Raw genomic sequence first — 57,168 nt, forward strand, 5'->3', positions numbered from 1 at the left:
CTCTCCCCCCTTCCGACTTCACTCATCTTAGTATAATATCGGAAAAAATCGGTGTAAAGGCAAACTTTCCGCAGCCTGGAGGTATCTATAAAATGTAGTGAAAATTTAATAAATTCTTCAAAGTTTTTAGCCGAAAAATATGATATGATATCTTTAAGAAATAGTATTTGAAATCACCGAAAAGGAGGGAACACCTTATGATTTATTACTTCAGCGGAACAGGCAATTCCTATGCTGTGGCAAAAAAGCTTGCCGAAGCTCTGGGGGAGGAATTGACGGATATTGCAGAAGCGGTCAAAGCAGGCAATTACAGGCATACTATGCTACAGGGGGAACGATTGGGCTTTGTCTTTCCCGTTTACGCATGGGCTCCTCCGCAGACGGTGACGGATTTTGTGAAAAATCTGGAGCTTTATTACAGCGGTGATCCCTATCTTTTCGCTGTCTGCACCTGTGGTTCTTCCGCGGGAGAGACCATTGACCTTCTGCGGAAGGCTTTGCAGGAAAACGGGCTTACCTTGGACAGCGGCTTTTCCGTTGTGATGCCGGACAGCTTTACGGTGCTTTTTGATGCAGGGACGAAGGCAGAGCAATATGCGCTTCTGGAAAAAGCAGACAGGACACTGGACAACATCCTGCGTGCCATCCGGCTGAACTGGAGCAATTTCTTCCGTGTGAAGAAAGGAAGGGGCGCTGGAGTGCTAAGCAAAATCGTCAATCCTGCGTTTCGTAGAGGGCTGAAAACAAAGCCTTTTTATGTAACGGAGAGCTGCAGCCACTGCGGTCTATGTGAAAGGGTCTGCACCAGCGGCTGCATTCGGCTGACGGCAGGAATTCCTGTCTGGACAGAAAAGCGCTGCAATATGTGCATGGCATGCGTGAACCGCTGTCCCCAAACGGCAATCCAATATGGCAAAGGCACCACCAAGCGGGGACGTTATGTTCACCCGATCTACCAGAACCGAAAGGGGGAATCTGAATGAGAATGAAACGTATGCTGGCTTTTCTTCTGATGGGCATACTGTTGCTCTCTTGTGGATGCAGCGCAAACAGCAGCAGCTTTTCTTTACTGAACCGCAAAAAGACACTGGAGCTGACAGAGAAGGGTGTCTCCTACTGGGCACAGTATCTGGAGCAGCAGGAGGTCGGCAAGCCACAGGATGTGGTGGAGCAGGAAGATCACCTTTCCTATCTGCTGCAATATCCCGAAATCGGGAAGGAAAGGATTGATGCACGCATTTCGGAAATCGTGACGGAAATCCGCAATGCCTTTGATGCGGAATTTACCCCGACAGATGAGGCCGGAAAAGAGAAAAAAAAGACAGATGCAATTCTGTATCTGGGCTATGAAAGCTATCTTGCGAAGGAAAATCAGCTGAGTCTGGTGTTCTTTGAAACACATGAGACAAACGGCGCGCTTTCGCCGCACACACAAATTCAGGTGTTCCATTTTGATCTGGAAAAGGATGCAGAGGTAACGGCGGAAAGCCTGCAAGGGAACAGCTTTGCGAAAAATGCTTCTGCCTACACGGAAAAATACTTCACAACGACAGAGCCTTATAAAAACGGTATCTTTGGCAACTACAAAACCCTGCTTGCACCCGACGCAGGACGGTTTGACCGCTTTGCGCTCACGAAGGACGGCGTATTGTTTTATTTCGACCGCTATGACCTTTTCCCCGGCAGCTACGGCGTGGTGCGCCTGACGATTCCGTATGCGGAAATGCAGAAGAAAATCGAAGAACCGAAAAAGGAAACTCCCGTTCCCAAGGAAATCCGCAACAAAAAAATGGTTGCGCTGACCTACGATGACGGCCCGAACCCCAAGGCAACCAATGCCATTCTGGATGTTCTGGAGAAATATGACGCACGGGCAACCTTCTTTGATCTTGGCAGTCTGGTGGAAAAATATCCCGATGTGGTGAAGCGCGAGGAGGCGCTCGGCTGTGAGGTTGGCAGTCATTCCTACGATCATAAGAATTTTAATAAGCTGACCAATGCAGAAATTGCGGCAGATGTGCAGAAAACCGCCGCCGCCTTCCGCAAGGTGCTTGGCAGAGACCCTGCCATCTTCCGTCCGCCCTACGGCAACTGTAAGGACAGCGTAAAAAAACAGCTGCCGATGTCCATCTACCTCTGGTCGGTTGATACACTCGACTGGAAAAGCAGAGATGCCAAGGCGATTGTGGATGTGGTGAAATCCGCAGGAAATCTGGATGGGAAGGTCATCCTGATGCACGGCATTTACGGCTCTACCGCAGAGGCAACGGCAACCCTTGTGCCTTATCTGCAAAAGCAGGGCTACGAGCTTGTGACTGTTACCGAGCTGGTGGAGGCAAAGCACGGGGAAACACCCCAGAAGGGGAAGATTTACGGATATTCCTATTTTAAATAAATAAAGAAGCGTGTGAAAAATATTCTTTTCATACGCTTCTTTATTTTTATCTTCTAATCCAAACAAAACCTTTACCCAGCAGCGGAAAGGTTTGGGAAACAAACCCGTTTCCCAAACGGAATCCACAGAGGGGGCTTTGCCCTCTCGAGGAAAACAGTAGGTTTCAAGGCTTTTAGCCGATGGAACCTATCTGTTTATTCCTCTGTTTTAACAAGTCGAAAACCTGTTTTCGACTTAATTTTTTATGCAATGCTTTTATGCTGCCATCTTTTTCCACGATAGCGGATGATGAAAAGAACGGCACGCACTGCCCAGTCAATGGTCATGGCAATCCAAACACCCAGAACGCCCATGCCCATTCTGACACCAATAATATAGCTGAAGGCAATACGGAATACCCACATGGAGATAATCGACAAAATCATGCAGAACTTTACATCACTGGCGGCACGCAGCGTATTCGGCAGAGTAAACGCTTCGGGCCAGATGAGCATACAGCAGATACCATGATACCAGATAATCTGTTTTGTAAAGGTCATTGCGTCATCGGAAAGGTTATACAGGTGCATGATGCCGGGCAACGCCACAAGCGTGGTGACGCTGAAAACGATAATCAGAATATGCACCAGCTTCAGAATCTTACGGGTATAATATCTTGCCGCTTCATAATCCCCTGCCCCAACGCAGCGAGAGCAGACGGTAATCACCGCCATGCCGACGGACATCCCCGGAAGCACCTGAAAGGTTGCAATGATATTGGAAACGGCATTCGCCGCAATCGCCGCCGTGCCAAAGCCTGTAATCATGCTCAGCACCATGATTTTCCCCAGCTGAAACATCCCGTTTTCCAGACCATTGGGAATGCCGATATAGGCAATCTTTTTCAGCATACCGAAATCCAGCTTAAAGGAAAACGGACGCTCCAGATGCAGCAGATGCTCCGGAGAGCAAAGCAGAAAAATGATTGCAACAGCGGAAATGACACGGGAAACAAGCGTCGAAGTTGCCGCACCCGCAACCCCCATGCCAAAGCCGAAAATCAGGATGGCATTGCCGCCCACATTGATGGCGTTCATCATCATGGAGAGATACATCGGCACCTTGGAATTGCCCATAGTACGAAATACTGCCGCACCTGCGTTATACAAGGCAATAAAAGGGATGGATGCGGAAACGATGAGAAGATACGTTTTGGATGCCTCCATTACATTCGCCTCAATGGCACCGAACACCCGATGCAGGATGAGGTTTCTTGCCAGATACAGCCCAATCATAATGCAGATCGCAAACAACGCCGTAAACAGGATAAGCTGATTGACTGCCCTATTTGCTTTTTCATGCTTATTCTGCCCCAAATATTGCCCCATAACCACCGCACCGCCTGTTGCGAGAGCTGCAAACAAATAAATCAGCAGAACGAAAATATTATCCACCAAAGAGACACCCGAAACTGCATGCTCCCCGACCGTTGCAACCATAATGGAGTCGGACATACCAACCAGAATAGCCAGAAACTGCTCGATAATCATGGGAGCAATCAAACGCTTCAGGGCGCGATTGGAAAAATAATACGGTTTTTCTTTGATTTCCGCTAAATCCACGGTCATTCCTCCTTTGTACATTTCATTTTAAATTTCTTTTCTTCTTTATAAATAGTTATAAATAAATTTTTACAAACAAAAAGAGAAGCCACACCTTTTTGCAAAGAGTGACTCTCCTTCGTTCTGTTGTCTTTTTCTTATAATTCTTCGTTTTCCTGCACCGGCTTTACAGGCAGACCATCCTTTAATTGATGCTCATGCATATCCTCACCGCTATAGTACATTTCGTTGATTTTGTAGAGCAGGGTCATAAGGCTGTCCGTCAGGTGTACATTTTCCACCAAAACATCATCGGGAACCTGCAAATCCACATGGCTGAAGTTCCACATGCCCTTTACGCCCCATTTTGCCAGATCATTTGCAACCTTCACCGCCTGCGAACGAGGAAGGGTAAGAATGGCAACATCCACGGGGTTATTTTTGACATACTCCTCCATCTGGTCGATATCATAAACCTCGACACCACGAATAGTCATCCCAATCAGACGGGGATTGATATCAAAGACTGCCTTGATGACGAAACCACGCTTCTCAAAATTGGTATAGTTCACCAGAGCCTGTCCGATATTGCCGCCGCCAATGACAATCATATTATACAATCGATCCAGACCTAAAATCTTTTTTATTTCATTGTAAAGGTATTCCACATTATACCCGTAGCCCTGCTGCCCAAAGCCGCCGAAATTGTTCAAATCCTGACGAATCTGGGAGGCAGTGATATTCATTTTTGCGCTGAGTTCTTTTGAGGAAATGCGAGTAATATCACTTTCCAGCAGGTCGCCTAAGTAACGGTAGTATCTGGGCAATCTGTTGATTACTGCCGGTGAGATCTTCTTTTCGCTGTCCATATATTCCAAATCCTCTCGTTTTAGGATGCCTCCGTAAAAGAAAACGAACTGCAAATACAGCTATTTTTTTCTACTTCAGGATAATTTTAGTATAGCACTCCTGTTATTTTATTGTCAACAATAACTCTTTTAATCTGTTGTATTTTCTGCTATCATAAGAGCAGACAATGAAACACAAATGGAGGTTGTATCAATGATACTTGCATGCAGACAATTACACAAGGCATACGGCATCGATGTGATTCTGGAAAAAATCACCTTCCATATCGAAGAACGCGAAAAAGCCGCTATTGTAGGGGTAAATGGTGCCGGGAAGACGACGCTTTTCAAGGTTCTGACCGGCGAAATTTCTGCCGATGGCGGTGAATTTTATCTCAAGAAGGACGCATCCCTGGGCTACCTTGCTCAGAATATTCAGATAGACAGCGACCGCACGATTTATGAAGAAATGCTATCGGTTTTTGAAAAAATCATTCAAACAGAGACAAATCTTCGTGAATTAGAAAACGAAATGGGAAATCTGAGCGGACAGGCGCTGGCGGAAAAAATGGAGGACTATGCCACTCTGCAGCATTATTTTGAACAGAATGACGGCTACAGCTACCAGAGCCGCCTGCGCGGTGTGCTGAAGGGGCTTGGCTTTGCCGACAATGATTTCAACCGCCCGATGAATCAGCTTTCCGGCGGACAGAAAACACGCGTGCATCTGGCAAAGCTGCTGCTTTCCAAGCCGGATATCCTGCTGCTGGACGAGCCGACCAACCATCTGGACATTGCGGCAATCGAATGGCTGGAGGATTTCCTTCGCTCCTATCCCGGTGCAGTGCTGATTATTTCCCACGACCGCTATTTCCTTGACCGCATTGTGACAAAGGTCATTGAAATCGAAAACAAGAAATCAACGGTTTATAACGGGAATTATTCCTTCTTTTGGCAGCAGAAGGAAATCAATCGTGAAATGCAGCAGAAGGCATACGAAATGCAGCAGAAGGAAATCAAGCATCAGGAGGATGTCATCCGCACACTGCGCTCCTTCAACCGCGAAAAATCCATCAAGCGCGCGGAAAGCCGCGAGAAAGCCCTCGGCAAGCTGGAGCGTGTGGACAGGCCGGATGCCCTGCCGAATCAGATGCGGCTGACCCTAACCCCCTTTCTGACAAGCGGCAACGATGTGCTGCATGCGGAGGAGCTTTCCAAATCCTACGGGGGACAGAGAATTTTCCGCAATGTTTCCTTTGATGTAAAACGCAGCGACAAGGTTGCCATTATCGGCCCGAACGGGGTTGGGAAATCCACGCTGTTTCGGATGCTTCTGAAGGAGGTGCCGACGGACAGCGGTCTGATTCGCTTCGGCACAAATGTATTTATTGGATATTATGACCAGGAGCAGGCAAAATTAGACGAGACAAAGACGATTTTTGAGGAAATCGCAGACACCTACCCCACCCTGACGCAGGGGCAAATCCGCAATATGCTTGCCGCCTTCGTATTCACAGGGGATGATGTATTCAAGCCGATTTCCGCACTTTCCGGCGGCGAAAAGGGGCGCGTTTCTCTGGCGAAAATCATGCTTTCCAAGGCGAACCTGCTGATGCTGGATGAACCGACGAACCATCTGGATATGTTCTCGAAGGAGGTTCTGGAAAGTGCGCTGAACCGCTACGAGGGTACGGTGATTTATATTTCCCACGACCGTTATTTTATCAACAAAACAGCGGAGAAAATTCTGGAATTAACGCCGGATGGGGTGATTCTTTATAACGGGAATTATGATTATTACTTAGAGAAAAAGGCAGAGCGTGCCAGAAACGAGGCAGAAAAGGCGGCACAGCATCCGGAAAAAAGCGTTGCCGCGGCACAGCCTGTGAGCGATACGAAGAATGACTGGCTGAAGCAAAAGGAACAGCAGGCGGCAGAGCGCAGGCTGGCGAACAGGATTGCGAAGCTGGAAAAAGCCATCGAGGAGACCGAAGCGGCGATTGCGCAGGCAGATGAGGACATGGCGGCGTGCGGCACAGATTACGGCAAGGCGAATGAAATTTATGCAGAGAAAACAAAGCTTGAGGAAAGGCTTGAGGCTCTTTTCGCAGAATGGGAGGAGCTGAATTCGTAAAGCCGTTTCTCGAAACCTTGGTTCAAATAAGGAAAGCCTTGGTTACTACAGAACTGTAGTGACCAAGGCTTTTTTCCTTGCATTTCTTATCGTATTTCGTTTCAGCTGCTTAGCCCGTATCGGTCTGATACGCAGCAATACTGCCACCGCAGCCTTTGTCCGATTCTGCCGGCTCCGTTTATTTCTCGTTTTCTGCTTCTCAGAATACCCTTTTCATCTGGGGCACATATTTTGTCATGAAGCAGATGCAAAGCACCTCCACAACACCCATGCCTGCTGCCTGTGCAAGACGGGGAATCAGCACAGCAACAAAGGGCGCACCATAAAGAATGGAAATCCAAAGCGTATCCAGGAAAATTGTCCCTACGATTTTGGAGAACAGCACCGCCGCAACAATATTCTTCATGCTCTGGTTTTTATGCAGGAAAAACCCGTACCCAAAAGCGGTGATGAAGGATGTCAGCGAAAAGCCGGGGAAGAATGCGCCGATGGGAAACAGGGTTGCCCCAAGGACATCCGCCACCAGCCCCACCAAGCCTGCGCTCAGAGGCCCCAGCAGGATGCCCGCAAGAACGATGGGGATAAAGGAAAAGCCAATCTTCAGATTCCAGAGATTGATGGAAAGGAAACGGGACAGAATAATCTGCACCGCTACGAACATTGCCATCAGCACCAAGCGATGTGTCATGCTCTTCTGTTTTTCGGTCATAAAAAAATACCTCCTTTTTTCAATGGGAAATAGGAGGGCTTTCTTGCTCTTTTTTGCAAACAAAAACCCCTCTATTATCACAATACCAACGCAAATACACCTGCCGAAACAGGTTTGGCTGTATGGATAACAAAGAGGATTGTTCTTCTTCATTATGAAACAGCGGGATGCGAGTCCTGCACCGCAAGCAGAAATCCTGCTTTTCGTTCCGATGACAACTCCCCGTCCACCGGACACTTAACGCGCAAAGCCCTACTCTGTGTATTTGCACAGGAGAAAATCCTGCCGTTTTATTTTAGTATGTTTTCCTCTGTTTGTAAAGAAGTTTGTCGAAATATATTGTTATTTCTGCGGAATAAAGGTGCGCAGGAATTGATATTTGGAATCAAACGAGCCTGCCAGCATAATCTTATCCGCTCCCACGCCGTATTCCTTTGTCAGCTTGCCGAAAAGGCGGTCGCTTTCCATGAAGCCGCCCTCCAAAAAGCAGAAGCACGCCGCAAAAGCTCCTTCTTCGCCGATTTTGTGGAAATCCTTTTCCTCAAAGGAATGGATTACATATTCGGGGGAAGGGTTCAGCTTTGTAACCAGCTCTGCCAAGTCAAAGTCTAAATGCAGAAAGCCCTGTGCGCAATAATACATGGACAAAATGAAATCCACCAAATCCTCCTCTGCCGCAAAATGCAGAGAATACTCCGCCGGACGTTCTGCATCTCCTACAAAGCAGCTGAACCAAGGTGCCTGTGGTGCCAGAAAAGAGGGCAGATAAAGCTTTTTCGTTAAAGGCTCTGCCGTATTTACGGCAAAAACCAGTGTATTTGTGGTAGAGGTTTTCACAAGCGGCAGCTTATGTTTTTTTAATGCCGCCACCAGTGTATCGGATGCGCCGAACAGACGAATCCCGTCCGCATGAAACCCAAGCATAGCAGTCTCTCCTTTTCAGAAAATAAATTTTATTGTAATAAATGTACCATAATGATGAAATCCTTTCAAGAGAGGGAATTTATTTCACCTCGAAGGGGTGGGCGGAAATTAGGCAGGAAAAGGCAAAAGCGTTGACATCCCCACCCTTTCGTTGTTATAATCTATAAGATTGGCAGGTTTTGTAGAAGCCTGCATTTTTCAAGGCTGTAGCGCAGCTTTGAAGGGAGAGAACAATGACAGACGCACAGTCTGCAATAGAGAAAATATTTCCAGAGAGAAATATTTGATAAACAGGAGGAATCATAAGTATGTTGGAATTGAAGAATATCTGTTTTTCCGCAGACGGAAAGCAGATTCTCAAGGACATCAATCTCAGGATTGATGATGCGAAATTCATCGTAATTACAGGCCCCAACGGCAGTGGTAAATCCACTCTGGCAAGAATCATCAGCGGGATTCTGACCCCCGACAGCGGTCAGATTCTCCTTGACGGCGAGGATATCACAGCCCTCGGCATTACAGAGCGTGCAAGAAAGGGCATCAGCTTTGCCTTTCAGCAGCCCGTTCGTTTCAAGGGTGTTACCGTAAAGGATCTGATTTGTCTGGCGAGCGGACAGGATTTAAGCACAGCAGATGCCTGTCAGTATCTGTCCGAGGTTGGCATGTGCGCCAAGGATTACATCGACCGTGAGGTAAACGCAAGCCTTTCCGGCGGTGAGCTGAAGCGTATCGAAATCGCAACCGTTATGGCAAGAAAAACAAAGCTGACCCTGTTCGATGAGCCCGAAGCAGGCATTGACCTTTGGAGCTTTAAAAATCTGATTGATGTATTTGAAAAAATGCACGAAGAAATTCAGGGCTCTATCATCATCATTTCCCATCAGGAAAGAATTCTGAATATCGCCGATCAGGTGGTTCTGCTGAGCGCCGGCGAGGTAAAGCAGATTGGTACAAAGGAAGATGTTCTGCCCGGTCTGTTCGGCATGGAAACAGGCTGCAGATATTTCAAGGGAGGTGACGAATGATGCTCAATGATATCGTAAAAAACCTTCTGAAGGAGGTTTCCGGCATTGCGGAAATCCCTGCAAATGCTGCATTTAACATCCGCAACAACAGCAAGAGCGAGGGCAGACATTCCACAGAAAATATTGATATTGTCCCCAAGGAGGGCGGCTCCGGTCTGGATATTTATGTAAAGCCCTTTACCAAAAACGAAAACGTACACATCCCTGCGCTGATTACACAGGATGGTGTGTCCGAGGTGGTTTATAATGATTTCCACATCGGTGAGGGTGCGGAAATTGAAATTATCGCCGGCTGCGGCATCCATAACTGCGGCTGTGATGATTCTGTCCATGAAGGGATTCACCGTTTCTTCCTTGGCAAAAATTCCAAGGTTGTTTATATCGAAAAGCACATCGGTGAGGGGGACGGCAGCGGCAAACGCATCATTAACCCCCAGACACATGTAGAAGCAGAGGAAAACGCCTATATCGAAATGGATACCGTTCAGCTGAAGGGTGTCGATTCCACAAAGCGCGTTTCCAGCGCAAAGCTTGGCCCCGGCGCAACCATCGTCATCAAGGAAAAAATCATGACACACGGACATCAGACGGCGGAAACCTCCTTTGATGTCAGTCTGGATGGCGCAGGCTCCAGTGCAAAGCTGATTTCCCGTTCTGTTGCAAGGGATTTCTCCAGACAGCTCTTCCGTTCCAAAATCATCGGCAACACAGACTGCTACGGTCACTCCGAATGTGATGCCATCATCATGGATAACGGCGTAGTTGCGGCTGAGCCCGAAATCATTGCGAACCATGTGGATGCATCTCTGGTGCATGAGGCGGCAATCGGCAAGATTGCAGGCGATCAGCTGGTCAAGCTGATGACCCTTGGGCTGACAGAAAAAGAAGCGGAAGCGCAGATTATCAACGGCTTCCTGAAATAACCCAAAGGAGATGGGCAATTTGAGCACTACTGTGAAAAAAGAGGTCATCAGTTGGGTAAAAACAATTCTTCTGGCGGCGGTGCTGGCAGGGCTGGTCAATTCCTTCCTCATTGTAAATGCGGAGGTGCCGACGGGCTCCATGGAAAATACCATCATGGCAGGCGACCGCATCCTTGCACTCAGAACCTCCTATTGGTTTGATGAGCCGGAGGCGGGGGATATCGTGGTGTTCCGTTATCCGGATGATGAAACGGGCAAAACGCTTTATGTCAAGCGAATCATCGGCACCCCCGGTGATACCGTTGAGATGTCGAACGGCACGGTTTATGTCAATGGCAAGGCCCTGCAGGAGGATTACATCGCAGAGGTGACACAGGGCAGCTACGGCCCCTATGTTGTACCCGATGGCTGCTATTTCATGATGGGGGATAACCGCAATCATTCGCAGGATTCCCGTTTCTGGAGAAATCAATATGTAGAAAAGGATGAAATTCTGGGTAAGGTTGTTTTGCGTTACTATAAAGGCTTTAAGTGGATTTCCTGATAGGAGGGACGGTACGATGGAATTAAAAACAAGAGATAAGATCATTGTGATTGTTCTGGTTATTGTAGCATTGGCAGTATTCTTTGGCGGCAGATATCGCGATAATCATACTCATTTTACAACAGAAAAATGGGTTTCCGCCGTAGGGAATGACCGTCAGAAAATCGTACAGAATCTGCTGGATCGTACTGTTTTCCCCGGCATGACAGAAGCCGAGGTGAAGGAGCTTCTGGGCGAGCCGGAGGAGGAAGCAGATACCTTCCTGACCTATTATTTGGGAATTCCTCAGGGTATCTTCGGCACATCTGTGGATGGGGAGAAGGAATATCTTCTGATTTCTCTGGATGAGGATGGCAAGGCAACTGCGGCAGAGGTTATGACCGGCAAGATTCTGCCAAAGGAAAGCAAATTCCGTATCATCGGTGAGAATACAGACGATGCAGTGGTTCACCCTGCGGAGCAGTAAAAGGAGGAATCTGAAATGAAATGTCCTTTTTGCGGAAATGAAATGAAGGAAGGCACGCTCCATTCCGGCGGCAGATATGTCCAGTGGAAGGGCGTGGATGCCGAAGGCAGGAAAGAGGAATACCTTCTGGCAAAGAGCTATATGGGCGGTGCCAAAATGGAAGGGCACCTCTGTGTAGAATGTAGAAAAGTGATTCTGGATATCGATCAATTCTAAGTATTTTTGTAGGATTTTCCGGAAGGCTGAAAGCCGCTTTGTGAAGAAGTGGAGAATTTCGGAATTTCGGTAGTGAAAAAGCCGCTTTTGTGGTAAGATAGAAATGGAATAGAGTCTATAAAAAGAAGGAGGTCTTTCTGATGAAAGTAACAAAAGATATGACAATTGGCGAGCTGCTGATGGCAGACAGAGGCGCAGGCATGATTCTGATGCAGAATGGTATGCATTGTGTTGGCTGCCCTTCCGCCGCAGGCGAAACACTGGAGGAAGCATCCATGGTACACGGCATGGACTGCGATAAACTGGTTACAGAGCTGAATGCTTATCTGGAAGCAAAATAAGAGACACAAACAGGGATGGTGCAAGGGCTTGCATCATCCTTTTTGTAAAGAGAGAAAAATTTTTAAAGAAGGAAAATTTTTAAAAGAGAGTAAAGAGAACAGGAGGAGAAGATATGAAGGTACTTCTGGTGAACGGCAGCCCCAATGGGCACGGCTGTACCTATACGGCATTGAAGGAAATCGAAAAAACACTGCGCGCCGAGGGCGTGGAAACAGAAATGTTCTACCTTGGCAATAAGCCTATCGGCGGCTGTCTGGGCTGTGGCGCATGCAAAAAGCTTGGCAAATGTGTGCAGGAGGATGTGGTGAATAAGCTGCTGCCGAAGGCACTCGAAGCAGACGGCATCGTGCTTGGCGCACCTGTGCATTACGCCTCCGCCGCAGGGCAGGCCTCCTGCGCGTATGATAGATTATTTGTGATGTCCAACGGTGCCTTTGCCAATAAATTGGGCGCAGCTGTGGTTTCCTGCCGTAGGGGCGGCGCATCCGCAACCTTTGATCAGCTGAATAAATACTTTACCATCAGTAATATGCCCGTCGTTTCCGGTACATACTGGAATCAGGTGCATGGCAATACGCCGGATGAGGTCAAGCAGGATTTGGAAGGAATGCAGAACATGCGCGCCATCGGGCGGAATATGGCTTGGCTGCTGAAGTGTATCGAGGCAGGCAAAAATGCAGGTGTCGCTTTGCCCGAGCAGGAAGAAAAAATCAAGACCAACTACATCAGATAACTTTTTCGGGGCTGTCCTCATGCCCCTTGATGCAGATACGCAAAAGCGATGCTTTTGCAAAAAATAAAAAAGGCTTTCTCTAAAACGGAACCGAACCACCTTATGCGGACAGCACAAAATGGTTCGGTTCCGTTTCTTTCAATATGAAATTTTTTATGCCGTCAGCTCCGCAAACGCCTTCTGATACGCCGCCTTCGTTCCTTCGTCAAAGCAGACCAGAATAATCTGCTCCATCGTATCATCCGTTTCCAGAAAATGCAGGATTTCGCCTACGGCAATCTTCGCCGCTAAGTCAATCGGGAATCGATATACTCCCGTGCTGATGGAAGGGAATGCGATGCTCTTGACACCATACTCCTTCGCCAATGCCAGACAATTCCGATAGCAATTTGCCAGAAGATCCTCCTCGCCCCATTTCCCGCCGCGCCAAATGGGACCGGGCGTATGAATGACATATTTTGCCTTCAATTTGTAGCCCTTCGTGATTTTTGCTTCACCTGTACGGCAGCCATGCAGCGTTTCACATTCTGCCAGAAGCTCCGGCCCCGCCGCCCGATGAATGGCACCATCTACACCGCCGCCCCCAAGCAGGGATGTATTGGCGGCATTGACAATCGCATCTGTTTTCGCCTTTACAATATCACCTTTTACAATAGACAAACGTTTCATTTCGCAATCCCCCTTTGTCAGATTCCCTTGTCCCATCATTTTATCCTCTTTCTGAAAATTCGTAAAGCGATTTTTCAAAAAAAACTTTCAAATTCCTATATTTTTGCTCATTTTTCACAAAAAAACAAGCCGAACCCCAAATTCAGCTTGTTCTGTTTTCATTCTGCGGTTTTCATTTTCTCCATCGGGTTCTGCGGTTCTCCGTTCTGCTCCATGGCAAAAATCAGATGCTCTCCCAGTGCCACACCGTATTTCGTCGGCGCGGCAACCGTTCCGATCCGCTGCCCCTGTTTCACGCTTTCTCCTTCCTTGACTGCTACGGCATCTGCAAGCTGACCGTATGTAGTCAGCCAATCCTCGCCATGTGCAATCCTCACCAGATTCCCTGCCTGCGCGTCCTTCTTTACCTCCTTCACCACGCCGTCTGCCGCAGCCTTCACCTCTGTCCCCTGCTTCGCAGAAAGGCTAACAGATGCGTTCGTGCGATACTGCTCCAGTGTCGGGTCATAAATGGCATGGTCTGTGCTGTACCCCAAAACCACCTTCATTTCCCCCTCCAGCGGCGCCGCAAACACAGGCTGTCCGTTTTTCCTTGCAGGCTGTGCTTTCGTTTCCTTTGCTTCCTTCGTTTCCTTTATTTCCTTTGTTTTCTCGACTTCCCTCTGCTGCTCCGCCTGCGCAATCTCGATTGTTTTGCTCTGTACCGCTGTCACAGGCTGTTCCTTCTGCAGGGTCTCGCTGCCCCCTGCCTTTCCTCTGTCCATGGCGCGATATGTCACCCCTGCGCCCACTGCCAGCAGGCAAAAGCAGCAGCAAACCGCCACAATCTGCAAGCCTCGTGCGGCTCTTCTTTCTTTTTGATTCATATTAACACCTCCGATGCTATTGTTGCCATAGGAGGATTTTTTTATTCGAGAATCGAAAAGGAGATACCTGTATAATAATGCCGCAGAATTTCATGATAATTTTTCCCCTGCTCTGCCAGAAAGGATGCCCCATATTGGCTCATGCCTGCCCCATGCCCATAGCCATGCACCGTAAAAATATAGCTGTCCCCGTTTTTCGCAATCGTGAAATCCGCACTTCTAAGCCCTAGCCTCTCTCGTATCTCCCTGCCGGAAAAGGTCTTGCTCCCTGCCTGCACCTCCGCCACATAGCCTGCCTCCGTCCGTTTCCTCACAGAAACTGCCGCATCGCCCGCAATCCCAAGCCGTTCCGCCAATGCCTTCGCCGCAATCGTTACCGTTGTCTCATTGTTCGGTGCCTGCCTGTCCCCCTTGCTGTCCACGCTTTTCAGATACGGCACCGCCGTATTCCACACATGCGCCGCATCCTCCGTCCTTCCGCCGCTCTGTGCATGAAAGGCGGCAAGAATCGGTTCCCCGTCATAGGTCATAATCTCCCCTGCCGTTGCGCGGACGGCACTATGGATTTTCCCGGCATATAGGGCATAGCCTTCGCCCCATTTTTCCTTCTGCTCCGCTTCGGAAAGGTACGCCTGTCCCACGTCATAAAGCACAGCCCTGCTTCCTGCCGCCTGCATCTGCCGCACCTGATAGGTTCTTGCCGCAACCGCCTGCGCCTTGAGTGCCTCCTCCGGAAAGGCGGCAGGCATTTCCGCCGCCACTACCCCTGCCACATATTCCTCCAGCTCCGTATCCAAGGGCGCAAGGTCTGCCAGACCATAAAGCACCTGCGCCTCCTGCGGCAGCTCTTGCCCTAAGCCACCACAGAGTATCGTCAGCAATAGCGGCAGCAAAAGCACCGCCACAACCACATATAACAGCAGAAAGCCGCACTGTTTTTTCATTTCGTCACATCCCTTCTTTCAAGGATATGTCTTTCTCTCCCACAAAATGATTGCACAAAAAAAGCCTTGGATGTCTCTTTCATCCAAAGCTTTCTTTCTTACCTGCTTCGACTTCAAAGCCCGATTTCGGCTTATTTCAATATCCAGAACAGCCAAACACCAAAAGCCATCACCAGAATATTCAGGAATATCCCTCGTTTGGCATATTTTCTGTCCATCCTTCGTACACGCTTGAAAAAATCGGGGTTTTCCAGGTCCGTCAAATATAATCCGCCCAGTATTCCCGTTCCGATTTGCAGCCGCAGGTTTTTTTCGCGCCGCAGCATAAAATATGTGCGCTTCGTCAGCTCAAAATGGTAGGTTACGCCATTGCTGATTCCCTCCAGAAAATAGCCCTGCTTGGCAACCTTTTCCGCACCGCTTTCGTGTGCCAGAAAGCAGCGGCAGTTCAGCAGCACCAGCTCCCATTTTTTCAGCCGCAGGCGGTCAATCGCCGTATACACCATTTCCGTATAAAAATAATTCAGCACCAGCAGCGGAATCGTCACAAGCACCATCCGCAGCACCTGCATCGTTTCACTGTCCCAGCCCTGGATATTCAGAATATATCCCTGCATCTGCGCCTGCGCCACGCTGTAAAACATCAGCAGAAAAATCACTGTATATAACAGCCAGAACAGCACCGGGCGCTTCTTTCTCTGCTTCACATTCCAGCCGCGCAGCTCCGCCAGCCCACTGCGGCAGACCAGAAACAGCACAAAGCAGATCAGCACCATCAGCCCGTTGACCTGCATCCCCTTCCGAAAGCTGATTGTCAGCGCGAGAATCGGCAGCAGCCATCCCGTCAAAAGACACCAGCCGATTCTGCCCGTTGTTGCCGCCACAAAAAAACACCAATATATCGTTAGCAATGTGACAAAGCCCAGCCACGCCATACTACCATACTCCTTAAAGCCTTAAATCCCTCTGAATACATCGGGACGGAATTTACTTTTCCTTCTGCTTATTTCAATCTGCCCTAAAATCTTATCTCTTTCCCCATTCAGCGTGCCGCCCAGAGGGATATAGTTTGACGCATGATTGGAACGGAACATCGTCCCTTCCGCATCCACACTGCGGATAAACAGCTCTGTTTCATCCAGTACCTCGTGGGGTGTCAGCAGCTCAATTTCCCCTCTGTTGTACTGATCATACATTTCTGTTCCCGGCTCAATCATCAGCGTCAGAAAGCCGACATATTCCGGCTTGATTGCAGAAATCACTCTCGCACTGCCCAGTGCATGCTCTCTCCACAGCTTCTTGCCTCCCAGACCGGAAATCACCGTCATGGAAAGAATCATTCCTGCGGCTCTTACCTTTTTGCCTGCCTCAATCATTTCGTCAGCAGTTACGCCCTTCTTCACCGCCTGCAGCACCTCATCCGCGCCGCTTTCCAGCCCCATGTAAACCATATCCAGCCCTGCCGCCTTCAATGTAGCAAGCTCCTCAGGGGTCTTGTGCAGAATATCCTTCGGCGCACCGTATACGGAAATGCGCTCCACCTCAGGAAAAATCTCCTTGCATTTTGCAATGATATATAATAAATCCTCTGTCTTTACAATCAGGGCATCCCCATCCGCAAGGAAAATGCGGCGCACCTTAATGCGGCTGTAATAGCTTCTCGCCATTTCCAGATCCTCCACAACCTCCTCCAGCGGACGGATGCGGAATTTCTTATCTTTATACATATTACAGAATGTGCAGGTGTTTCTTGCACAGCCAATCGTCAGCTGAATAATCAGACTGCCTGCCTCACTGGGTGGTCTATATACAGTACCTTCATATCTCATACTTCTCTATGCTCCTTTCAGATTCTCTGCGGTGCTCTGCCCAAACTTCCTATAAAAATGCAGAGACCTATCTTTTCTATTATACAGGGAAATCCATAAATTTATCAATACCCAATTCTTTTTAATTGACAATCTCTCGAATTTTGTCTATAATATAGCCTGTATTTTTGTGTTAATACAGCCTTTGTGCGGCAGGCGGCGGAACCTTCGGCAAAACCTGCGGAGGGGCGGCAGCAAATGCTGTCGTTTCTTTGCGGCAACGGTCGGGAGAACCAAGGTCTATCGCCTCGGCGGAGGAACGCGGAGCTGCTTTTCGGCAGACACACACCCATTCTTCAACTTCTTCCAAAGCGACAACAAAGGCTATATTAAAAAAATATGGCAGTAGGGTTATCCTTGCTGCCTTTTTTTATTGCATAAATGTAACCGATTCAGAACCCCTTGAAATAAGAAAAAATAATGCGTCATGCTAGCATGTAAGCAATGCTTTTTCTTATTTTAAGGGAACTCGAATAGAGTTACCGCCCCATATATGAGCAAAATTAGCTGCGCAGCAGCGAGAAAGCATGGTATCATGCGGTTTTGCGAATATATGTGGTGGGGTTCTGAACAGTTCCCAATGAAACAGCCAAAAACAAAACCCCTCCGCTACGGAAGGGGTTTTTTCTTACTTTTTCGCTTTTTCACTCTGCTTTTTCATGGTTTTGTTTGCGCTGGTAACCACCTTTTCAGAGAGTGTCTTTTTCTTCTTGTCCTCCAGATTCATCCCTGTGATGCCGACAATATACATCCCTGCCAGATCAACCTTGACGTTCTTCTTCACGGGAAGCACCTGATATACAGGCTTATCGCACATCAGCGTCACAATCTGAGGGCCAACCTTCGCGCGCACCAGATTGGTCTTGCGAATTTTTGCCGATTTGGGCATCTGTTCATAAACAGCCTTGGGCATATTGGAAGGAGAGGGCTTCTCCTGTCTTTTATCAATTACAAAAATCTGCACTGTGGTACGGTTCTGGTCGATGAAATCCTGCGCCTGAATCATCTTCTTCATACCCTTTTTGTTCAGATAATACATCCCCACACAAAGCAGTGCCAAAATTACAATAATAATAATCAAAACATCAGAAAAATCCAAAATAGTTCCTCCTTTATTGCAGATACGCAAAATGATAAGCACCTTGCCGTATGTCTTACGTCCTACTATTCTACCATCATTTTTCACTTTAGGGAAGATAAAATCATGATTTTTTTCGATTTTTTTCATCATCTCCAATCTTGCAACAAAGCAAACGAATATAGTATACTATTGATTGGGTGTGAAACCCTCTCTGCGGCGAAAGATATTTTCGACCGCAGCCTTCATCTGATAAAAATCTGAAAAAGGAGGTCTGACTATGAGTACAGTATGGAGCTGGATTCTTCTTTTTATCGTCATCCTGTTGGTTGCCAACGTCATCCTTTCCGGGTTCGTCGTGTTCTTCGAGCGCAGAAACCCTGCCAGCACATGGGCATGGCTTTTGGTGCTGCTGTTCATCCCGATTTTCGGCTTTTTTGCCTATATGGTCTTCGGGCGCAACAGTAAGCGCGAAAAAATGTTTCGCGAAAAGGAAAAATATGATCAGGAGGTCTATTATAAATACCTCTTTCAGGATGTCCATTCTGCGGAGGAAATCACCGAGCAGAAGGCATTTATCGAAAATAAGGGCAAGCTATCCCATGCAGAATATGTCACCGATCTGGCACATCTGCATCTGAACAGCGGCAACTGGATTACCTTTAACAATAAAATCGAATATTTCAATAATGGCAAGGATAAATTTGAAGCCCTCGTGCAGGATATCCGCAATGCCAAGGAATATATCCATCTGGAATATTACATCTGGCGTGGGGACAGGCTCGGCTCGCGTCTTTTGGATGAGCTGACGAAAAAGGCGGCAGAGGGGATCGAGGTGCGGATTCTTTATGACGGCATCGGCAACTCCCGTCTGCCGAAGAATTTCTTTGATCAGTTTCACGCCGCAGGGGGCTATACCGCCGCCTTCCTGCCGCGCTTCGTGGTGCGCCTGAATTACCGCAACCACCGCAAGCTTGCCATCATTGACGGCAAAATCGGCTACATCGGCGGCTTTAATGTCGGGGATGAATACCTCGGTATCGTCAACCGCTACGGCCCTTGGCGAGATACCCATCTGCGCTTTCAAGGCGATGCCGTCGATCAGATGCAGATGCGCTTCATCATGGACTGGAACTTCACCGCAAAATTCGGACTGATTCATCTGGGTGAAAAATATTTCCCCAAGAAGGAGCAGCAAATAAAGGGCGTGCGGACGCAAATTGTTTCCAGCGGTCCCGATACCCAATGGAAAAACATCCGCAACGGCTATTTCAAAATGATAAATGAAGCCGAAAGCAATGTTTTTCTGACTACACCCTATTTCGTGCCGGATGACGGCATTTTTGAGGCACTGCGTGTGGCTGCCCTCTCCGGCTTGGATGTGCGCATCATCATCCCCGGCAATCCGGATCATTTCTTCGTCTATTGGGCAAGCATGTCCTATCTGGGCGAGCTGCTCGAGGCAGGGGTGCGGGTGTATCAGTATGAAAAGGGCTTTATCCATGCCAAGGTGCTGACGATAGATGGTACTGTTTCCTCTGTCGGCTCCGCCAATATGGATATCCGCAGCTTTGATTTGAATTTCGAGGTCAATGCCTTCATGTATGATGCAGGCATAACCAAAATATTAGAGGATGATTTCTTAAAGGATTTGCATAGCTCTGTGGAAATTACAAAAGAATGGTACCGCCGCAGAAAGTGGTGGTTTAAGGTGCGTGAGGCGATTGCAAGATTGATTTCGCCCATGCTGTAAGGAGGAAAACATGATGGATCGAATCGGATATGAAACAACCCAGACCGTACATTATTTTCAGATTGACGGCAGCCGCTCTATGACACCTGCGGCACTGCTCTCCGCCCTGCAGGAAATGGCAATCAGCCATTCCGACAGCCTCGGCTTCAGTGTGCAGTATAATCTTACGCATCACTGCTTTTGGTCTGTTGTCAACTGGCATTTAAAGCTCTACCGCATGCCAAAATACAATGAAACCATCACATTGCAGACCTGGAGCGATAAATTTGCCCGCTTTCAGGCAAACCGCAGCTTTTTCCTCTTTGATGAAAACGGCAATAAGCTGTTGGATGGCATTTCCCGCTGGATTTTCATGGATTCCGAAAAACGGAAGCCTGCCAATGTGCCTGCGGATATGGTTGAAAAATATCATTCGGGGCAGGTATCTGCCATTGAGGGCGAAAAATTCTTCATGCCTAAAACACCGGCAGGCAGGCTGATTTGCACCAGAGATTTTGTCGTAACCAGAAGGGATACCGATACCAATGGGCACGCCAATAACGTGAAATATCTGGAATGGGTGATGGATGATATCCCCGATGCCATCTATGAGGATATGACACTCAAGGATATCCGCATTGTCTACCGCAAGGAGTGTCTGCGCGGAGACACCGTCACCATAAAGACCTATTTGCAGGATACCGAAAACGGCAAGGAAATCGAATCCTTCCTCTATGAAGGGGAAACCATCGTTGCACAGGTCATCACCCTTTGGGCATAAGAAAAGCTCCCACTCTTTGCAAGCCGCATGGAATGGGAGCCTTTTATATTCTGTTTTTGGATATAAAAAAATGGAATGTCACAGGAGTGCTTGCACTCTCGGGGGCTCGAACCTGTGACCCTCGATCCCACATTCCTTTTTAATATAAATTTTTAATATAAAAAAATGGAAGTTACAGGGCTCGAACCTGTGACCCTCTGCTTGTAAGGCAGATGCTCTCCCAGCTGAGCTAAACTTCCATATTTTTAACCATATTCAGTTTGTCTTTACCATATAAACCTATATAGTCCACGGATGACCCGTAGGGGAATCGAACCCCTGTTTCAGCCGTGAGAGGGCCGCGTCTTGACCGCTTGACCAACGGGCCTTAATAAAAAGTAGCGGAGAAGGGATTTGAACCCCTGACACTGCGGGTATGAACCGCATGCTCTAGCCAACTGAGCTACTCCGCCACAAGCTGACTTAGACAGTATATCGTTTCATTCCCTTTTTGTCAAGTGCTTTTCTCCAACTTTTTTACAAAAATTTCAGTCTATTCTCCGCGGTTGATGTAGAGAATCTCGTTTGATTTCACCATACCCAGCTGCTCTCTTGCAATCTGCTCGATGTAGGCATCGCTGGTGTAATATTCTCTGCGCGCTTCAAATTCCTGCTGCTTTTCCTTTTCTTCCTTCACCTGCGCCGCAACAGAGGCCGTTTCATCCTTTACCTCCTGATACCGCGCCGCCTGCCTGCCAATGCCGACTGCAACCGCCACAACAAACACCAGTACGAACACCCTGAGAAAAAGTCCGGATATTTTTTTGGATTTTTTATTCTTTTTTTTCTGCCCCATAAAAAAGACCCCTGTCGTGTTCCTATTTTTTGCGCAGCATCCGCCGATTGATATGCAAACGATGTATTATTATTTTCACACAAAGTTTAACGCTTTGCAATAGTTTTTTCCGCTGTTTTTCGCAAAATCCGCCAATTTTTCTCGCAGGGCGGCGAAAAACAAGCCAGAGCAGACGAAACGGCATTGTCACAATACGCCCAAAAAGGCCGAGCATATATTTCACAGCAGAAATGATTTTATCGCTGACAGCAAGCACCATGCGGCTGAGCGTCAGGAAATACAGCCCCATGCCGCCGAACAGCCCCAGAATCGTAAAAAACCGGATTTCTCCTGCATTGGCGTGCAGCATCACGCAGAACACCAGAAACACCGCCAGAAGCCAGAAAAGCCCATCCTCCGCCTGCACCCAGAAGGCATTATGGCGAAGGGCATGGCGAAACACCCGCAGGCCGTCATAAAAAAGACCCATGCCACCGCCCAGAAGCACCGTCAGCAGGAAAAGCTGTGCCTGTGCGTGTAAGGAAAGAATCATACCGCCTGCCCCCTCTAGCGAAACAGTCTGCCCAGAATAGAATGTTTTTCCGCAAGCGTTCCATCGGAATAGGTCATGCTGTCAATGCTTCCGTCTACAACAACGTCCCCTGCCTCCAGATCCAGCTTGCCGATGTGCATCCCTGCGCCCTTTAAAAGCAGCAGTCCGCAGGTGGTCTCCATCATAATGCCGTCCTCATCGAAGGAAAGCACCTCCATTACGCCGCCGATGCGCACCCGTTCCCGTTCCTCCATATTTAATGTATGCCGTCCCTTTTTCTTCTCCTCTGCCATAAAAAAACGCCCCCTCTGTTCCAAGGATATGCGGACAAAAAAGAAAACAGACCTTTTTTTGGGGCGCTGCCCCAAACCCCGCAAGGGAAATCATTTCCCTTGACCCTGATTTGCAGAACCATATTCATGGTTCTGCGAGGTCGGGCGTAAAATTTAAAAATTTCGCTGAAAAATCATCCTCATTAAAGGGACTTGTACATGTTAACGGCATCTTCTTTTTTGGTGGATTCCTTTAAGTCCAAGACTTCAATTTTCGTGGTATTATTCCCGAACTGAATCTCGATAACATCGCCAATCTTCACCTCTGCGCCTGCCTTAACCACCTTCCCGTTAATCATCACCCTGCCTGCGTCGCACGCCTCATTGGCAATCGTGCGTCTTTTGATGATACGGGACACCTTCAGAAATTTATCTACACGCATTTCCTCTGCTCCTTTCCATAATAAAAAGAAAAGCCCTTTCTTCACAGAAAGGGCCATCATTCAAAAACAAATTATTTATTGATTGCATCCTTCAGAGCCTTGCCTGCTTTGAATCTAGGTGCTTTGGATGCAGGAATAGGCATTGCTTCGCCTGTCTGAGGGTTTCTGCCTTCGCGCGCTGCTCTTTCCGCAACATCGAATGTGCCGAAGCCAACCAGCTGTACCTTGCCGTTGTTTGTCAGTTCTTCTGTTACTACATCTTCAAAAGCCTTCAGTGCTTTTTCTGCGTCTTTTTTGCTCATTTCTGCTTTTTCTGCGATTGCCGCAACCAGATCAGATTTGTTCATTTGTGTTTGCCTCCTAATAGTTATTTATCATTGCATTGGATTCAGCTTGATTTTTGCCTCATCCCAGAGTAAATCCATCTCCTCCAAAGACATCTCCGAAAGAGCTTTGCCCTCTAAAAGGGCGGATTTCTCAATATATTCAAATCTATTTATAAACTTTTTGATGGCTTTTGTCAAGGCAAACTCAGGATTTATTTTCAAAAAACGGGAGATATTCACCAAGGCAAACAAAATATCCCCGAATTCCTCCTCAATCTCCCCATTTTCTCGCACTGCCTGTTCTAATTCCTGTACCTCCTCGTACACCTTCCGCATGGCATCTGCCGTCACCGGAAAGTCAAATCCGACATCCGCCGCCTTCTTCTGCACCTTCCTTGCACGGATGAGCGCAGGCAGTGCCTCCGGCACGCTCTGCATGACCTCTGTCTGAGTTTCCTGCCTTTTCTCCTTCTTCTTCAGCTCCTCCCAGTTGATGAGCACCTCCTCCGCCGTATCCGCCTTGCCGCTCCCGAATACATGCGGATGGCGATAAATCATTTTCTCGCAGATGCCCTGTATCACATCCCCCATCGTAAAGCCGCCCTGCTCCGTCTCGATTTCCGCATGAAAGACCACCTGCATCAGCACATCCCCCAGCTCCTCACAGAGATTTTTCATATCCTTTTTGTCAATCGCATCCGCCGCCTCGTAAGCCTCCTCCAGCATATCCATGCGGATGGATGCATGCGTCTGCACCCTGTCCCACGGACAGCCGTTTTCGCCGCGCAGAATACGGATAATCCGCACCAAATCCTCTAATGTATTCATTTTATTTTCCATAACAAATCTCCTTTTTTCTTGCAGGGACAAAATTCGTCCCGCGTTTGTTTGTTTCCCATAAACTTTTGTATTTATTTTTAAGGAAAAATGGCAGTTTTCTATCTTTTTTCCGCAAACCTTTTGTGTTATGATAGATGCAATCTATATATTATCAAAAATACTGCCGAAAGAAAAGCCTTTCGGCATCCCAAACGTAGAGAAAGGAAGGAACCACCCATGTTTCGTATCGTGAATAAAAGAGAGCTCAACAGCATGGTCACTCTGCTGGAGATTGAAGCACCCTTTGTTGCCAAAAAGGCACAGGCAGGTCAGTTCATCATCTTCCGCGTGGATGAATTCAGCGAAAGAGTTCCGCTTACCATCGCAGATTATGACAGAGAAAAAGGCACCGTTACCATTATCTTCCAGAAGGTAGGGCTTTCCACAAAGCTGCTTGCCGCAAAAGAGATTGGCGATACCATTCAGGATTTTGTCGGCCCTCTGGGCGTTGCCACAGAATATGACGGCATGAAAAAGGTTGCTGTTGTCGGCGGCGGTGTTGGCTGTGCCATCGCCTATCCGCAGGCAAAGGCACTGCATAACCTCGGTGTAGAGGTCGATGTCATTGCCGGCTTCAGAAACAAGGATATCGTCATTCTGGAGGACGAAATGAACGCCGTTGCTACAAATTATTACCTCATGACGGATGATGGCTCTCAGGGCGAAAAGGGCTTCGTTACCGATAAGCTGAAATCCTTGATTGAGGCAGGCAACAGCTATGATGCTGTAATTGCCATCGGCCCCATCCCCATGATGAAATTCGTCAGCCTGACCACAAAGCCCTTCGGTATCAAAACCATTGTTTCTCTGAACCCCATCATGATTGACGGCACAGGCATGTGCGGCGGCTGTCGTGTCACCGTTGGCGGCAAGATTAAGTTTGCCTGCGTAGACGGCCCCGATTTCGATGGCCACGAGGTAGATTTTGACGAGCTGATGAACCGTAACTCCATTTATAAGGCAAGAGAAGCGGAGCTGACAGAAACCCACATCTGCCGCATGGATAAGCTGGCAAATGAACTGATCAAATAAGGAGGAACGGTATCATGGCAAATATGAGTCTGGAAAAAATCAAGATGCCCGAACAGGCACCTGATGTAAGAAATAAAAACTTTAAAGAGGTTTCCCTCGGCTATACCGAGGAAATGGCAATCGAAGAAGCGCAGAGATGCCTGAACTGTAAGCATAAGCCCTGCGTGAGCGGCTGTCCCGTTAATGTACGCATCCCCGAATTCATCGCAGAGGTTGCAAAGGGCGATTTTATGGCGGCTTATAAGGTGATTACCTCCACAAACGCTCTGCCCGCGGTCTGCGGTCGTGTTTGTCCGCAGGAAAGCCAGTGCGAATCCAAATGCGTCAGAGGCATGAAGGGCGAGGCTGTTGCCATCGGTCGTCTGGAACGCTTCGTTGCCGATTGGTATATGAAAAACTGCGATGAGCTGCCCGAAAAGCCTGCCTCCAACGGCAAAAAGGTTGCTGTCATCGGCTCCGGTCCCTCCGCACTTGCCTGCGCAGGGGATCTGGCAAAGCAGGGCTACGAAGTAACCATGTTCGAAGCCTTCCATAAGGCAGGCGGCGTATTGGTTTACGGTATTCCCGAATTCCGTCTGCCCAAGGCAATCGTGCAGAAGGAAATTGATAAGCTGACTGCTCTGGGCGTAAAGATTATGACAAATATGGTTATCGGCAAGGTGCTTTCCATTGATGAAATCATCGACGATATGGGCTTTGATGCTGTCTTTGTCGGCACAGGCGCAGGCCTGCCCTCCTTCATGGGTATCCCCGGCGAAGCATTGGTCGGCGTTTATTCCGCAAATGAATACCTGACAAGAATCAATCTGATGAAGGCATATCTGCCCGAATATGATACCCCCATCCGCAACAGCAAGGCAGTCGCTGTTGTCGGCGGCGGTAACGTTGCCATGGATGCGGCAAGATGCGCAAAGCGTATGGGTGCGGAGCATGTTTATATCGTATACCGCCGTTCCGAAAAGGAAATGCCCGCCCGTCTGGAAGAGGTGCATCACGCAAAAGAGGAAGGCATTGAATTCCACCTGCTCGAAAACCCCGTACAGATTCTCAATGACGGCAATGGTCAGGTTTGCGGCATTGAATGCTTGAAAATGGAACTTGGCGAACCCGATGCCAGTGGCAGAAGAAGCCCCATCCCCATCGAAGGCTCCAATTATGTGCTGGATGTAGATACCGTTATCATGTCTCTCGGCACCTCCCCGAACCCCCTGATTCGCAGCACCACAAAGGGTCTGGAAACAAATCGTAAGGGCTGTCTGGTTGTCAACGAGGAAACAAACCAGACCACAAGAGAGGGCGTTTATGCCGGCGGCGATGCCGTAACAGGCGCAGCAACCGTTATCCTCGCAATGGGCGCAGGGAAAAAGGCAGCCGCAGCGATTGATGAATACTTAAAGAATAAATAATTGCGAAGGCTCTGCCCTTGTCTCCCCCTTTGTAAAGGGTGTACCTAAACTTTACAAAAAAGCGGTTTCCGAACGGAAACCGCTTTTATTGATTATTTTATCATATTGTGCTTCACCGGTTAAAAAAGCCGACCTTTATTCCACCCGAACATTTATCGGCTTTACCGTAAGATTACCACTGCCCGCAACACTGTACCATCTTCCTCTTTCGAGCTTGATTTTTTCCGTCATGCCATGCGTAATGTATCCGATTGTGTATTTCTCTCCCGTTTCAACATCGGTAAAAACCACATCCGTATCACTATCACCGCTTACCCTTACCGTCCCAAAAAGCGGCTGTATCTGTTCTGCCTTCACGCCGCCGTCCTCGTTTGAAAGGGTAAAGGTATGCTTTCTCTGTATAGCAGAATAAGCCAAAATCCCTGCCAGAAAGACCACTGCCACGCATAAAATAATACGCTTTGCTTTCATCCGAACACCTCTTTCAAATCCGAATTTAGAAGTTACTTTTTGACTTCCTTTGTGATTTCAGTTGTCTCTAATTGTACCTGATAAGTGTTTTCTTCTCCGCTCAAATTAGTTGTTTTCAATTCAAACCACAAATTATCAGTCAACTTATCATCACTATCTCCGAGAATGTCCCCGGAAATTTTTCCAATATTTCCGGAAACATCTATTGTCCCACCGGTCTGATCATCAACACCATTAGAGAGCAAAATTTCTTTTTCACTTCCATTGATATAAATGGTAGTTGAATATGTGGTAATATCAGAAAAATCGTCTGACATCACTTTCAAATCGCCACCATAGCAAATTTCATCTTTGCCATCTAAAATAATTACACCATTTGACACAGAAATATATTCATTTTCTCCGCTAAATGAATATACCTTTAAGGGCTGTTCTTCATTGCTTTCGGGGGAAGTGTTGCACCCTGCAAGCAGAACCGTACAAGCAAGCAACGATAGCATAACTGCCCTTATCTTTTTCATTAATATCACCATCCCATCAAATTTCCGATTTATCGTTCCTTTCAGGCGCACCTGCGCCGCCTTTCTTCCTGCCGTTTCCGGCACTGCGGGGAAGGGTTTGGAAAGGGAAACCTCGTTGCCCTTTCCTCGTCTGCGGAGGTTTGGAACCCATTACAGAAGGTGCGCCCAGATAAGAAACCCTGAATTCTGAAATGCTGAAAGTTACAGCTACTGCGTCAGTTTCCCTTGACAGCCTAAGTCAAAGGATGCCTGCGGGAAACTTCCTTATATCCGCAGTCTTTCAGCTATTTCATCTTCTTCATATTTTCTTATTGGGACACACCTAAACCGGTTCCAAGTTTTTGTTACTTTTTAGCATAAAAAGTAAGGATGGAACGCCTTGTTTTGCCGTAAAAGTTCTAAACGGGCGAATGACTAATGTTGTCCAACCGCCACTTTTCAGGCGCACCTGCACCGCCTTTCCTATCTTACTGCTTCAAATTTCTCCCGAACGTATAAATATACCACACCATTCATGCCAAAGGTACCCATAATCAGCACAACCGCCGCAACCACAATCGCCCCGATGGTATCCATCAGCCCTGCGAAATCCCTAATCTGCACACGGTAGCGAATCTCCAGAAACTGTAGAAAAAGCGCCGCCACACAGCAGCAAAAGCTTAAAAAAACATATTTACTCAAGCCGCCGAAATTTCTGACCTTACCTCGCGCCGCGTATGGAATCCACCATGCCGCCAACCCCAATAAAATACTTCCGATACTATAATATACACTCATCTGCATTTTCTCCTTTCCGCAAAATATGCCGTCTTTTCCATTACTGCCATCTGCTCCAACCATTTCTTTTTTGTGCTTTCACGCCCTTTCTTTGTTTCGTTTCTCTGATTGAACAAAGAATTATTGCCTGCATCTATAAAGCTCCTTTATTCCGGCTATAAACGACATAAGAATGATGATTATGTAAACAATTCTCATTCCAATGGAACGTTCCGCCCAGTTGTCAACCGCAATGAGAGACCACAGTATCCCCTGCACAACCTGCACACCCCCTTCGATTTTCGGATTGTCCTTCTTCTTATATCGCATAATCAGCAAAGCAACATAAAGAACCAGCATAATTATCAATAAAATTTTTGTCACCATGATACCTCCATAAAAGATTCCTCTATAAAATTAGAATTTGCCATTTTCCCGCACCTATGGCTTCTTATCAAAGAGGCTGCATCATCTCAAGGATGATACCATCTGGATCTCTGAAATAAAAAGCTCGACTTTCCCCAAATCCATCTGCTCTAAAATCGAAATACTGCGGTTCAGACAAGCACTCCACATGATTTTCAATCAGGGTTCTGTAGACAGAATCTATGTCATCCGTGTAGAAGCACACTTCTGAGATGGATGTCGTAAACAAATCGGATTGTTCTTTATGGATTTCGCCGTCTACAAACTGAATCAGTTCGACCGGCGGTGCTTCAATAGCCTTGGAGCCATTCAAATATGCAACTCTTGCTTTGCAATTTGCTCTACGAAACATTTTATCTGTTTCTTCGCCTTTCATAAAAATTTCTCCTTGAAACTCAAGACCAAGGATGTCTCTGTAGAAAGCAATCGAGCGATCCAAATCAGAAACTGTTAATCCAACGTGATAAATTCTTCCAACCATATATATTCCTCCCAAGAAATACCGATTTATTGTTCCTTTCAGGCGCACCTGCGCCGCCTTTCTCCCTGCCGTTTTCGGCACTGTGGGGAAGGGTTTGGAAAGGGAAACCTTGTGTCCCTTTCCTCGTCTGCGGAGGTTTGGAACCCATTACGAAACGGGTTCCAAGTTTTTGTTACTTTTTAGCATAAAAAGTAAGGGAGAAAGCCCTCGTTTCGCCGAGAAAGTTCCAAACGGGCGAATGACTAATGTTGCCCAACCGCCACTTTTCAGGCGCACCTGCGCCCAACCGGCGCAAAGCACTGCTTTCCCTTTATTTGGATTATAGCACAAAACCCGCGCCCCATTTCTTAAGACTTTCTTACAATTCCCCCTCGCCTTTTGGTTGCAAAATCCCCTTAGGATTGCTATAATTTGAAAAAACACACCAAGGAGGACTTCCCATGAAAATTGCTTGCTACGCTGCGGGTTCCGTCGGCACAAATAATTATGTAATTTCCGATGACAACGGTATCACCGCTATCATCGACTGCGACGGCAGCCCTGCACCTTTATATCAGTATGTAGAACAGAATCATCTCAAGGTTACACATATTCTGCTGACCCATGGACATTATGACCATATCGGCTCCGTCAACGAGGTTGCCGCACATTTCGGCTGTAAAATCGTCGGCGCGGCAAAGGAAATGCCCGTCTTCACCGATCCTGCGCTCAACTGTTCCCAGTTTGTCGGCGGCCCCATCATCGTTCACCCCGATATTCTGGTTTCCGAGGGCGATAAGGTAACCGTCGGCGATATGGAATTTGACGTAATGGAAACCCCCGGACATACCGTAGGCTCCATCTGCTTTATCGGCAAGGATATCATTTTCAGCGGCGATACCCTGTTTCAGGGCTCCTGCGGCAGAACAGACCTCCCCACCGGCGATTGGGATGATATCAAAAAATCCCTGAAAAGGCTCGCCGCACTCCCCGGGGATTATCAGGTATATTCCGGTCATGGCCCTGCCACCACGCTGGAAACAGAACGCAGAACCAACCCCTACATGAGATAACCCGTTTCCCCCGCACTGCCTGCGGGGGTTCTTTTTTTCTGTTCGCTTGTTCCCTCCTTTGCTTTTTGCTATACTAAAATCAATACTAATTTTTTGAGAAAAAGGAGGGCTCCCCATGAAATACATTCTTTCCTTAGACCAAGGCACAACCAGCTCCCGCGCGATTCTTTTCGACCAGAACGGGCAGATGAAAAGCGTTGCGCAGAAGGAATTTCAGCAATACTATCCCCACCCCGGCTGGGTGGAGCATGACGCTCTGGAAATCTGGGAAACACAGCTTTCGGTTGCGCGCGATGCCATTGCCAAGCTTGGCATTTCCGCAAGGGAAATTGCCGCCATCGGCATCACCAACCAGCGCGAAACCACCATCCTCTGGGACAAGCGCAACGGAAAACCGATTTATCATGCCATTGTCTGGCAGTGCAGAAGAACCGCACCCTATTGTGATTCTTTGCAGGAGCAGGGCTACACCGAAAAAATCCGCAAAAAAACAGGGCTTCTGATTGATGCCTATTTCTCCGCAACAAAAATCCGCTGGATTCTGCAAAATGTTCCCGAAGCAAAGGCACTTGCAGAAAGCGGCAATCTGCTTTTCGGCACCATTGATACCTGGCTGATTTGGAACCTAACCGGCGGACAGGTTCATGCCACCGATTATTCCAACGCCTCCCGTACCATGCTGTTCAATATCCATACGCTGGAATGGGATACCGAGCTTCTGGATCTACTGGAAATCCCGCGTTCCATCCTGCCCGAGGTGCGCCCGTCCAGCGGCATTTTCGGCAGCACGCTCCCCCTTCTCTTTGGCGAAAGCATCCCGATTGCAGGGGCGGCAGGCGATCAGCAGTCCGCCTTATTCGGGCAGGCGTGCTTCTCCCCCGGCACCGCCAAGAATACCTTTGGCACAGGCGGCTTTCTGCTGATGAACACAGGAGACAAGCCCGTTTTTTCGCAAAATGGCTTAGTCACCACGATTGCATGGGGTCTAGGTGGCAAAATCACCTACGCACTGGAGGGCTCTATTTTCGTTGCAGGCGCGGCAATCCAATGGCTGCGCGATGAATTGGGGCTGATTTCCTCCGCCGGGGAAACAGAAGGACTTTGCAGAGAGGTTCCCGATACCTGTGGTGTCTATCTCGTGCCTGCCTTTGTGGGCTTGGGCGCGCCCTATTGGGACCCCTACGCGCGCGGCTGCCTAACAGGGCTGACCCGCGGCGCAAACCGCTGTCATATCGTGCGCGCGGCAGTCGAGTCCATGGCATACCAAACCTATGATGTCCTCCACGCTATGGAGCAGGATGCAGGCATTCCCCTCGCAGAGCTGCGTGTGGACGGCGGTGCGGCGGCAAATTCCTTCCTGCTGCAATTCCAGTCCGATATCACAGGCGTACCCGTTTTACGCCCCTCCACACTGGAAACCACTGCCCTCGGCGCGGCATATCTGGCAGGGCTTGCCGTCGGCTATTGGGCAGATTTATCGGAAATCCGCCGCAACTGGCAGGTTTCCGCCGCCTTCTCCCCTGCGGCAGAAAGTGAAAAAATCAAGGAAAAGCTGGCAGGCTGGCATCATGCGGTCAGACAGGCAAGGCTCTCCGATGAGGCAGAATAACTATATCTTGTTAAAATATGCCGTATATATTGATTTTAACCACCAGATATAGTATAGTATTCGATATACTCAAAAATTTTATTTCTTGCCGAAAAAGGAGGAAGGCTTATGTATGTCATCAAAAAGGATAACACCCACGAGGCATGGAATGTGCAGAAGGTCGTGGTTGCAGTTAATAAATCCGCTTATCGTGCCATGGTAAAATTCACACAGGAGGAGCTGGATTTCATCTGCTCCTTCGTGGAGGATAAGGCACGCTCTTTGGGGCGGGAGGGCATCCCCATCGCAGAAATGCACAATATCGTCGAAGCCGCCCTCGAGCAGGTGAAGCCGGAGGTTGCGAAAAGCTATCGGGACTACCGCAATTATAAGCAGGATTTTGTAAAAATGCTGGATGAGGTGTATAAAAAAAGCCAATCCATCATGTATATCGGGGACAAGGAAAACAGCAACTCCGACAGCGCCCTTGTTTCCACCAAGCGTTCTTTGATTTATAATCAGCTCAACAAGGAGCTTTATCAGAAATTTTTTATGACAACCGAGGAGCTGCAGGCGTGTCGGGATGGGTATATTTATATCCATGATATGTCTGCCAGAAGGGACACCATGAACTGCTGCCTGTTTAACGTGAAGGATGTGCTGACAGGCGGCTTTGAGATGGGGAATCTCTGGTATAACGAGCCGAAAACACTGGAGGTTGCCTTCGATGTCATCGGGGATATCGTGCTTTCCGCGGCGAGCCAGCAATACGGCGGCTTTACTGTGCCCTCCGTGGATTTGCTCCTTGAGCCATTTGCGGAGAAAAGCTACGAAAAATATTACCGCCGCTATATCGATATGGGTCTGACCGCGCGCATCGCAGACAGAGAAGCCATGAAGGATATCCAGAAGGATTTCGATCAGGGCTTTCAGGGCTGGGAATATAAATTCAATACCGTTGCGTCCAGCCGCGGCGATTACCCCTTCATCACAATGACCTTCGGCACAGGCACAGGCAAATTTGCGAAAATCGCATCCATCACTATGCTGAATGTCCGCAGAAAAGGGCAGGGCAAAAAGAACTGCAAAAAGCCTGTTCTTTTCCCGAAGCTGGTGTTCCTCTATGACGAAAACCTGCATGGCGCAGGAAAGGAATTGGAGGATGTCTTTGAGGCAGGGATTCTCTGCTCCTCCAAGAGCATGTACCCCGATTGGCTTTCTCTGACAGGTGAGGGCTATGTAGCGGAGATTTACAAGAAATACGGTGCCATCATCAGCCCCATGGGCTGCAGAGCCTTCCTCTCCCCCTGGTTTGAGCGGGGCGGCATGGAGCCTGCCGATGCAGAGGACAAGCCTGTGTTCGTCGGGCGGTTCAATATCGGCGCGGTCAGCCTGCATCTGCCTATGATTTATGCCAAGGCAAAGCAGGAAAGCAGACCCTTCTTCGAGGTTCTGGATTACTATCTGGAGCTGATTCGTCAGCTGCATATCCGTACCTATGCCTACCTCGGCGAAATGCGTGCCTCTACAAATCCTCTGGCGTATTGTGAGGGCGGTTTTTACGGCGGTCACCTGAAATTCCATGAAAAGATTAAGCCGCTCTTAAAAACGGCGACAGCGTCCTTCGGCATTACGGCGCTGAATGAATTGCAGGAGCTCTACAACGGCAAATCTCTGGTTGAGGACGGGCAGTTTGCGATTGATACCCTACAGCATATCAATGATAAAATTGCGGAATACAAGAAGGCGGACGGCAATCTTTACGCCATCTACGGCACGCCTGCGGAAAGCCTCTGCGGCTTGCAGATTACGCAGTTCCGCAAGAAATACGGCGTGATTGAGCATGTTTCCGACCGCCCCTACGTTTCCAACAGCTTCCACTGCCATGTGACCGAGGATATCACCCCGATTGAAAAGCAGGATCTGGAAAAGCGCTTCTGGGATTTATCCAACGGCGGCAAAATTCAATATGTAAAATACCCGATTGATTATAATTTGGATGCCATCCGCACCCTTGTGCGCCGTGCCATGAAATTAGGCTTTTATGAGGGGGTCAATCTTTCCCTTGCCTATTGCGATGACTGCGGGCATCAGGAGCTGGAAATGGACGTTTGCCCGAAATGCGGCAGCAAAAATCTTACAAAAATCGAGCGCATGAACGGCTATCTTTCCTACTCCCGCGTGAAGGGGGATACCCGTCTGAATGACGCAAAAATGGCTGAAATCGCAGAAAGGAAGAGTATGTAATGCGGTATCATAATATTACAAAGGACGATATGCTCAACGGCGAGGGGCTGCGTGTGGTGCTCTGGGTGAGCGGCTGTTCGCACCACTGCGAGGGCTGTCATAACGCCGTCACATGGGACCCTGAGGGGGGGCTTGTCTTTGATGCAGCGGCAGAGGAGGAGCTGTTCTCCCTGCTCTCCCGCGACTATATCAGCGGCATTACCTTCAGCGGCGGCGATCCGCTTTATACGGGCAATCGGGAGGAAATCGAACGGCTGGCGAGGAAGGTCAAGCTGGAATACCCGGAGAAAAATATCTGGCTGTATACAGGCTACCGCTGGGAGGAAATCAGCGCACTGCCGCTGATGCAATACATTGATGTGCTGGTGGATGGGAAATTCATCGCAGATTTGAAGGATACCAAGCTGCACTGGAAGGGAAGCTTCAATCAGCGCATCATTGATGTGCAGAAATCCCTGCAAAGCAGCTCCCTTTACTTATACCATGCAGAATGAGAGAGGAACGAGATATGGAAAAAATCAAGATTAAATATCTGAGCGATAAAATCGAAAGACTGCGCTACATTGACGGGAAATCCGACTGGATTGACCTGCGTGCGGCAGAGCGTGTAGAGCTGAAAAAGGGCGAATTTCAGCTGATTCCGCTGGGGGTTGCCATGCAGCTGCCGCAGGGGTTTGAGGCGCATATTGTGCCGCGCAGCTCAACCTTCAAGAACTTCGGCATCATCCAGACGAACCACTGCGGCATCGTGGATGAAAGCTACTGCGGCAACAATGACCAGTGGTTCATGCCGGCATTTGCGCTCCGGGATACGGTGATTGAGGTGAATGACAGAATCTGCCAGTTCCGCATATTTGCGCATCAGCCGACGCTGACATTTGAGGAAACAGACGACCTTGGGAACGAGGATCGCGGCGGACTCGGCTCGACCGGAAAGCAATAAAAACGGCGGACTTTACTGGACAAAGTGGACAGATTGGACACCCATTGGACACCAAAAAGACGGGGTGTGGACACCCCTGCGGACACAGAAAAAAAGTGATTTTCCAAAAGGAAAATCACTTTTTTGTTTTGGGGTAGATTATTCTGCTGTATAAGTGAAAGTAATTGTTACTTCTTCACCATTCAGTGTGCCTTTAATCACAATTTCAGTATCGTCATTTGTATTGAAACCATCTGCTGTTAATTCTAAGGAATCAACACCATAGCCCTTACTATCTACTTTACTATAGTTGTGTTTACCCCAAGAATACCAGCCTTTATCTGTGTATTTGTTTTCTGCAACTGTGACTTCTGTAATATTGCCTAAAAAGCTCTTCAATTCACTTTCGCTAAAACCATTAAACATTAAACGATAGCGACCGTCTACAAGTTCGCAGCTGCTTACTTTATATTTAGCTTCTTCTGTATTATCGTCTTTGCCGTCGGAGCTGCCGCCTGCCTTCTTGATTGTGTAGGTCAAATCAGCATAGCCTTCTGCTGTAATGACAATTACAGTATCCTTAGTTGTATCAACGCCATTGACTGCCAAATCCAGAATATCATAAGCGGATGTACCGTAAGCGTCATTTTCCGCTTTTACTCTGAATGTGCTTTCTTTCATATAGGTGCTTTCTTTGGTATATGTATCGCCGTTTACAGTTACGCCTGTTACCTTATTCAGATATGCTGTAAGCTCTGTGCCGCTGATTGTGCCAAAGCGCAGTCTGTAGTAATCACAATCTTCAAAGAAACCGCTCTTTGTAGTCAGTTCTGCCTTTTCAACTGTAGGAGCTGTCAGCTTACCCTCGTCGGGATCGGTTGTACCACCGCCATTTGTTTTATTGATTGTGAATTTTACATCTGCATAGCCTTCTGCTGTAATGACAATTACAGTATCCTTAGTTGTATCAACACCATTGACTGCCAAATCCAGAATATCATAAGCGGATGTACCGTAAGCGTCATTTTCCGCTTTTACTCTGAATGTGCTTTCTTTCATATAGGTGCTTTCTTTGGTATATGCAACGCCGTTTACAGTTACGCCTGTTACCTTATTCAGATATGCTGTAAGCTCTGTACCGCTGATTGTGCCAAAGCGCAGTCTGTAGTAATCACAATCTTCAAAGAAACCGCTCTTTGTAGTCAGTTCTGCCTTTTCAACTGTAGGAGCTGTCAGCTTATCATCTTCGCCGGGGTCGGTAGTTGCGCTATCACCTTTCAGTGTATAGGTCATTGTTTCGTAACCCTTCGCCTCAACGGTGATTACTGTGCCTTCGCCTGTTGCGTCAATGCCGTTTACAGCCAAATCCAAAGCATCCTTATAACCGCCATAGGTGGAATCTGCAATCTTTGTACGATAGTTATCATTCTGGAAGTAAATGCTTGTTGCTTCTGTGTATGCTTTCGTGCCAACGGTTACCTTTTTGATTGCGCCCAGATATGTATCCAAGTCCTTACCCTCCAGACCGCTGAAGGTCAGACGGTAATAATCAGTGCTTTCCAGTAAACCATCCTTGTCTTTCTTTTCATGCTTTGCAACGGAAGGTGCTGTTTTCAGAGGTGTTGTTCTCTCTACTGTAAATCCTTCTGTTGTCAGTGCTTCATAGTAGTTTGCAGATACGGAAACGGTATAGGTACCGGGTTCTACGTTTTTCAGTGTGATGGTTTTGCCATCTTCGCTTACTACATAGTAAACAGCATTGCTGCCTTCATAGCCCTGATGATATACTGTTTTTTCCGTGCCGTCGCTGTTTTTCAGCACAACGCCGCTGAGGTTTTTCAGAAAATCCCCTTCGGAATTTGTTACTGTGATGACAACATCCTGCCCTTCGCTGATAGGTGTTGCTACAGAAAGGGACAGTTCTTTTTCTGTTTCCTTCGCATAATCAATGGTAACAACATTGCTGAGGTAGCCTGTTGCATCTACTGTGATTTTATTTTCGCCGATTTTCAGTGCGTCTGCTTTGATTGTAATCTTATTGCCTTCGATGGTATAAGCATCTGCGCTCAGTTCCTGCCAGTTATCATTCAGATACAGCTTTGTAATCTTGCCCATGTAAGCATCTGCATTTTCAAAGGTAATTTCAACATCCTGATTTTCCTTTGTCTCGCCTACTGTAGTCTTGGGCGCTTCCAATCTGCCATAGGTATTGCTATGCTGAATATCACCCAGCAGACCATCTTCCAGAACCTCTTTTACTGCGGAAGGTCTGTTCGGGGTTGTTTTCACATTGCCTGCCGCAATATATTCTGCGTAGCCAAGCCATTCGGCACCTGCTACCTTTGCATCATTGACTGCATTCAGATAGCCTGTATGGGTGTTATAAGTTGTATCACCCTGATTGAATACCGCGTCGCAGATTACATTGTACCAGTTATCTACTACCTTTGTTGCTGCCGCGCAGGTTACGCCCATTTCTTCCAACAGCAGTGCATTTGCCAGCAGGTCGCTATCGAACAACAGGTCTGCGGAAACCTTATAGCCGCCGCTGCTGTCGGAAGAACCACCGCCGCTGCCGCTGCCTGTAGCGTGTGTCATTACGTCATACGCTGCGGACTGATAAACTACAGCTGCCTGCTTGGAGGATACATCCTCGCCGCCTGTTACGTTGAAGCTCTTGCTGAATTCCTTAAAGCCGTTGCTACGGATTGTGATGGTATAATTGCCGTTATAGGGCAGGTTATTCACGCCTTCTTCTGCGTTCACATCGTTATACAGAACAAACAAATCGCCGAAAAGGAAATAATCGTTGATATAACGCAGTTCCTTTGTATCCCCCTTCGGATCTGTCAGTGTTACGCTTTCGATGGGAGTTGTGATTGCATACGTCATATCCTTTACATCGAAATGCAGGTTTCTGCCGGAAACTGCGGTTTCTCTCAGAAGGAGTGTAGGTGCTTTTTCATTTACCACATGGATGGGAACCAATACGGATGCCTTATCGCCGCCATTGGATTTTACGCGTACATAGTAACGACCGTTATTGCGGAAATTGCTCTGTCCGATAGGAATGGTCAGTTCGCCGACCTTATTGTTATAGTGGGCAACATCCCCTGCCGATGTATAGGTCAGATTGGAGTTGATTGTGTTCTTGTTTTCGTTATACTCTACCAGCTCCAGCTTGTTAATGCCGTTGAACCATGCTTTTTCTTCATCGGTATTGAAGTTGAACATAATGGTTACATTGCCTACAACCTCACCAAAAGTTTCGCCATCCTTTACTTCCGCATCGGGGGAGTAATAGGGATGTGCGTTTGCTTCTTCTGTCAGATTAAAGGTTGTTCTTGTGGGATTGATACGAACATTGCCGTCCTTATCGTAGTTTGTCAGATAATAATCCCATGCTGCAACAGCACCATGCGCCCATACATACTTAGGCAGATACTGTGTGCCTGCATAAACGGATGCCGCACCGCTGCCGTTCAGATTGATGGTCTGTGTTTTATCACCGCTCTTGATAACAACCTGCTTGGGTGTCCTTACCAGAGGCAGCTTTGCGATTGTGCCGTCTGTGGTCACCTTGGACAGTTTCGCTGTTACATCTATGCCGTCAACCGTTACGGAAGTTACTTTTTCTATGCTATAGCCATCCTTGAATGCCAGAGGCAACCACGTACCCATATCGGTGCTTTCTACCACTGCTTTTTCTGCATCCACGATAGCCTCTGCGGTTGCTGTGCTGCCGCTATTGGAGCCGCCGCCGCTATGGGAGCCGCCGCCGGAGGAGGAACCGCCGCCGCCGGATGTTTTCTTAGTATTGGTTTTGGTGGCTTCATCGGCTTTGGCTTCTTCTTTATTTTTATCATCAGAAGCAGCGGAGGAGCCATAAAATTCCTGCATACGATACAGCAGCTGTGCAAATTCTTCTCTTGTTACCTGCTGTGTGGGGCGAAGGGTCTTATCCTCATAGCCTGACGCATAGCCCTGTGCAATCATTGCGGAGATTGCCGCCTTTGCCCAGCTGCTGATGCTGCCTGCGTCGTTATAGGATGCAAGTGTGCTTTCATCGCCACCTGTTACGGCAAAAGCTCTGACCAGAATGGCGAACAGCTCCTGTCTGGTTACGGGGCGATCGGGGTAGATGGAATCTCCATCGCCATAGAGGATATTCAGCTCGACTGCCTTTGCCATTGCGCTGGCATACCATGCGTTTTTATCCGCGTCTGTGAAGTTATCCAGCACGCTGACATCGCCTGCGCCTGTTTTCATCACGCGAGAGAGGATTGCCGCCAGCTGTGTGCGTGTTAAGGCAGCCTTCGGCGCGATTTTATCCTGGCTTACTCCTGTGATGAAATTATTTTTAACAGCAAATTCCATTGCGTCCTTGGACCAATTCTGCGGAAAATCAAAATAATCCGCAGATGCGGCAGCATAAGCCTGACTGCTCAACAGTACAGATGTGCAAAGTACGCCCGACAGCAATCGGTACATTCCTTTGTTCTTCATAAAATTCTCCTTTCGTTTCCCTTCCCTATTACATTTTTTTGTGTCTGCAAGATTAAAAATAATTGTTTTTAAAGAATCATTCTACTGTTAGCTGTATCTAACTTTCAGCAGTTTATCATCTGTAATATTCGCTTGTCAAGGCAGATTCTTCCAAAAATACACTTGTTGAAAAATGTTTTCATCTTTTGATTTTATTGCAAAAAAGTCTCATTTTTGGTAGAATTTTTATTTTTGCAGCAAAAAAACAGACGAACCGCTTTCGCAAATTCGTCTGTTTTTTATTGATTCGATTTTCTTAAATACCTTTTGATTGCTTACTGCAGGGGTGCTACTGCGCCGCCGTAGGTGTTATTGATGAAATCAACCACTGTCTGACCATGCAGAACTTCCATCAGTTCAGCAATGCCGGGCAGATTTTCGTTGCCTTCTTTTACTACAACTACGTTGCCGTATGTCTTAGCTGCTACGGATTCTGCATCCTCTGTTGCCAGAGCGTCATCCTGTGTCAGCTTATTCTGCAGCGCATAGTTTGCATTGATTGCTGCGAAGCCCAGATCGCCCAGAGACAGAGGCAGCTGTGCAGCTTCCATTTCAACGATTTCCAGATTATAGGGGTTTTCTGTGATATCCAGCTTTGTTGCGGTTACGCCTGCATCGGGATTCAGCTTAATCAGACCATTTGCTTCCAGAAGCAGCAGCGCACGACCGCCGTTTGTAGCGTCATTGGGGATACCAACCTTTGTGCCGGCGGGGATATCCTTCAGATCCTTTACAGTGCCGGCATAGATGCTCATGGGTTCAAAATGAACCTTGCCAACTGCTACCAGATGCGTGCCCTGTTCCTTATTGAACTGTTCCAGATAAGGGGTGTGCTGGAAGTAGTTTGCATCCAGATCACCGGATTCTGTTGCCAGGTTAGGCTGTACATAATCTGTAAATTCAACGATATCCAGCTTGATGCCTTTCTCTGCCAGTTCATCCTTTGCTGCATTCAGGATTTCAGCATGGGGTGTGGGAGAAGCACCGATTTTCAGTGTGATTTCCTCTTTGTTGCTGTCATCGTTTGTTGCTGCGTCATCAGAGCCACCGCAAGCTGCCAGACCAACAGTCAGCACACCTGCCAATAAAATTGCAAAAAATTTCTTCATAGTACGTTTCCTCCTTGTTTTAAAAAAAATATTCTTTTGCTTTTGGTTTTTTATGTGAAGCCTAAAAAACAGGCTTACAGTCTTCTGTCTGTGTGCTTGGAAATACGCATGCCAAGCTCCTGAAATACCAATACGATGATTGCCATGAGGATTACCATGACATACATGATATCGGACTGCTTTCTATAATAGCCATAGTTGATGGCAATGGCACCCAAGCCGCCTGCGCCGACGATACCTGCCATTGCGGAATAGCCCAAAATGGTGGTAATGCTGATTGCCGCACCGACCAAGAGAGAGGGCTTTGCCTCGGGCAGAAGTACCTTTGTCATAATCTGAAACGGGGAGGCACCCATGGACTGTGCCGCCTCAACAACGCCGATTTCCACTTCCTTCAAAGAGGATTCTACCATTCTTGCGATGAAGGGTGCGGCTGCAATCCAAAGACCGACAATCGCCGCCTTGGAGCCGATTACTGTGCCGACCACCATTTTTGTGAAGGGCATCAGCGCAATCAGGAGAATCAGGAAGGGAATGGAACGGAAGAAGTTGATAATCATTCCCAGAAGGCTGTTCAGCCAGGGAATCGGATGAATTCCATCCTTATCGGTCACAACCAGAACCAAGCCCAACGGCAAGCCGATGATATACGCCAGAGCTGTAGAGATGACTGTCATATAAATGGTTTCTATAAAGCCTTGCCCGACCAGAGCAAGCATACCTTCCTTAAACATATTCTACCTCCTCTACTTCTACGCCTCTGTCTGTGAGATATTGAATCATTTTCTGACGAATTTCCTTTTCCTCGGGGAACTGCACCAGCATCTGACCAAAGGCTTGATTTTCAATCGTTCTTGTATTTGCCGCCAGAATATTTACGACATTCTTCAGCTCAATCATCATCTGCCCCAGAACAGGCTCATTTTCACTGCCGCCCTTGAATACCAGACGATAGGAATACGGCAGCTTGCCTGTATATGCCTCTCGGTTTGTACCCTCGTGCATAACCAACTCCTGCCCGATTTTTGTTTTGGGAGCACGGAAGATTTCCTCCACGCCGCCCTCCTCGGCAATCAGACCGCCATCAATGATGGCAACTCTATCACAAATTTCCTGAATGACGCTCATTTCATGGGTGATGACTACAATCGTGATACCCAAGCGCGTGTTGATATCCTTTAACAAGGAAAGAACACCTGCGGTTGTATTCGGGTCCAGTGCGGAGGTGGCTTCATCACAAAGCAGCACCTTCGGCTCGGTTGCCAAGGCTCTTGCAATGGCAACTCTCTGCTTCTGCCCACCGGAAAGCTGCGCTGGATAGGATTCCATTCTATCTGCCAGACCAACCAACTCCAGAAGCTCCTTGGCTCTTTCCTTTGCCTTTGCCTTCGGCACACCGGAAATTTCCATCGGGAAGCAGACATTATCCAGTGCCGTTCTCTGCATGAGCAGATGGAACTGCTGGAAAATCATACCCATGTGTCTGCGCTGCTCTCTCAATTCCTTATCGCCAAGGGCGGTCAGCTCCACGCCATCCAGCCATACCTTGCCGGCTGTGGGACGCTCCAGAAGGTTGATGCAGCGAACCAGCGTGCTTTTGCCGGCACCGCTCAGCCCGATGATGCCGAACACCTCTCCCTTTTTAATATCTGCGCTTACGCCATGGAGCACCTCCAGCTCGCTCGCCTTGGTGCGGAACCGCTTTTTGATACCCTCTAAGCGAATCATCGTTTCTTTTTCAGACATTTCCCAAACCACCTTTTCTTTATACACAAAATAAAAAAGCTCTCATCCCGTTTGACCACTCAGTCAAAGGGACGAGAGCATAATATGCTTCGTGTTACCACCCTAATTCACAGCAACCTCACGATTACTGCCTTAACAAGTACGGGCATTTGCCGATACTCCGACGCTTTCACGGGCGCTCCCGTCGCAGCCTAAAGGGAAACCCTCTCGGTGCGCGGCTCCAAGACCATCTTCCAACCCTTCCGCATTTCCTCCTTCGCAGCTACCGGAGGTTCTCTGTAAAATCTTTCAGGCTGTACTCTTCTTTTCATTGCCTTTGTTTTTTGAACTTGTACCCCATTATACCCCGTAAAAAATATTTGTCAACTATTTTTTTGAATTTTTTTAATCTTTTTCTTCGTCCCCGGAGGAAGCATATTGTGCAAAGGGAATATCCTGATACAAATATTCATGAAGCATATCCTTTGCCTGCGCCAAGTCATAGACATAATACCATGCGCCGCCAATCGTCTGCCCTTCGGCGTGGATATATTCATTGGGGAACGCCGCCTGATCCAGCGTAAGAGAGCTGCCCTTCAGACCGACGGAGGCCAATTTCAGAAGCTCATCATTGCTGAGGGAGGTCTGCACCATGGGGGCGAACTTCCGCACATAGGAGGGGTATTCCAGAGGGTTAATCTCCTTCGCCTTTTCAAAGAGGGACGCAAGAACCTCTCTCTGGCGGGAGGTACGCATATCATCATTATCAATTTTACGGATACGGGAATAGCTGACCGCCTGCGGCCCGTTCAGGGTGATATAGCCTGTTTCGTAAAGAGGCTCGCCCGACAGAAGATAGGCGTTAATCTGCCGACGCTCCGCTTCGGTGACATCCACCTCGACACCGCCCATGGCATCAATCACCTCTGCGAGGGAATCGAAATTGACGGCGACGTAATCGGTGACATCCAAACCGAAATTTTCATTGAGGGTGCGAATGGCAAGCTCAGGCCCGCCATAGGAAAAGGCATGGTTGATGCGGGTGTTATTGTAGCCGGGGATGGCAACATAGGTATCCCTTGCGATGGAAACCAGCTTAACCTGCCCTGTTTTGGTATTGACAGAGGCAACCATGACAACATCGGAGCGGCCGTTATAATCATGATTGCGGGAATCTACGCCATAAAGGGCAATATTGATGACCTTTTCATTCACGCTTTCATTGACGGAAAGATTATCCTCATCCACCTCGGTACGATCCAAGCCGCCAACCATGTATAAAAATACACCATAAGCCGCGCAAAGCAGCGCAAGACAGACAGCCAGAGTAATCAGAAGGGTCTTGAGATACAGGCGTTTCAGGTGCTTTCTGTGCTCCTCCCTTGTCATGCTCTGCTTCGCATATTTTTTCGCCGTTGGGCGTTTTTTTCGCTTCGATGTGTGTGCCTCTCTGTTTTCGCGCAAGGTATGCCCCTCCTTTTTGTTGTGTTACAAGCAATTTTCTTTATTTTAAAGGAGTTTTCGACAAAAAACAATTAAGATTCCTTTAAGATGTGATTTCTGCAAAAAAAACAGCTCAGGCACGAACGCCTGAGCCAAGGGGATTTTAGATTTTACTGTAGCAGCGCGAGAATCTGCTCCACGGGGGCATAAACCTCGCCATCCACATAGAAGCATTGGATGCCGCTTTCCTTGCCGCCGATGAGAAGCTTGAAATCGGCTTTTTTGGTGACAAGGTGTCCGCTGTGATCCATGAGCATTTCATTTCCCATGGTGGTAAGGGTTTTGCCGACGGTGAGATTGAGCGTGCCTGCATCCTTTTTATATTCGGCGGAAAACCTTTTGCCAAGCTGTGCCATCTGCCGCAGAGGGGCATAGGGCGTGCCGAAGATTGCGAGGGTGGTCAGCTTCGCTTCTTTCCCTTTTACGGTAACGGTTTGCTCTGTGGTCCGGATACTATTCGTAAGCCCAACCCAGGAAAGCTCATAGGGTTTGATGCGGTCGGTATAAATGCCGTCCACGCCTGCGGCAAGAGCATCCTCAAAGATGCGGTAGCGATTGACGGTATGGGCATAGACCTTGAGCCCCTTTGCCTTCAGCTTGGAGATATTTTCCTTCTTTGCACGGTCGATATGCAGGGTGACGGTATCAATGCCATTTGCGGCACAGAAATTCGCGATATCGCCATAATTGGGATTTGCATAAAGATACAGGGTGAAAATCCAGTTTTCAAAGGGATAGATTTCCTTGATCCAGCTGAGCATTTCTTTATTGTACAGCTGCGGAATGATGCGGCTCAGAATTTCGGGCGAGCCGATATTATTGGCGATATTCACCAGATCGCGGAACTGCCGCTGCACCTGCGCCTTATCGGTGGTTTTGGTATCCGTTATGAGGTACATATCGGGGTATTCCTGCATGAGATAGAGCAAATCCACCGCTGTCATGGGGGTCTGCTCATAGACCGCAGGGGTCGAGGTGAAGGTTTTGGTATCCATCACCAGAGAGCCGCTCGGCTTGATTTCCAGACGATAATAGGAGCCGTCCTTTTCAAAATCGTGCCGCACGACGAGGGTACCGTCTGAGGTATAGGTAAAATCCGCCTCTACGGCGCGGAAGCCATTCTGCCATGAGGTCAGAAACGCTTCTTTGGAATTGGTTTCGATTTTGCCGTCTGCCTCCCCCAAGGCATGGGCAATCAGAGGATTTTTGCTCTGCCAATCTGCCGCAAGGGCAGGCTGTGCCGCCGAAGCGCCAAGCACCAACGTCAGAGCAAATGCCGCTATTCTTTTTCCTTTCATGCTCTTCTCTCCAATCTTTTCCAGCTATAAAATACAAAAAACAGGGATAGTGCTCTATCCCTGTTCCCTTGCATTTCTATTATTCGTCTTCGTCATCGAACAGATCATAGAATGTATTGGATACCTTTTCAAAATCGTCATCGCTTTCGATATTGAGAAGCTCGATGCCGTCCTCGTTTTCCTTATATTCATACAGGAGAACGGTTTCATCTTCCAGGGGCAACAATGCGATATATTCCTTATCGGCAATGCCATCCACCGCAAACACACCAAGGATGCCACATTCCATTTCTGTATCATCATCCAGAGTGAGGGTTAAAGTTTCCATTTCCATTTCTTCGTGTACATGATCGTCATGATCGTGACCGCAGCCACATCCGCAAGTATCGCTCATTCTTGAATCCTCCTTAAAAGTTATGATTTTCCGTTGAAGCACGGAAGTATTGATTGTATATATGATAACCGAAAATCGCGTTTTGGACAATTACTTTTTCTGACTTTTTTGACGGTTTGCCTCTTTTTCCGCAAGTTTTTTCGCTTTTCTGGCAAAGAAGCCCAGACTATCGTCCGCCTGCTTTGTTTTTTTGCCCTTTTTGCCCTGCTTTTTGGGCGTTTTTGCCATAGAGAAAGGCTGTTCCTTCGCTTTTTTCTTTTTGGATTTTTTTGGTGCGCCGCCGGTTTCAATGACAAATTCACCGAAATCCTCTAAATCGTCAAATCCGCCCCAGCCGTCACCCTCTACCCATTTATCCTCAATGACAGGCTTTTTCGCTTTCATCGGCTTGATGATATCTTTTTTTGTTTTTTGGCTATCGACCAGCTTGCCGAAGGACATTTCCTTCTGCTCAAATTGCAGACCCCATGTTTTTTCGTAGCGGTGAATCCACTTGCGTTCATAGGGGGTGACAATGGTGATGGCAGTGCCTTCCATGCCCTTTCTGCCGCAGCGGCCTGCACGATGGAGATAATGCGTGGGTTCTTCGGGGACATCCAGATTGATGATATGCGTAACACCCTCGATATCCAGACCGCGGGAGCCGATATCGGAGGCAACGAGGACATGGATACGCCCTTCACGGAAGCCATCCATGGCGTTTTTGCGCTCCTGCTTGCTCGCCTGCCCATAAATGCCTGCCGCCTTGATGCCGTGATAATTCAGCTTATCCACAGTGACCTCGATATTTTCAGGGTTATTGAGGAAAACCATGCACTTCTCCGGCCTTTCGCCTGCGAGAATTTTACGGAGATTGGCGAATTTTTCTCTGTGCGCGGAGAGGATATAATAATGATGGATGCCCTTGGGGACAATGCCGCCGCTTTTGGCTTCCAAATCAACCGCATCTGCCTTCATCATGGCTGCGGCTTTTGCCTTGGCTTCGCCGCTGACAGAGGCAGAAAGCAGAACAATCTGCCGCTCCTTCAGGGTTGTTTTGATGACAGCGGCAACATCCTCCACGTTGCCGTCATCCATAAGGCGGTCGCCCTCATCCAGAACGATGGTTCTGACGAGATGTGCCTGTATTTTTTTCTTACGAATCAAATCCAGAATACGCCCGACAGAGCCGACCACGATACGCGGCTTTGCTTTCAGCTTTTCCAGCTGTCTGCCGATGCCTGCCGCACCGATGAGAAGGACACAGCCTGCCGCGATGCCCGCATTTTCCTGCAAAAGCTCCGCCTGATGATAGACCTGCGCCGCCAGCTCATGGGTGGGGGTGAGGATAATCGCCTGCGTGCCGCGGATATTCATATCCAGCTTTTCAAAAATGGGCAAAAGATATGCCAAGGTCTTGCCGGAGCCTGTTTCGGAACGACCGATGACATCCTTGCCGGATAAAATTTCGGGAATCATTTTCTGTTGGATTTCCGTGGGGGCTGTGATGCCCTGCTCTGCCAACGCGGTGACCAAAGCTGCACGCAGTCCCAATGCTTCAAATGTATGCTCCATAAATACATCCTTTCTTTTTTCGATGCAGAATATTTCTTTCCTTAAATGATACTGATTTTTTCAAAATAGTCAAGGATGCCGCAATAAACCGCCCATGCAAGCCTTTCCTGATAGGCGGTATCATTGAGCAGACGCTCCTCCTCGGCGTTGGAAAGAAAGCCGCACTCCACGATAACGGCAGGGATTTGGGTGGTGCGGAGGATATAATACTCCTTATTTTCCTTTGCCATACGCCGATTGCTGCCATCCACGCGGCTTTTCAGGCTTTCCTGCACACATTCCGCAAGGATTTTGCCCTTTTCACTGCTTTTATGATAAAACACCTGCGCTCCCTTTGCCTTCGCAGAGGGGAAGGCATTTTGATGGATGCTGACGAGGATATCCGCGCCTGTTTCATTGGCAATGCGCTGCCGCTCTGCCATATCCGCGTGCTTACTGCCGCCCAGTGCCGTATCCGCATTACGGGTGAGAATGACCTCCGCACCGCCCTGCTCAAGATATTCCGTCAGCTTTTCTGTGACTGCGAGGTTCAGTATTTTTTCATTCTCGCCGCCTGTGCCTGTTTTGCCTGGGTCCCAGCCGCCATGCCCTGCATCCAGAACCACCCGCACGCCCATCATGGGAAAGAGGGCTTTGGTTTCCTTCCCAAGCGCAGTATGCACGAGGCAGCCCCCAATGATGCAGAAACAGCAGACAAGGCTCACCCATTCCCTTCGCAAAAAAATCCCCTTCATCCTACCGCCTCCTTTGCTATTTAAAGGATATGTAGGGAAGGGGGAAAATTTGCGTTATTCTTCCTCTAGCATGGCAACGGCACGCACAGGCGCACCATCCGCGTTTTCATATTTCAAGGGCAAGGCTGCAAAGAGAAACAGACCTTCCCCGATTTTATCCAGATTCGTGAGGTTTTCGATAATCACGATATCTCTTTGGGACAAAAGCAGACGATGGCGTGTCAGCCCTTCATCTGCGATGGGATCAATGCCGATGGTATCGAAGCCAAGCCCCTTTTTGCCGCTTTCCAGCGCATAGCGGCAGACCTCCTGAGAGGGAACGGGATAGTCCCCGAAATATTCCGCTTTGCCCCAATACCGGCTCCAACCGGTATGGAAAAGAAGAAAATCCGCCTCATCCGCAAGCTGACGGACAGGAGCAAGGGCTTCCATGCCGATTTCCTCGCCTGCACCATACTGCATGCAGGGGATGACAAGTGCCTTGCCGACAAACTGCGCCGCAGGCATTTCATTCAGCTTTGTTCTTTCGCCGAAAAGATGAAAGGGCGCATCCATGTGGGTGCCTGTATGGGAAAAGAAGGAAAGCAGGGTTTCCCGAAAGCCATCCGTTTCATAGGTGCTGGCTACCGTCAAATGCGGCGGCTCCGTACCCGGATAGACGGGCATGGACGCTGTAATCAGCTGTGTCAAATCAATCATCTTCATCCTGCTTTTCTCCCTTCGTATTGTTTTTTCAGCTCAGCTTTGATTTATAAACATCGTAGATATCAAGGGTGGTGCCGTTCATGAGCATAGTATATTCCTCCCACGCCAAATCGTAAGCATAGGCTGCGGCGGAAAGCTCCATTTCGGTCTGCTCATACTGCAGCTCGAGTGCCTGCAATTCGACTGCGGAAACAAGCCCCAGCTTTGCGGATTTCTGCTGCTGCTCCCATTCGATTTTTGCCTTGCTGTTGGCATCTTTTTTGTTCTGATATTCTGCCGCGGCGGTATTGATGGCATCCAGCTTCTTCTTTAAATCGTTGGCGATATTGACCTTTTCCTCCTCAGTGGAGACATCCGCAAGCTGCATATCCACCCTGCTTGCCTTCAGCTGTCCGTCATATCTGTCATTCTTCTTGGAATCCGCTTCCGCCTGCTGCTTATCCCTGCGGAGGGTTTTCAGCTTATAATTTTTATCGGTGGCGGTTTTCAAAAGCTCCTCGCTATAGGCAGGAGCGGTTTCGATGGTGCGTGTCAGCTCAGGGGGTGTGATGATAAGCTCCTCATCAATTTCACGCCCCATAAGGTCATTCAGCTGACGCTTGAGCAGGGTTAAGCCGTCCTTGGCACTTTGCAGCTCCTTCGCGCCCTCGGAAACGGCAAGCTTTTTCTCGGAAAGATCTGTGCCTGTGCTAAAGCCAAGCTCCTGCTTCTTTTCCTCAATTTTGCAGACACGCTCCAGAAGGGACTGCTTCTGCGTGAGCAGGCTGACCCCCTTTTCGACCTGTACGGTTTTGGTGACGAGAAGCTGTGTGACGGCAAGGGATTCATTTTCCCAGTCCTCTTTGGTCTTATTTAAGTCCATTTTGGTATTTTTCAGCTCCGTCTGCTGATCCTCCAGCGTATCGCGCTGTCTATCGGCAACATTATCCACGAGAGTTTCCATGCCGCTTGCGGTTTTGACTGCACCGGAGAGGAGCGCACCGGTAACGCCTGCCCAAAGCTGATCAGATGCTCCGGCTGCTCCTACGGATTCCAAATATTTCAGCGTATTATCAATCGTTGTTTTCCCACTGCTTGCAGAGGTGCTTGCATCCCTTCTTGCGTGCGCCGCCTTATCCTGCGAATCCTTCAAATCCTTCAGACCGTCATCAATGGCACTTAAGCCTGCAAGCACCTTTTCCTGATTCAGCGTCAGGGTGGTTTTCAGACGGTTATTTTTCACAACCAGCTCCTGAATTTCCTTCAGAGTCATCGGCTGTGCCTTTGCTTCCTCTGCGGTTGCAGGGGCGGCTGTTTTGGTCTCTGCCGCGAGGGCAGGCACTGCCGCACCTGTTGTCAATGCGCCTGTAACGAGAAGCGCACATGCTTTTTTATATGGATAGAATTTCATATTCTGCACTCCTTTCTTATGCCTGTAGGGACACAGGCTCTTCCTTCTCTGCAACGATTCCCTGCTTTTTCTTCTCAATGCGGTTCAGACGCAGCTGCCAGATGATACAGCTCAGCGTAAGGCAGACCACGATGATGCCGCCGAGAAGTAGCAGCTCCTTTTTCACTGCGGAAAAGCCACATCCCATCAATGCCACATTGCGATAGCCGATGACAAAATGCGTCAGTGGAAAGACCTGCCCGATTTTCTGATAGAACGCAGGCAACGCAATGGTGGGCCAGGTGTAGCCACTCAGCACCAGAGAGGGCGAGGTGAACACCAGAGAGATAGAGGTTGCCACAATGGGATTTGGCATGACCGCGGAAAAGAACTGCCCCAAGGCAACAATCGACAGCAGGAAAAGACTGCTGTAGACAAACCAGAGCAGAAGGCTTCCTCGCATGGGAATCGCATAGCCCCAACGGATGATGGCGGAGCAGATTGCCCATGCCGCGAGGGAAATCAGGAAATAGACCAAGCATTTCACAAGCACCTGCAAGGGGGCACTTTTGGAAATGCTTTGCATTTCATCCAGATGACCGCTTTCCTTCTCCCGAACGAGGGAGATTGCCGCGAAATAAATCAGCACCTGCTGAACGGTTGCGGCAACGAAGCCATACACCAGAAAATACGAGAAGTTATTCGTCGGGTTATACCATTGACGGGTATAGAAGCTGACGGGGTTCATGGTCGCAAGGGCATCGTCCACGGTTTCACCCTTTGCCACAAGGCTTTTGACAGCAATCTGGGTGGAAACCGTCCCCAGAACCTCAGAACCCTTGAGGTTGATGGTACTGCCATAGCCCATATTGACGGCACTGGAGCCGAGAAGCACCTCTGCCTGCTGACCCAACTGCATTTTTCTTGTGAAATCCGCAGGGAAGATGAGACAGCCGACAATTTCGCCGTCACGCATGGCTTCGGCAATTTCATCCTCATCGTTATAATAGCCGACCACATCAAAATACGGGGACTGGCGGAAGGCTTCGACCACCTCTCTGGTCTGCTTGGTATAGCTGTAATCCACCACGCCCATTTTCAAATCGGAGAAATAGCCCTTTCCGTAGCCACTGCCGCAGATACAGGTGACGAAAATCGGCACAAGCACCATCAGAACGAGGGAACGGGGGCGTTTCAGGAGATATTTCCATTCCCGAAGAAATAATTTTACTGCGTTTTTCATGCCTGCACCCCCTCTGTCTGTGTATTCTTCTCTGCCGCCTTCTGCTTCTTTTCCGCACGGCACACCTGCCAGACAAAGACTGCAAGGCTGAGCACAAATGCACCTATACCAAGGGTTAAGAGCATAGCGCGATTGTGCTGTAGGGAGGTGCGCTCAAAGCCGATACCCATCAGAATGATACTGCGGACGGGGCCGAGGTAATGGGTGACGGGCAGATAATTTGCAATCCGTACCAGAAAATCCGGCATTTCCGTATGCGGCCAGGAAAAGCCTGCCAGTACGAAAAACGGATAGGTCAGCGCCATGAGCCACTGCATCGCATGCAGGGAATTTTTGCAGAGCAGCCCCAGAAGCGCACCGAAGCCGAGCAGGCAGAACACGAAGCAAGCACTTAGAAGCAGGAAATCCGCCCGCGCGCCGCGCATGGGGAAGCTGTAAATTTTCATAATCACGGCATAATTCAGCAGGAGATTGAAAAAGCCTGCAATGCCGTAGAAAAGCATTTTATCGAAATAATAGAGGATTGCATCCCGCTTACGGAATTTGCCCGAAAGGATGCCTTCCTTCTTTTCATCCGCGAAGGAGCCTGCCACCGCAGAGAGGAAGAGCTGATGATAAACAAGACCGGTCAGCCCAAGCCCCAGATACATCAGATAACTGAACTGGGGATTAAACCACGGGCGAAGCACAGTCGAAATCGGCATAACCTTCGCCGTACCCTCCGCAACGCTGCTGCCCGATGCCACATAGCTTTTGACCGCAATCTGGGAGGAAACGGTTTTCACGACCTGCATGACGGAAACAACCGCACTGTTGCCGACAAGGTTATTCGCACTATTGATGCCGACAAGCACCTCTGCCTGCTGTCCCAGCTGAAGGGAACGGGTATAATCGGCAGGGATGACGATAATGCCATACACCTCGCCCTCCTCCATTTTCTGCTTTGCCTCATCCAAATCCTGCAGGACAAGGGTGACATCAAAACGATCGGATTCATCGAAGGCGCGAATCAGTTCTCTTGTTTTTGCGGAGGAGGACATTTCCACCGCCGCCAGAGGAATATGGTTGACAATGCCGTTTTGGAAGGCACCGCAGACCACAATATTCATCAGAAGCGGGGCAACGAGAAACATAAAGATGCCCCGCGGATCTTTCACCAGAAGCCAAAGCTCCCGAAGAAGCCCCTTGAAAAATGTCAGAATCATTTTTTCTCACCTGCTTTATCCAGGTCTACCTGCACCAGCATTCCGGGGTAAAGCATGATATCATCCTTCTCGGAAAGGGCGATTTTCACCTCGTATGTAACAACATCCTGATCATTCAGCTCATTTGTGGATTTTTTGGTTGCAAAATCAGGGCTTTTAGAGATATTGACGATTTTGCCATGAAAGACGGTATCGGGGTGCGCCTTACTGGTCAGAGGAATCTGCTGACCGACCTTCAGCTTGCCGACTGCGTATTCATCCACATTTGCCATGACCCAGCGGTCGCTGTAATCTGTGAGGGTAACGATGGTGGTGCCTGTGCCGATGAGCTCCCCGAGAGAGGAGGAAACCATGGTGATGGTGCCGTTGCAGGGGGCATACTGAGAGGTCTGCCCCAGATTGAGATTGACTTCATCCAGAACACCCTTTGCTGCCGCAAGCTGTCCATTTGCCGCTTCATACTGCCCCTGTGCCGCCTGCTGCTGTGCCGCTGCCGCCGCGGCATCCAATCTTGCCGCCTCCAGCTGGGTGGTCAGCTTATCCATATTATCCTGAGAAACGGCATCCATGGCGTAGAGCTCCTGATATTTTGCATATTCGGTTTCCAGCAGCTTCACATTTGCGTTTGCCTTTTCCACCACTGCCGCTGCCGCCTCTGCGGCATTTTTCGCCGCCTCGACCTGCCCTGCGGCTGCCTTTGCGGTTGCGGATGCCTGTGTCTGCTTTACTTCTACATCGCGTCTGTCTGTGGAGAACAGCAAATCACCCTCCTTGACCTCCTGCCCTTCCTCGACGGGAATATCCGTCAGATAGCCGGGGATTTTCGCACGGACATAAACCTCCTTACATTCCACTGTGCCGGTGACAAAATTTCCCTTCTCCGCTGTTTTTGTATCGTCTGTTTTTGTGCCGCAGGCGCTTAATACACAGCAGCCTGCCAGAAGCAGCGCCAACACCTTCTTCTTTCCGTTTTGCATCTTTTTACTCCCTTTCCTTTTCAGATAATTTTTTATAATGACAGAGCCTTCTTTTGCAGCCGTAAATTTAAGCCACAAACAATAATTGAAAAATGGGGTGCATGATTTTTTCCGTTAAATCCATCATTTCTGCCTTGGAGAGCGGCATCCCCTCCGCAAGCCACTGCTTTACCATCCCCATGGCACCACAGGAAATAAAATGGCGGATATAATCCGTCTGTCTGGAGTCCCTTTCCAAGCCGCGCTCCTTTCGAATTTCCTGCCCCTTCCGCTTCATAATCTCCGTCAGCTTTTCCGTAAAGCAATCGCTGTGCGGATTGAGGAACAGACAGCGGCAGAGATCCTGATTTTCGGCGATATAATCGCAGATTTTTCCAATCAGGACAGACTCCCATGTGCTGTTTTCAAGGATGGGGGTTTCCTCCAGCATGCGGGCAAATTCGCTTACGGTTTCTTCTTCCAATTCCTCCAGCAAATCGAACACATTATTATAATGAAGATAAAACGTTGCCCGATTGAGATCCGCCCTATCGGTAATATCCCTTGCGGTGATTTCGGGAAAGAGCTTTTCCTGCATCAGAGAAATGAGTGCTTCTCGCATCCGCATTTTACTGCGGATGACTCTGCGGTCCTGTTTTTCCAAGATGATTTTCCCTCCCTTCTTTCTCTATATTTTTTGTATTCAGTTTCGTATAAATTTCCTCTTTAGGATAACATGAAAGCACGAGATAATCAACAATTTTCGTTAAATAGAATATTTTTGATTATTTTTTCTCGCGTTTGCGATTGTATACAATAGACAAAGTGCATTTCTGTTTTCGGACGAAAGACAATATTACGTCAAATTTAACAGACTTTTCTTTTCTCTTTCAAAAAATTTTGCTTCATTCTCCAAAATTTCAGGGTGGGACAAAAAAAATCCCATTTTCAGTTGACGAGAAAAATGAAAGTGCTATAATTTCCCTATCGACAATGCCCGTTTGATGCGGACATGTGTCCATATTGTTAAAAGTTAGGAGGCTTATCTATGGAAAAAAGAGTATACAACTTCTCAGCAGGTCCTTCCATGCTGCCCTTGGAGGTTCTGGAACAGGCACAGCGCGAACTGGTCTGTTACCCTTCAGCAGGCATGTCAGTGATGGAGATGAGCCACCGTTCAAAAACCTTTGAAAATATTCTGGAGAAGGCAAAGGCTGATCTCAAGGAATTGATGCACATTCCCGATAATTATAAAATCCTGTTCTTGCAGGGCGGCGGCTCAACGCAGTTTGCGATGATTCCCATGAACCTGATGAACAAAAACAACAAGGCGGATTATGTGATCACAGGTCAGTGGGCGAAGAAGGCGGCGGCAGAGGCAGAGCGTTACGGTAAAGTGAACATCGTTGCTTCCTCAGCAGACTCAACCTTCGACCACATCCCCACACTGGATCCTTCCAAATTCGACCCCGAAGCGGATTATTTTTATATCACACTGAACAACACCATTTACGGTACACGCTGGACGGAGCTTCCCGATACAGGCAATGTGCCGCTGGTGGGCGATATGTCCTCTTCCATTCTCTCGCAGGAGATTGATATTACGAAATTCGGTCTTCTGTATGCAGGGGCACAGAAAAACCTCGGCCCCGCAGGCGTAACGGTTGTTATCGTGAGAGAGGATTTGCTGGGCAACGCCATGGATTTCACACCGACCATGCTGCGTTATGATATTCACGCAGAAAATAATTCTCTTTACAACACACCCCCGACCTACGGCATTTACTTCATGGGTCTGGTATTCGACTGGGTGAAACGGCAGGGCGGCGTTGCTGCCTTGCAGAAAATCAACGAACGGAAAGCGGCTATCCTCTATGATTTCTTAGACCAATCCGAGCTGTTCCGCGGCACTGTTGTAAAGAAAGACCGTTCCCTGATGAACGCGCCCTTCGTACTGCCTACGAAGGAGCTGGATGAAAAATTCATCAAGGAGGCAAAGGCACAGGGCTTTGAAAACCTGAAAGGTCACCGCACCGTTGGCGGCATGCGCGCAAGTATGTATAACGCAATGCCCATCGAAGGCGTGGAAAAATTAGTGGAATTCATGAAGAAATTCGAGATGGAAAATAAGTAAAATCCAAAAGGGTCGTGGCACACGACCCTTTTCTTATATCTAAAAAGGAGAGACATTATGTATACCATTCGCACTTTGAACAACATTGCAAAAACAGGGCTGGCAAAGCTGCCCGAACAAAATTTCGTGATTGATGAAAAAGCAGAAAATCCTGAGGGCATCATCCTGCGCAGCTTTGATATGCACAAGATGGAGCTGAACGAAAACCTGCTTGCCGTTGCCCGTGCAGGCGCAGGCACAAACAACATCCCCATTGAAAAATGTACACAGAAGGGCGTTCCCGTATTCAATACGCCGGGGGCAAATGCAAACGCCGTAAAGGAACTGGTTCTGGCAGGACTGTTTGCATCCTCCAGACGCATCATTGCAGGGGCAGCTTGGGTACAGGGGCTGAAGGACAACTGCGAAAACGTGGAAAAGGCAGTAGAGGCAGGCAAGAAGGAATTCACCGGTCCTGAAATTGCGGGCAAGACCTTGGGTGTCATCGGTCTGGGTGCGATTGGCGTACAGGTTGCCAATGCGGCACTGGATCTGGGGATGGAGGTTATCGGCTACGACCCCTTCCTTTCCCTTGAAAGTGCATGGCACTTATCCCCCAACGTGGTGCATGAGGAATCCATGGAGGAGCTGGTGGCGAAAGCAGATTACATTACGCTGCACATTCCCCTGAACGATAAGACAAGAAACACCTTTGATGAAAAGCTGTTTGCGGCAACAAAGCCCGGCGCACGCCTGCTGAACTTTGCACGCGGCGGTCTGGTGGACAATGCGGCACTGAAAAAAGCCATCGCGGACGGCATCATCGCGCGCTACATGACGGACTTCCCTTCCGAAGACCTGCTGGGCGACCCTGCGAACATCATCGTAACGCCTCATCTGGGCGCATCCACACCGGAATCCGAGGAAAACTGTGCAATTATGGCGGCGCAGGAAATCAGAGAATACCTGACCTACGGCAATATCAAAAATTCCGTAAACTTCCCCAACTGCGTGGTGCCTTATAACGGCAAGCCCCGCATCACCGTATGCCACCAGAATATCGTAAACATGATTGGGCAGCTGGGTGCTGTTTTCACAAAATACAGCGTGAATATCGACAAGCTGGTAAACAACTCCAAGGGCGACCTTGCATATAACATTGTGGTATGCGACAGCCTACCCGAAAACATCGATGATATGATCAAAGACCTGTATGCCATCAATACGGTATTGAAGGTTCGTATTCTGGATTAAGAAACCGAAAGCAGCAATTCCAAAGGAGGAAAATTATGGCAACCATCAGACCCTTTATGGCGATCCGCCCGGCAGAGGCTTACGCAAAGGACGTAGCTGCCCTGCCCTATGACGTAATGAACAGCGAAGAAGCAAGAGAAATGGTGCAGGGAAAGCCCTGGTCCTTCCTGCATGTTGACAAGGCAGAGGTGGACCTGCCGAAGGATATTGACGTTTACAGCCCTGCGGTTTACGCAAAGGCAAAGGAAAACCTTGAAAACATGATTCACAACGGGATTCTGGGACAGGATTTGCTGCCCAACCTGTATCTTTACCGCATGACGATGAACGGCAGAAGCCAGACGGGTCTGGTTTGCTGTACGTCCGTGGACGAATATATTAACGGGACGATTAAAAAGCATGAGCTGACACGCGCAGACAAGGAGGCTGACCGTATCCGCCATGTGGATACGCTGAACGCAAACACAGGCCCGATTTTCCTTGCCTACAAGGAAA

At 48.4% G+C, this 57,168-nt stretch carries 58 protein-coding genes, 3 tRNA genes, 1 riboswitch and 1 other annotated feature (1 of these 63 cut by a window edge); of the genes, 22 read left to right on the forward strand and 39 right to left on the reverse strand.

The features are described 5' to 3' along the window. Nucleotides 1-197 precede the first annotated feature (197 nt). Nucleotides 198-983: an EFR1 family ferrodoxin gene (locus tag EJE48_RS03300; protein ID WP_118580034.1), complete on the forward strand. Its 786-nt coding sequence runs from the start codon at nt 198-200 to the stop codon at nt 981-983. Further along, entirely contained in the window at nt 980-2,395 is a 1,416-nt protein-coding gene (locus EJE48_RS03305; RefSeq protein ID WP_118580037.1) for a polysaccharide deacetylase family protein, read from the forward strand. The genes EJE48_RS03300 and EJE48_RS03305 overlap by 4 nt, the downstream gene beginning before the upstream one ends. Nucleotides 2,396-2,637: 242 nt before the next feature. On the opposite strand, the gene EJE48_RS03310 is transcribed toward EJE48_RS03305, so the two are convergent. Then, complete coding sequence (locus EJE48_RS03310; RefSeq protein WP_243107969.1) at nt 2,638-3,924, reverse strand: MATE family efflux transporter; 1,287 nt, start codon at nt 3,922-3,924, stop codon at nt 2,638-2,640. A gap of 209 nt (nt 3,925-4,133) precedes the next feature. Next, nucleotides 4,134-4,844, reverse strand: a complete 711-nt coding sequence (locus EJE48_RS03315; protein ID WP_016407625.1) for a redox-sensing transcriptional repressor Rex — start codon at nt 4,842-4,844, stop codon at nt 4,134-4,136. A 193-nt stretch (nt 4,845-5,037) separates the two neighbouring features. Between EJE48_RS03315 and abc-f the strand changes: the two genes are divergently transcribed. Further along, complete coding sequence (gene abc-f / locus EJE48_RS03320) at nt 5,038-6,957, forward strand: ribosomal protection-like ABC-F family protein (protein WP_118580043.1); 1,920 nt, start codon at nt 5,038-5,040, stop codon at nt 6,955-6,957. Between the two features lie 199 nt (nt 6,958-7,156). On the opposite strand, the gene EJE48_RS03325 is transcribed toward abc-f, so the two are convergent. After that, the gene (locus EJE48_RS03325) at nt 7,157-7,666 is read right to left on the reverse strand and encodes a folate family ECF transporter S component (RefSeq protein ID WP_160117307.1); all 510 of its coding nucleotides are present in this window, start codon (nt 7,664-7,666) and stop codon (nt 7,157-7,159) included. A 158-nt stretch (nt 7,667-7,824) separates the two neighbouring features. Continuing rightward, nucleotides 7,825-7,928: riboswitch (THF riboswitch) on the reverse strand. Nucleotides 7,929-8,008: 80 nt separating this feature from the next. After that, complete coding sequence (locus EJE48_RS03330; RefSeq protein ID WP_016407622.1) at nt 8,009-8,590, reverse strand: hypothetical protein; 582 nt, start codon at nt 8,588-8,590, stop codon at nt 8,009-8,011. Between the two features lie 308 nt (nt 8,591-8,898). Here EJE48_RS03330 and EJE48_RS03335 point away from each other — a divergent pair, with 308 nt between their 5' ends. From EJE48_RS03335 to EJE48_RS03365, 7 genes are all read left to right on the forward strand, one after another. Beyond that, nucleotides 8,899-9,615, forward strand: coding sequence for an ABC transporter ATP-binding protein (locus EJE48_RS03335; RefSeq protein WP_016407621.1), 717 nt, complete (start codon nt 8,899-8,901; stop codon nt 9,613-9,615). After that, nucleotides 9,615-10,538, forward strand: a complete 924-nt coding sequence (locus tag EJE48_RS03340; protein WP_118580490.1) for a SufB/SufD family protein — start codon at nt 9,615-9,617, stop codon at nt 10,536-10,538. Before EJE48_RS03335 ends, EJE48_RS03340 begins: the two co-directional genes overlap by 1 nt. Before the next feature lie 10 nt (nt 10,539-10,548). Then, nucleotides 10,549-11,082 (forward strand): signal peptidase I, encoded by a 534-nt coding sequence (gene lepB / locus EJE48_RS03345; protein WP_118580049.1) that lies wholly within the window; start codon nt 10,549-10,551, stop codon nt 11,080-11,082. A 16-nt stretch (nt 11,083-11,098) separates the two neighbouring features. Next, nucleotides 11,099-11,548, forward strand: a complete 450-nt coding sequence (locus EJE48_RS03350; RefSeq protein WP_118580051.1) for a hypothetical protein — start codon at nt 11,099-11,101, stop codon at nt 11,546-11,548. A gap of 15 nt (nt 11,549-11,563) precedes the next feature. After that, nucleotides 11,564-11,764: a PF20097 family protein gene (locus tag EJE48_RS03355; RefSeq protein WP_118580054.1), complete on the forward strand. Its 201-nt coding sequence runs from the start codon at nt 11,564-11,566 to the stop codon at nt 11,762-11,764. A 140-nt stretch (nt 11,765-11,904) separates the two neighbouring features. Beyond that, nucleotides 11,905-12,105 (forward strand): DUF1858 domain-containing protein, encoded by a 201-nt coding sequence (locus EJE48_RS03360; RefSeq protein ID WP_016407616.1) that lies wholly within the window; start codon nt 11,905-11,907, stop codon nt 12,103-12,105. A gap of 113 nt (nt 12,106-12,218) precedes the next feature. Continuing rightward, the gene (locus tag EJE48_RS03365; protein ID WP_118580057.1) at nt 12,219-12,839 is read left to right on the forward strand and encodes a flavodoxin family protein; all 621 of its coding nucleotides are present in this window, start codon (nt 12,219-12,221) and stop codon (nt 12,837-12,839) included. Between the two features lie 153 nt (nt 12,840-12,992). On the opposite strand, the gene EJE48_RS03370 is transcribed toward EJE48_RS03365, so the two are convergent. From EJE48_RS03370 to EJE48_RS03395, 6 genes are all read right to left on the reverse strand, one after another. Further along, a complete protein-coding gene (locus EJE48_RS03370; RefSeq protein ID WP_118580493.1) occupies nt 12,993-13,508 on the reverse strand; it encodes an O-acetyl-ADP-ribose deacetylase in 516 nt (171 codons plus the stop codon). 158 nt (nt 13,509-13,666) lie between these two features. Next, nucleotides 13,667-14,374 (reverse strand): M23 family metallopeptidase, encoded by a 708-nt coding sequence (locus tag EJE48_RS03375; protein WP_118580060.1) that lies wholly within the window; start codon nt 14,372-14,374, stop codon nt 13,667-13,669. A gap of 41 nt (nt 14,375-14,415) precedes the next feature. Continuing rightward, nucleotides 14,416-15,318 (reverse strand): stage II sporulation protein D, encoded by a 903-nt coding sequence (gene spoIID / locus EJE48_RS03380; RefSeq protein WP_118580063.1) that lies wholly within the window; start codon nt 15,316-15,318, stop codon nt 14,416-14,418. Nucleotides 15,319-15,449: 131 nt separating this feature from the next. Next, entirely contained in the window at nt 15,450-16,253 is an 804-nt protein-coding gene (locus EJE48_RS03385; protein ID WP_118580066.1) for a hypothetical protein, read from the reverse strand. Between the two features lie 21 nt (nt 16,254-16,274). Continuing rightward, a complete protein-coding gene (locus tag EJE48_RS03390; protein WP_118580069.1) occupies nt 16,275-17,147 on the reverse strand; it encodes a radical SAM protein in 873 nt (290 codons plus the stop codon). A gap of 667 nt (nt 17,148-17,814) precedes the next feature. Further along, nucleotides 17,815-18,285 carry a hypothetical protein gene (locus tag EJE48_RS03395; protein WP_124984300.1) on the reverse strand — a complete coding sequence of 157 codons (471 nt, stop codon included), beginning with the start codon at nt 18,283-18,285 and terminating at the stop codon, nt 17,815-17,817. A gap of 259 nt (nt 18,286-18,544) precedes the next feature. Here EJE48_RS03395 and cls point away from each other — a divergent pair, with 259 nt between their 5' ends. Then, a complete protein-coding gene (gene cls, locus EJE48_RS03400) occupies nt 18,545-20,017 on the forward strand; it encodes a cardiolipin synthase (RefSeq protein ID WP_016407608.1) in 1,473 nt (490 codons plus the stop codon). Nucleotides 20,018-20,030: 13 nt separating this feature from the next. Beyond that, entirely contained in the window at nt 20,031-20,777 is a 747-nt protein-coding gene (locus tag EJE48_RS03405; protein ID WP_160117308.1) for an acyl-[acyl-carrier-protein] thioesterase, read from the forward strand. Between the two features lie 166 nt (nt 20,778-20,943). Here the strand turns inward: EJE48_RS03405 and EJE48_RS03410 are convergent. From EJE48_RS03410 to mazG, 9 genes are all read right to left on the reverse strand, one after another. Continuing rightward, nucleotides 20,944-21,016: transfer RNA gene (locus EJE48_RS03410), tRNA-Val, on the reverse strand. Nucleotides 21,017-21,072: 56 nt separating this feature from the next. Then, nucleotides 21,073-21,144 (reverse strand) — tRNA-Glu (locus EJE48_RS03415). 11 nt (nt 21,145-21,155) lie between these two features. Beyond that, nucleotides 21,156-21,229 (reverse strand) — tRNA-Met (locus tag EJE48_RS03420). A gap of 80 nt (nt 21,230-21,309) precedes the next feature. Then, a complete protein-coding gene (locus EJE48_RS03425) occupies nt 21,310-21,612 on the reverse strand; it encodes a septum formation initiator family protein (RefSeq protein WP_016407606.1) in 303 nt (100 codons plus the stop codon). Nucleotides 21,613-21,634: 22 nt separating this feature from the next. Next, nucleotides 21,635-22,144 carry a spore cortex biosynthesis protein YabQ gene (gene yabQ / locus EJE48_RS03430; protein ID WP_118580078.1) on the reverse strand — a complete coding sequence of 170 codons (510 nt, stop codon included), beginning with the start codon at nt 22,142-22,144 and terminating at the stop codon, nt 21,635-21,637. A gap of 14 nt (nt 22,145-22,158) precedes the next feature. Continuing rightward, nucleotides 22,159-22,437, reverse strand: a complete 279-nt coding sequence (gene yabP / locus EJE48_RS03435; protein WP_016407604.1) for a sporulation protein YabP — start codon at nt 22,435-22,437, stop codon at nt 22,159-22,161. A gap of 182 nt (nt 22,438-22,619) precedes the next feature. After that, nucleotides 22,620-22,859 (reverse strand): RNA-binding S4 domain-containing protein, encoded by a 240-nt coding sequence (locus EJE48_RS03440; protein ID WP_118580496.1) that lies wholly within the window; start codon nt 22,857-22,859, stop codon nt 22,620-22,622. A 71-nt stretch (nt 22,860-22,930) separates the two neighbouring features. Then, nucleotides 22,931-23,224 (reverse strand): HU family DNA-binding protein, encoded by a 294-nt coding sequence (locus EJE48_RS03445; protein WP_288667125.1) that lies wholly within the window; start codon nt 23,222-23,224, stop codon nt 22,931-22,933. Between the two features lie 9 nt (nt 23,225-23,233). Further along, nucleotides 23,234-24,025 (reverse strand): nucleoside triphosphate pyrophosphohydrolase, encoded by a 792-nt coding sequence (mazG, locus tag EJE48_RS03450; protein WP_174707766.1) that lies wholly within the window; start codon nt 24,023-24,025, stop codon nt 23,234-23,236. A 216-nt stretch (nt 24,026-24,241) separates the two neighbouring features. Here mazG and EJE48_RS03455 point away from each other — a divergent pair, with 216 nt between their 5' ends. Next, nucleotides 24,242-25,096: a sulfide/dihydroorotate dehydrogenase-like FAD/NAD-binding protein gene (locus EJE48_RS03455; protein WP_118580081.1), complete on the forward strand. Its 855-nt coding sequence runs from the start codon at nt 24,242-24,244 to the stop codon at nt 25,094-25,096. A gap of 14 nt (nt 25,097-25,110) precedes the next feature. Then, nucleotides 25,111-26,502, forward strand: coding sequence for an NADPH-dependent glutamate synthase (gene gltA / locus EJE48_RS03460; RefSeq protein ID WP_016407599.1), 1,392 nt, complete (start codon nt 25,111-25,113; stop codon nt 26,500-26,502). 135 nt (nt 26,503-26,637) lie between these two features. On the opposite strand, the gene EJE48_RS03465 is transcribed toward gltA, so the two are convergent. From EJE48_RS03465 to EJE48_RS03485, 5 genes are all read right to left on the reverse strand, one after another. Then, nucleotides 26,638-26,973, reverse strand: a complete 336-nt coding sequence (locus EJE48_RS03465; RefSeq protein WP_118580084.1) for a hypothetical protein — start codon at nt 26,971-26,973, stop codon at nt 26,638-26,640. Between the two features lie 32 nt (nt 26,974-27,005). Beyond that, nucleotides 27,006-27,545: a hypothetical protein gene (locus EJE48_RS03470; protein WP_243107953.1), complete on the reverse strand. Its 540-nt coding sequence runs from the start codon at nt 27,543-27,545 to the stop codon at nt 27,006-27,008. Between the two features lie 411 nt (nt 27,546-27,956). Beyond that, complete coding sequence (locus tag EJE48_RS03475; protein WP_118580087.1) at nt 27,957-28,271, reverse strand: hypothetical protein; 315 nt, start codon at nt 28,269-28,271, stop codon at nt 27,957-27,959. A 120-nt stretch (nt 28,272-28,391) separates the two neighbouring features. Then, nucleotides 28,392-28,634 carry a hypothetical protein gene (locus EJE48_RS03480; RefSeq protein WP_124984301.1) on the reverse strand — a complete coding sequence of 81 codons (243 nt, stop codon included), beginning with the start codon at nt 28,632-28,634 and terminating at the stop codon, nt 28,392-28,394. 70 nt (nt 28,635-28,704) lie between these two features. Then, nucleotides 28,705-29,157, reverse strand: a complete 453-nt coding sequence (locus EJE48_RS03485; RefSeq protein WP_016407594.1) for a VOC family protein — start codon at nt 29,155-29,157, stop codon at nt 28,705-28,707. A gap of 440 nt (nt 29,158-29,597) precedes the next feature. Between EJE48_RS03485 and EJE48_RS03490 the strand changes: the two genes are divergently transcribed. The 5 genes from EJE48_RS03490 to EJE48_RS03510 all read left to right on the forward strand — a co-directional run bounded on the left by EJE48_RS03490 (nt 29,598) and on the right by EJE48_RS03510 (nt 34,987). Next, nucleotides 29,598-30,209, forward strand: coding sequence for an MBL fold metallo-hydrolase (locus EJE48_RS03490; RefSeq protein WP_016406615.1), 612 nt, complete (start codon nt 29,598-29,600; stop codon nt 30,207-30,209). A 115-nt stretch (nt 30,210-30,324) separates the two neighbouring features. Beyond that, the gene (gene glpK, locus EJE48_RS03495; RefSeq protein ID WP_118580093.1) at nt 30,325-31,818 is read left to right on the forward strand and encodes a glycerol kinase GlpK; all 1,494 of its coding nucleotides are present in this window, start codon (nt 30,325-30,327) and stop codon (nt 31,816-31,818) included. A 108-nt stretch (nt 31,819-31,926) separates the two neighbouring features. Beyond that, nucleotides 31,927-34,044 (forward strand): anaerobic ribonucleoside-triphosphate reductase, encoded by a 2,118-nt coding sequence (gene nrdD / locus EJE48_RS03500; RefSeq protein ID WP_118580096.1) that lies wholly within the window; start codon nt 31,927-31,929, stop codon nt 34,042-34,044. Further along, entirely contained in the window at nt 34,044-34,538 is a 495-nt protein-coding gene (nrdG, locus tag EJE48_RS03505) for an anaerobic ribonucleoside-triphosphate reductase activating protein (RefSeq protein WP_016406618.1), read from the forward strand. Before nrdD ends, nrdG begins: the two co-directional genes overlap by 1 nt. 14 nt (nt 34,539-34,552) lie before the next feature. Then, complete coding sequence (locus EJE48_RS03510) at nt 34,553-34,987, forward strand: dUTP diphosphatase (protein ID WP_118580099.1); 435 nt, start codon at nt 34,553-34,555, stop codon at nt 34,985-34,987. A 138-nt stretch (nt 34,988-35,125) separates the two neighbouring features. On the opposite strand, the gene EJE48_RS03515 is transcribed toward EJE48_RS03510, so the two are convergent. The 15 genes from EJE48_RS03515 to EJE48_RS03585 all read right to left on the reverse strand — a co-directional run bounded on the left by EJE48_RS03515 (nt 35,126) and on the right by EJE48_RS03585 (nt 53,970). Then, nucleotides 35,126-39,472, reverse strand: coding sequence for a hemoblobin-interacting domain-containing protein (locus EJE48_RS03515; RefSeq protein ID WP_124984302.1), 4,347 nt, complete (start codon nt 39,470-39,472; stop codon nt 35,126-35,128). A gap of 314 nt (nt 39,473-39,786) precedes the next feature. After that, nucleotides 39,787-40,620: a MetQ/NlpA family ABC transporter substrate-binding protein gene (locus EJE48_RS03520; RefSeq protein WP_118580105.1), complete on the reverse strand. Its 834-nt coding sequence runs from the start codon at nt 40,618-40,620 to the stop codon at nt 39,787-39,789. A gap of 74 nt (nt 40,621-40,694) precedes the next feature. Next, entirely contained in the window at nt 40,695-41,354 is a 660-nt protein-coding gene (locus tag EJE48_RS03525) for a methionine ABC transporter permease (RefSeq protein ID WP_016406622.1), read from the reverse strand. Continuing rightward, on the reverse strand, nt 41,347-42,366 hold the full coding sequence (locus EJE48_RS03530) for a methionine ABC transporter ATP-binding protein (RefSeq protein WP_124984303.1): 1,020 nt from the start codon (nt 42,364-42,366) through the stop codon (nt 41,347-41,349). The genes EJE48_RS03525 and EJE48_RS03530 overlap by 8 nt, the downstream gene beginning before the upstream one ends. A gap of 64 nt (nt 42,367-42,430) precedes the next feature. Then, nucleotides 42,431-42,686: a binding site (T-box leader), on the reverse strand. 64 nt (nt 42,687-42,750) lie between these two features. Beyond that, nucleotides 42,751-43,809, reverse strand: a complete 1,059-nt coding sequence (locus EJE48_RS03535; RefSeq protein WP_124984304.1) for an LCP family protein — start codon at nt 43,807-43,809, stop codon at nt 42,751-42,753. 149 nt (nt 43,810-43,958) lie between these two features. Beyond that, the gene (locus EJE48_RS03540; protein WP_124984305.1) at nt 43,959-45,146 is read right to left on the reverse strand and encodes a glycerophosphodiester phosphodiesterase family protein; all 1,188 of its coding nucleotides are present in this window, start codon (nt 45,144-45,146) and stop codon (nt 43,959-43,961) included. Between the two features lie 79 nt (nt 45,147-45,225). Further along, entirely contained in the window at nt 45,226-45,540 is a 315-nt protein-coding gene (locus EJE48_RS03545) for a DUF1292 domain-containing protein (protein WP_016406626.1), read from the reverse strand. 90 nt (nt 45,541-45,630) lie between these two features. Next, the gene (locus EJE48_RS03550) at nt 45,631-47,094 is read right to left on the reverse strand and encodes a DEAD/DEAH box helicase (RefSeq protein ID WP_118580120.1); all 1,464 of its coding nucleotides are present in this window, start codon (nt 47,092-47,094) and stop codon (nt 45,631-45,633) included. Nucleotides 47,095-47,135: 41 nt separating this feature from the next. Then, the gene (locus EJE48_RS03555) at nt 47,136-47,828 is read right to left on the reverse strand and encodes an N-acetylmuramoyl-L-alanine amidase (RefSeq protein WP_124984306.1); all 693 of its coding nucleotides are present in this window, start codon (nt 47,826-47,828) and stop codon (nt 47,136-47,138) included. 54 nt (nt 47,829-47,882) lie between these two features. Continuing rightward, entirely contained in the window at nt 47,883-48,533 is a 651-nt protein-coding gene (locus tag EJE48_RS03560) for a cyclase family protein (RefSeq protein ID WP_118580126.1), read from the reverse strand. Between the two features lie 28 nt (nt 48,534-48,561). Next, nucleotides 48,562-49,923, reverse strand: a complete 1,362-nt coding sequence (locus EJE48_RS03565; protein ID WP_118580129.1) for a TolC family protein — start codon at nt 49,921-49,923, stop codon at nt 48,562-48,564. Between the two features lie 16 nt (nt 49,924-49,939). After that, nucleotides 49,940-51,145 carry an ABC transporter permease gene (locus EJE48_RS03570; RefSeq protein WP_118580132.1) on the reverse strand — a complete coding sequence of 402 codons (1,206 nt, stop codon included), beginning with the start codon at nt 51,143-51,145 and terminating at the stop codon, nt 49,940-49,942. Next, the gene (locus EJE48_RS03575; protein ID WP_118580135.1) at nt 51,142-52,350 is read right to left on the reverse strand and encodes an ABC transporter permease; all 1,209 of its coding nucleotides are present in this window, start codon (nt 52,348-52,350) and stop codon (nt 51,142-51,144) included. Before EJE48_RS03575 ends, EJE48_RS03570 begins: the two co-directional genes overlap by 4 nt. Continuing rightward, on the reverse strand, nt 52,347-53,327 hold the full coding sequence (locus EJE48_RS03580) for an HlyD family secretion protein (RefSeq protein WP_016406633.1): 981 nt from the start codon (nt 53,325-53,327) through the stop codon (nt 52,347-52,349). The genes EJE48_RS03575 and EJE48_RS03580 overlap by 4 nt, the downstream gene beginning before the upstream one ends. A 67-nt stretch (nt 53,328-53,394) precedes the next feature. Then, nucleotides 53,395-53,970, reverse strand: coding sequence for a TetR/AcrR family transcriptional regulator (locus EJE48_RS03585; protein WP_118580138.1), 576 nt, complete (start codon nt 53,968-53,970; stop codon nt 53,395-53,397). A gap of 384 nt (nt 53,971-54,354) precedes the next feature. On the opposite strand from EJE48_RS03585, the gene serC reads away from it, so the two are divergent. The 3 genes in view from serC to EJE48_RS03600 are tightly spaced (at most 57 nt apart) and all read left to right on the forward strand, a layout consistent with a single transcriptional unit that may run on beyond the window. Then, nucleotides 54,355-55,440 (forward strand): 3-phosphoserine/phosphohydroxythreonine transaminase, encoded by a 1,086-nt coding sequence (gene serC, locus EJE48_RS03590; RefSeq protein ID WP_118580141.1) that lies wholly within the window; start codon nt 54,355-54,357, stop codon nt 55,438-55,440. Nucleotides 55,441-55,497: 57 nt separating this feature from the next. Beyond that, entirely contained in the window at nt 55,498-56,673 is a 1,176-nt protein-coding gene (locus tag EJE48_RS03595; protein ID WP_118580144.1) for a 3-phosphoglycerate dehydrogenase family protein, read from the forward strand. Nucleotides 56,674-56,708: 35 nt separating this feature from the next. Next, nucleotides 56,709-57,168: the 5' portion of a DUF1015 domain-containing protein gene (locus tag EJE48_RS03600; RefSeq protein WP_118580147.1), read on the forward strand. The gene runs 791 nt beyond the window's last position; the window shows 460 of its 1,251 coding nt (coding positions 1-460); the start codon lies at nt 56,709-56,711; the stop codon falls past the right edge of the window.

The organism is Anaerotignum faecicola (genome assembly GCF_003865035.1).
In the GTDB taxonomy this organism is placed as follows: Bacteria; Bacillota; Clostridia; order Lachnospirales; family Anaerotignaceae; genus Anaerotignum_A; species Anaerotignum_A faecicola.

Bases quoted from the DNA above. Each gene is read 5' to 3' on its own strand.
- yabP (WP_016407604.1), bottom strand. From the start codon at position 22,437: ATGGCAGAGGAGAAGAAAAAGGGACGGCATACATTAAATATGGAGGAA.
- mazG (WP_174707766.1), bottom strand. From the start codon at position 24,025: ATGGAAAATAAAATGAATACATTAGAGGATTTGGTGCGGATTATCCGT.
- nrdD (WP_118580096.1), top strand. From the start codon at position 31,927: ATGTATGTCATCAAAAAGGATAACACCCACGAGGCATGGAATGTGCAG.
- EJE48_RS03475 (WP_118580087.1), bottom strand. From the start codon at position 28,271: ATGAGTGTATATTATAGTATCGGAAGTATTTTATTGGGGTTGGCGGCA.
- EJE48_RS03575 (WP_118580135.1), bottom strand. From the start codon at position 52,350: ATGATTCTGACATTTTTCAAGGGGCTTCTTCGGGAGCTTTGGCTTCTG.
- EJE48_RS03340 (WP_118580490.1), top strand. From the start codon at position 9,615: ATGCTCAATGATATCGTAAAAAACCTTCTGAAGGAGGTTTCCGGCATT.
- EJE48_RS03545 (WP_016406626.1), bottom strand. From the start codon at position 45,540: ATGAGCGATACTTGCGGATGTGGCTGCGGTCACGATCATGACGATCAT.
- EJE48_RS03310 (WP_243107969.1), bottom strand. From the start codon at position 3,924: ATGATTATCGAGCAGTTTCTGGCTATTCTGGTTGGTATGTCCGACTCC.
- EJE48_RS03385 (WP_118580066.1), bottom strand. From the start codon at position 16,253: ATGGCGTGGCTGGGCTTTGTCACATTGCTAACGATATATTGGTGTTTT.
- gltA (WP_016407599.1), top strand. From the start codon at position 25,111: ATGGCAAATATGAGTCTGGAAAAAATCAAGATGCCCGAACAGGCACCT.
- EJE48_RS03300 (WP_118580034.1), top strand. From the start codon at position 198: ATGATTTATTACTTCAGCGGAACAGGCAATTCCTATGCTGTGGCAAAA.
- EJE48_RS03550 (WP_118580120.1), bottom strand. From the start codon at position 47,094: ATGGAGCATACATTTGAAGCATTGGGACTGCGTGCAGCTTTGGTCACC.
- EJE48_RS03425 (WP_016407606.1), bottom strand. From the start codon at position 21,612: ATGGGGCAGAAAAAAAAGAATAAAAAATCCAAAAAAATATCCGGACTT.
- EJE48_RS03490 (WP_016406615.1), top strand. From the start codon at position 29,598: ATGAAAATTGCTTGCTACGCTGCGGGTTCCGTCGGCACAAATAATTAT.
- EJE48_RS03560 (WP_118580126.1), bottom strand. From the start codon at position 48,533: ATGAAGATGATTGATTTGACACAGCTGATTACAGCGTCCATGCCCGTC.
- EJE48_RS03595 (WP_118580144.1), top strand. From the start codon at position 55,498: ATGTATACCATTCGCACTTTGAACAACATTGCAAAAACAGGGCTGGCA.
- EJE48_RS03510 (WP_118580099.1), top strand. From the start codon at position 34,553: ATGGAAAAAATCAAGATTAAATATCTGAGCGATAAAATCGAAAGACTG.
- nrdG (WP_016406618.1), top strand. From the start codon at position 34,044: ATGCGGTATCATAATATTACAAAGGACGATATGCTCAACGGCGAGGGG.
- EJE48_RS03525 (WP_016406622.1), bottom strand. From the start codon at position 41,354: ATGTTTAAGGAAGGTATGCTTGCTCTGGTCGGGCAAGGCTTTATAGAA.
- EJE48_RS03405 (WP_160117308.1), top strand. From the start codon at position 20,031: ATGGATCGAATCGGATATGAAACAACCCAGACCGTACATTATTTTCAG.
- cls (WP_016407608.1), top strand. From the start codon at position 18,545: ATGAGTACAGTATGGAGCTGGATTCTTCTTTTTATCGTCATCCTGTTG.
- abc-f (WP_118580043.1), top strand. From the start codon at position 5,038: ATGATACTTGCATGCAGACAATTACACAAGGCATACGGCATCGATGTG.
- EJE48_RS03515 (WP_124984302.1), bottom strand. From the start codon at position 39,472: ATGAAGAACAAAGGAATGTACCGATTGCTGTCGGGCGTACTTTGCACA.
- EJE48_RS03520 (WP_118580105.1), bottom strand. From the start codon at position 40,620: ATGAAGAAATTTTTTGCAATTTTATTGGCAGGTGTGCTGACTGTTGGT.
- EJE48_RS03530 (WP_124984303.1), bottom strand. From the start codon at position 42,366: ATGTCTGAAAAAGAAACGATGATTCGCTTAGAGGGTATCAAAAAGCGG.
- EJE48_RS03455 (WP_118580081.1), top strand. From the start codon at position 24,242: ATGTTTCGTATCGTGAATAAAAGAGAGCTCAACAGCATGGTCACTCTG.
- EJE48_RS03370 (WP_118580493.1), bottom strand. From the start codon at position 13,508: ATGAAACGTTTGTCTATTGTAAAAGGTGATATTGTAAAGGCGAAAACA.
- EJE48_RS03330 (WP_016407622.1), bottom strand. From the start codon at position 8,590: ATGCTTGGGTTTCATGCGGACGGGATTCGTCTGTTCGGCGCATCCGAT.
- glpK (WP_118580093.1), top strand. From the start codon at position 30,325: ATGAAATACATTCTTTCCTTAGACCAAGGCACAACCAGCTCCCGCGCG.
- EJE48_RS03555 (WP_124984306.1), bottom strand. From the start codon at position 47,828: ATGAAGGGGATTTTTTTGCGAAGGGAATGGGTGAGCCTTGTCTGCTGT.
- EJE48_RS03315 (WP_016407625.1), bottom strand. From the start codon at position 4,844: ATGGACAGCGAAAAGAAGATCTCACCGGCAGTAATCAACAGATTGCCC.
- serC (WP_118580141.1), top strand. From the start codon at position 54,355: ATGGAAAAAAGAGTATACAACTTCTCAGCAGGTCCTTCCATGCTGCCC.
- EJE48_RS03440 (WP_118580496.1), bottom strand. From the start codon at position 22,859: ATGCGTGTAGATAAATTTCTGAAGGTGTCCCGTATCATCAAAAGACGC.
- EJE48_RS03485 (WP_016407594.1), bottom strand. From the start codon at position 29,157: ATGGTTGGAAGAATTTATCACGTTGGATTAACAGTTTCTGATTTGGAT.
- yabQ (WP_118580078.1), bottom strand. From the start codon at position 22,144: ATGATTCTTTCCTTACACGCACAGGCACAGCTTTTCCTGCTGACGGTG.
- EJE48_RS03580 (WP_016406633.1), bottom strand. From the start codon at position 53,327: ATGCAAAACGGAAAGAAGAAGGTGTTGGCGCTGCTTCTGGCAGGCTGC.
- spoIID (WP_118580063.1), bottom strand. From the start codon at position 15,318: ATGAAAAAACAGTGCGGCTTTCTGCTGTTATATGTGGTTGTGGCGGTG.
- EJE48_RS03465 (WP_118580084.1), bottom strand. From the start codon at position 26,973: ATGAAAGCAAAGCGTATTATTTTATGCGTGGCAGTGGTCTTTCTGGCA.
- EJE48_RS03390 (WP_118580069.1), bottom strand. From the start codon at position 17,147: ATGAGATATGAAGGTACTGTATATAGACCACCCAGTGAGGCAGGCAGT.
- EJE48_RS03325 (WP_160117307.1), bottom strand. From the start codon at position 7,666: ATGACCGAAAAACAGAAGAGCATGACACATCGCTTGGTGCTGATGGCA.
- lepB (WP_118580049.1), top strand. From the start codon at position 10,549: ATGGGCAATTTGAGCACTACTGTGAAAAAAGAGGTCATCAGTTGGGTA.
- EJE48_RS03365 (WP_118580057.1), top strand. From the start codon at position 12,219: ATGAAGGTACTTCTGGTGAACGGCAGCCCCAATGGGCACGGCTGTACC.
- EJE48_RS03335 (WP_016407621.1), top strand. From the start codon at position 8,899: ATGTTGGAATTGAAGAATATCTGTTTTTCCGCAGACGGAAAGCAGATT.
- EJE48_RS03565 (WP_118580129.1), bottom strand. From the start codon at position 49,923: ATGAAATTCTATCCATATAAAAAAGCATGTGCGCTTCTCGTTACAGGC.
- EJE48_RS03355 (WP_118580054.1), top strand. From the start codon at position 11,564: ATGAAATGTCCTTTTTGCGGAAATGAAATGAAGGAAGGCACGCTCCAT.
- EJE48_RS03350 (WP_118580051.1), top strand. From the start codon at position 11,099: ATGGAATTAAAAACAAGAGATAAGATCATTGTGATTGTTCTGGTTATT.
- EJE48_RS03540 (WP_124984305.1), bottom strand. From the start codon at position 45,146: ATGAAAGGAAAAAGAATAGCGGCATTTGCTCTGACGTTGGTGCTTGGC.
- EJE48_RS03305 (WP_118580037.1), top strand. From the start codon at position 980: ATGAGAATGAAACGTATGCTGGCTTTTCTTCTGATGGGCATACTGTTG.
- EJE48_RS03360 (WP_016407616.1), top strand. From the start codon at position 11,905: ATGAAAGTAACAAAAGATATGACAATTGGCGAGCTGCTGATGGCAGAC.
- EJE48_RS03375 (WP_118580060.1), bottom strand. From the start codon at position 14,374: ATGAATCAAAAAGAAAGAAGAGCCGCACGAGGCTTGCAGATTGTGGCG.
- EJE48_RS03570 (WP_118580132.1), bottom strand. From the start codon at position 51,145: ATGAAAAACGCAGTAAAATTATTTCTTCGGGAATGGAAATATCTCCTG.